Consider the following 57,671-nt stretch of genomic DNA (forward strand, 5'->3'; position numbering starts at 1 on the left):
GGTAAGGGAATAACTTTAGCTGAAGGAAATGATGTAGCAATAATAGCAACAGGAATAATGGTTGAAGCTGCATTAGAGGCGAAGGAAGAATTAGCTAAAGAGGGAATAAATGCAAGAGTTATTAACATACATACTATTAAGCCAATAGATGAAGAATTAATAATAAAAGCTGCAAAGGAAACTGGAGTTATAGTAACAGCTGAAGAGCATAGCGTAATAGGTGGCTTAGGATCAGCAGTAGCAGAAGTTGTTTCAGAAAATTGTCCAGTACCTGTTTTAAGAGTTGGTGTTAAGGATACATTTGGGGAAAGTGGAAAACCAAATGAATTATTAGAAAAGTACGGATTAACTTCAAATGATATAGTTAATAAAGTAAAAAAAGCTTTGGAATTAAAAAAATAGATTAGTATATAATAAAAAGAACACTGGAAGGTGTTCTTTTTGTTATATAGGGATATTATTAATCTGTCAGAGGAATTATAATTATATTAGTAATTATAGTTGGAGGAGAATAATATGAGTAAAAAATTACTTAGGGAGTACGGTTTAATAACATTAGGAATAATACTTGTAGCTATTTCTGTAGAATACTTTTTTGCGCCTAATAATCTTGCAGCTGGTGGTGTGACCGGTTTAGCAATAGTAGTCAACAACTATATACCAGTAATAAGTGTGGGAACTATAACTTTGATAGTAAATGTAGTTCTCTTTGCTGTAGCATTTATGGTTATAGGCGGGAATTTTGGTGGCAAAACCATATATGCAAGCTTAGGACTATCAGTAATTATGTGGATAATAGAAGAATATTTTTCACCATATGCAATAACACAGGATTTAATTATTGCAACTATATTCGGAACTATTATATCTGCTTTTGGTATGGCAATAGTTTTTAACAATAATTCTTCCACAGGAGGAACAGATATATTAGCAAAAATATTAAATAAATTTTTCCATTTAAATATAGGCACTAGCTTGTTAATAGTAGATATATTAATAACTTTTGGCGCTGCAGTAACTTTTGGCTTAGATATAGGGTTTTACTCTATGCTTAGTGTTATAATCCTTGGGATAGCAGTAGATAATTTTATAGATGGATTTAATGCCAGTAAAGAAGTTATGATAATGAGTGATAAAGTAGAGGAAATTAGCAAATTTATATTGGAAGAGCTATATAGAGGATGTACTTATTTAAAGGGTGAGGGGGCTTATACTGGCCAAGAACTTAAGGTTATATATTCTGTATTATCAAGATCAGATTTTATAAAGTTAAAGATGTTTATTAAGGACATAGATCCTAAAGCGTTTATAACAGTTAGGGCATCTCATGAAGTTTTAGGAGAAGGATTCAAGGATATGGAAGAAATTTAATGACAAATAAAATCATATTTCTATTTTATTAATGTAAAAAAAAATATATAATAAAGGAATATAGGGGAATAATGTATCCTACCATAGGTATATGCTATAATAGCATTGTAAGATGGACAGGTATTTTAACGAAAAATATCTTAATATACTAAGGAGTGTTAGAATGATTGAATTTAAGAATGTTTCAAAACTTTATAATAATAATGTAAAAGCTCTTTCAGATGTTAGCATAAATATTGAATCAGGGGAATTTGTTTTCTTGGTTGGACCATCTGGAGCTGGTAAATCAACTTTTATAAAAATGATATTAAAAGAAATTGAACCTACATCAGGAAAGGTAGTGGTTAATAATACAGATCTTTCAAAGTTAGCAAGAAATGATATACCATACTTTAGAAGAAAGATAGGAATGGTATTCCAAGACTTTAGATTAATTCCCAATCTAAATGTATATGAGAATGTAGCCTTTGCTATGAAAGTTGTTGAAGCCACACCAAAAGAAATTAGAAGAAGAGTACCAATGGTATTATCTCTTGTAGGGCTTTCTCATAAGTATAAGATGTTCCCAAATGAACTTTCAGGAGGAGAACAACAAAGAGTTTCATTAGCAAGAGCTATAGTAAATAATCCATCATTATTAATTGCAGATGAACCTACTGGAAACCTTGATCCAGAAACTGCAAAGGAAATAATGGACTTATTAGATGATATAAATAAGGCTGGAACTACAATATTAATGGCTACTCACGCTAAGGATATAGTTGATACTATGAAAAAGAGAGTTATTGCTATTGAAGGTGGAGAAATAGCAAGAGATGAAAAGAGAGGTATGTACGAAGATGAAAATTAATACAGTTAACTATTTTATTAGTGATGCATTTAAAAGTTTAAGAAGAAATAAAACTATAAGTCTTGCTTCAGTTATTACTGTCTTAATTACTTTCTCAGTATTAGGAATTTTTACTTTAGTAGCCCAAAATGCTAATTTGGCAATAGGTGGAGTAGAGTCGAAGATAGAGTTAAAAGTTTACTTATTAGATGATGTAAAGTTGATTGACCAAAGAGAAATAGAAGTAAAGTTAAGAGAACAAGATGGCGTTAAAGAAATAGAATATGAGTCAAGAGAACAAGCTTTAAAAAATTTCGAAGATATGATGAAAGATACCCCAGGTTTATTAGAAGGATATACACTAAAAAATAACCCATTACCAGCTTCTTATATAGTAAGACTTACAGACCCTAGTTATGCAGAAGCTATAAGTGAAGCAGTTCAGGATCTTCCAGGTGTTGAGAGTATAGGAAATCAACAAGATGTTATAAATCAAATACATGGTATTGTTAAGGTGGTAAGAGTTGTTGGTATAGTATTATTTATAATTTTGATAGGAGTATCAATATTCTTAATTATGAATACTACAAAGTTAACAGTTTATTCAAGAAGAAGAGAAGTTGGAATAATGAAATTTGTAGGTGCTACAGACTGGTTTATAAGATGGCCATTTATAATTGAAGGAATGGTTATTGGATTATTAGGTGCAATATTCTCTGTAATAGGAGTATACTTTATATATAGATTTGGTGTTGGTATCATTGCAAATAATATACTTATGGTTAGTTTAATTAATCCTACATATGTGTTAACAATGTTATCATGGCAGTTTGCTTTAGGAGGAATTGCTGTCGGTGGAGTTGCAAGTTACATAGCGCTAAGGAAATTCTTGGTAGTATAAATATAAATATTAAGAATAAAATATTTACTATGGGAAAAGGTATTTTGGAATTGAAAGGAAGTTGTTTAGATGTACCAGTCTAGTAAAAATAATAAAATGAAAAAAATTATAAAACCATTGGCGATTATATTATCAATATTAGTAGCATTTTTTGTGGGAAATTATATTACTAGATATGGAATAGTCATAGGCAAAGATAGTGATAAGTATGGAACTTTATTAAAATATGCAGATGATGTAGAACAATTTAAAGGCTTATATGAAGTAAAAGAAGATTTAGAGAAACTGTATGTTGGAGATATAGATCAAGAAAAGCTAGTTGATGGAGCTATTAAGGGAATGACAAGTTCCCTTAATGATCCATATACAGTGTTTATGAATAAAGAAGAGTATGATAGGTTTATGCAATCCAATTCAGGAGAGTTTAAAGGGATTGGAGTATATGTAAAGCTTGAGGATGACAAAGTGGTTGTTGATTCAACTATTTCTGGAGGCCCTGCTGAAAAAGTAGGAATTAAAGGTGGAGATGTAATTCTTAAAGTTGATGGTGAAGAGGTTGGAAATGACCAAAGTAAAGCCGTTGCACTAATAACAGGAGCTGAAAATTCTCAAGTAAATATTATAGTAGGAAGAAAAGATACAGAGTTAGAGTTTAATGTAACTAGGGAAACTATAAAGACTGTTTCTGTAAAAAACGAAATGTTAGGAAATAATATAGGATATATTAATCTTTCTACTTTCAATAAAGATGTTTCAGTTGATTTTGTTAATGCTTTAGAAGAACTTAAAGGAAAAGGAATGAAAGGGTTAATATTAGATCTTAGAGGAAACGGTGGAGGATACTTAGTAGAAGCAATAAATATTGCATCACAATTTGTTCCTAAGGATGAAGTTATTACTTATAGAATTGATAAATACGGAAGTAAAGAAATAAGTAAATCTGAGGGAGGGGTTGCACTAGGATTGCCTCTTGTAATATTAACAGACGGAGGTACAGCAAGTGCATCTGAAGTTGTTACAGGTGCTTTAAAGGACTATAATGCAGCTGTAACTGTTGGAACCACTACATTTGGAAAAGGAGTAGTTCAACTTCCTTTTGAGCTTAAAAGTGGCATAGGTGGATTAAAAGTAACTGTTTCTAAATATTACACTCCAAAGGGAGAAGATATAAATAAAAAAGGAATTATACCTGATTATGAAGTTAAGTTAACTGAAGAAGATGTTAATAAAGAATATAATAAAGATACGGATCCTCAATTACAAAAGGGCATTGAAGTAATAAAAGACATGATAAATTAGGAGGAGCAAAACTTATGAATCTAATTATGTATACATTAAGATCGGTGGCATATGTTATAGTTGAGCCCTCATTAATGTTAATATTAATTCTTTTAGGTGTAATGTTTTATATGAAGAATAAGAAAGTAACTGCTATGCAGCAGATGATTATAGGAGATAAAGTAAACTCTGCTTTAGAGCTTACTTTATCTCAAATAGTTTTGGGAATTTTGGCGGGTGTCATAGCTAGTTTAATATTAAGTCATTTAGGAATTGTTTTTAAAGAGAATTCTGGAATAGAACTTTTATTTATGATTTCTATATTGTTAATGTTTATAAAACCAAGATTTGTATGTTTTTCTTACTCTGCATCTATTCTTGGATTAGTAAGTTTAATTTTTACTTATTTTAATATAATAACTACTGATGGAACAGAAATATTAAGAATAGATATAATGTCATTAATAGCTTTTGTTGGAGTTCTTCATATAGTAGAGTCTATTTTAGTAATGCTAGATGGAGAAAAAGGTGCCATTCCTGTTTTTTCGAATAAAGGAGGCAGGATTTCAGGTGGATATGCTTTAAATAGATATTGGGTATTACCTGTAGCTATATTTATTGCATATGCAGCTACATCTATGGGATCAACAGCAGGAACAGAAAGTATATCCACACCAAGTTGGTGGCCCGTACTTAGGACAAATGACATATTAAATGTTATAAATACAATGATATTAGGATTAATTCCGTTTTTTGGAGTTTTAGGGTATTCTTCTGTTACCTTTACGCAGAAGAAAAAAAAGAAAGCTCTTTCCTCTGGAATTGCTATATTAATATATGGAATAATTCTAACACTTGTATCTCAGTTGGCTAGGTTTGGATTAGTTGGAGAAGTTGTAGTGTTAATTTTTGCTCCTTTAGCTCATGAAGGAATGCTAATGTTACAAAAGAAAATGGAAGAAAAAAGAGAAGCTATATTTGTTAGTGATGAAGATGGTATATCTGTATTAGAAGTAGTTCCTTATTCCATAGCCTATGAGGCTGGTATACGAGTTGGAGATAAAATTGTATCTCTTAATGACCAGAGTATAGATGATGTAACGGAAATATATAAGATGGTCAGAAATAGTATATATGATATAAATGTAAAAATTTTAGATATGGATGGCAATGGAAAAGAAATTACATTAAAACCACAAAGAAATAAAAACTTAGGTGCTGTTTTAGTACCTAAAGTAGTGCAAAGTGATAAAGTAGTGGCTTTTGAGGATAAGAAATTCTCTGAAGTATTAGAGAAAATAAAAGAAAAGAGAAAGGATATAAAGTGATATAAATTCATTTTATATCCTTTTTTAACGTCTAGGAAAGTATAAAGTTTTAATTAGCTATAAATCAAAGTGGGTATTACAATTTCATATTAAAAAATATAAAGTCAAGGATAATAATTTTATAATTTCCTTGCCTTAAGCAGGAGGGGAATAGATATTTATTTTTCTGTGACTTGGAGCTTGTGACGGAACAAGCAAAATAAATATCTATTCCACTTTTTTTGAATAAAAAGAACTTTAATTACTCATATTATTGACTATAATATACAAAAAAAGTAAAATAGTAATACGAATATAAGTTCGAGATAGGAGATTAATGATGAATAGTTTTAAAATACATTCGAAATTTAAACCAACCGGTGACCAACCTCAAGCAATAGACACATTAGTAGAATCATTAAAAGAAAATCATAGAGGGCAAACATTATTAGGGGTAACAGGATCGGGTAAAACTTTTACTATGGCAAATATTATTGAAAGACTTCAAAGACCTACAATAATACTGGCTCATAATAAGACTTTGGCTGCTCAACTATGTTCAGAATTTAAAGAATTCTTTCCTGATAACATAGTTGAATATTTTGTATCATATTATGATTACTATCAACCAGAAGCTTATGTTCCTCAAACAGATACATTTATAGAGAAAGATGCGTCAATTAATGATGAAATAGATAAGTTAAGGCATTCTGCCACATCTGCTTTATTTGAGAGAAGAGATGTAATTATAGTTGCCTCAGTATCCTGTATTTATGGACTTGGTAATCCTGATGAATACAAGAAACTAACTGTAAGTTTAAGAACAGGAATGGAAAAAGATAGGGATGAAATAGTAAGAAGATTAATAGATATACAGTATGAAAGAAATGATATAGATTTTAAGAGAGGAACATTTAGAGTTAGAGGGGATTCTTTAGATATAATTCCAGCTTCCTCTTCTAATAAAGGAATAAGAGTAGAATTTTTTGGTGAAGAAATTGATAGAATACGTGAATTTGATGTTCTCACAGGAAATATACTTGGTGATAGGGATCATGTTGCTATATTCCCTGCATCACACTTTGCTACTTCACAGGAAACATTAGAAAAAGCAATTAGTAGAATAGAGGATGAGCTTGAAGAAAGATTAAGAGAATTGAATGCTCAAGATAAATTATTGGAAGCACAAAGATTAAGACAAAGAACAAATTTTGATATAGAAATGATGAGGGAAATGGGGTATTGTAGTGGAATAGAAAATTATTCGAGAATCTTAGATTCAAGGGATCCTGGTACTCCACCTAAAACATTACTAGATTATTTCCCAGATGACTATCTAATGTTTATTGATGAAAGTCATGTAACTTTACCTCAAGTAAGAGCAATGTATGCGGGAGATAGATCTAGAAAAAATACATTAGTGGATTATGGATTTAGATTACCTTGTGCATATGATAATAGACCTCTTCAATTTCCGGAATTTGAAAAGAAAATAAATCAAGTTGTTTATGTAAGTGCCACACCAAGCCAATATGAATTAGATAATTCATCAGTTATAGCAGAACAAATAATTAGACCAACAGGATTAATAGATCCTGAAATAATTATAAGGCCAATAAAAGGTCAGATTGATGATTTGTATGGAGAAATTAAGAAGACTACAGAAAAGGGATTTAGAACTTTAATAACTACTTTAACTAAGAGGATGGCAGAAGATTTAACTAAGTATCTAACAGAATTAGGCGTAAAAACAACATACATGCATTCTGATATTGAAACAATAGAAAGAATGAAAATAATAAGAGAACTAAGGTTAGGTGAATATGATGTTTTAGTAGGTATAAATCTTTTAAGAGAAGGGTTAGATATTCCAGAAGTAGCATTAGTAGCTATCTTAGATGCTGACAAAGAAGGGTTTTTAAGATCTGAAACATCATTGATACAAACAATAGGAAGAGCAGCTAGAAATTCTGAAAGTAAGGTAATAATGTATGCAGATAATATTACTAGATCTATGGATAGAGCTATAAAGGAAACTAATAGAAGAAGAGAAATACAAGAACAGTATAATGAGGAACATGGAATAACGCCAAAGACAATATTAAAGGAAGTAAGAGATGTAATAGAGGCTACAAAAGTTGCAGAAGAAACAGTTGAATATAAAGCAGAAGAAAAAATGAGTAAAAAAGAAAAAGAAAAGCTTATTAAAAAGTATACAGAAGAGATGATGGATGCAGCTAAGAGCTTACAATTTGAAAGAGCTGCTCAATTAAGGGATATGATAGAGAAATTAAAAAAATAGTAATGTGGTAAAGGGGATAAGGGGATTTTGAAAAGGAAAAATGAAATTATAGGTTTTTCTATTATTGTAGCATTAATAATTTCTATAATAGGGGTATTTGCTACAATAGGAGTTAAGTTGATAAAGGATAGTAACATATCATCACCTGATTTTAGTGGAATATTAAGTTGGTTCTCTAAAGAAGAGGAAGATGTATATGTGGAGGTTGAAGAGATAACCTTAAAGTATGAGGATGTTAAATATTATCCATACCAGGCAGAGAATAAAAAGTGGGGCTATGTAGATGAAAATATGAATGTAGTTATAGAACCTAAATTTGAAAATGCTACAGCTTTCAGTGAAGGTATAGGCTTAGTAGAAGAGGATAATAAATATAGGTATATTTCAAAAGATGGAGATTACATATTTGATAATGCTTATTACTATGCTACACCGTTTTGTGGTGGAGCAGCTATAGTTGAAGAAGATGATAAAGACATTTTAATTGATTATGATGGAAGAAAGTTATGTGAAATAGATGAAGATATATATGTCTATGAGTTTGTTGATGGAATAGCTGCTTTTGAGAAGAATGGTAAGTATGGATATATGGATACTAGAGGAAATATATTGGTGAAAGCAAAATATGAATATTGTGAAAACTTTATAAATGGCGTAGCAATTGTTAAAGACAGTGATAACTACTATCTTATAGGGAGAAATGGTAAAAAAATAATTAATAGTGGATTTGAGTATATAAGCTCTTATGATAATAAATACTTCTTGTGTAGTGATGAGAAAAATTCTTATTTGATTGATAGTACAGGTGAAAATGTAGACTTACCTATTGATGTAATTGATATTATGAGAATTCAGAAGGATGGAGTAATATTCCGTAGTGGAAATAATAAATGTGGCTTTATGGATTATGAAGGAAATTTAATTTTTGAAGCAGAAGTTGATTTTATTAATGAGGTTATCAATGGAATAGGTTATGGGGAGATATATAATGGAAGTAAGTATGAAATAGTCTGTATTGATAATAAAGGAAATATAATATCTAATTATACTGAATTAGGATATACCAATGTAAATGAGTGGCATGGAGAAATAAATGTATTAAGTATCAATGAACATGAATATTTAGTAGATAAGATGGGGAATAAAATTGAAGATTTAAATGGAGTAACAGTTCAGTTTTATGGGAATTTTATAATACTGTCTAAAAGTGATAATACCAATACGAAAGTATATTCACAAAGTGGAAAGTTATTATTGGAATTAAATGATAGATATTATATTAATAATACAGATTTATATACTATTAATTATGAAGAAAATGTATTAATATTGAGAAACGATAAAGATGAGAATGTTACTATAAATATACAGGGTAAAATTGCAAAGTAGCATTAATGCCATGACAGATGTCATGGCATTTTTTTTATGTATAAATAGCTTAGAGAAATGATTTTATTATGTTTTTTTCATATTCTTCTCAATAATTGACAAGAATAAATATAAAGTTTAAAATACAATAATAGGAACTTATGTTCGAAGATTGATTAAGTTTAATATGGATAAAATATAGATATAAAATGAAGAGGGGACAAGAGTATGATAGATAAAATAGTCATTAAGGGAGCTAGAGTACATAATCTAAAAAATGTTGATTTAGAAATTCCAAGAGATAAGCTAGTTGTATTTACAGGATTATCAGGTTCTGGGAAATCATCTTTGGCTTTTGATACTTTATATGCAGAGGGGCAAAGAAGATATGTAGAGTCACTATCTGCTTATGCAAGACAATTCTTAGGTCAGATGAATAAGCCTGATGTTGATTATATTGAAGGATTATCTCCAGCTATATCAATAGATCAAAAGACTACAAGTAAGAATCCTAGATCAACAGTTGGTACAATAACAGAAATATATGATTACCTAAGGTTATTATATGCAAGAGTTGGGACACCATATTGTCCAAAGTGCGGTAAAGAGATAAGTCAACAATCTGTTGATCAAATTGTTGATAAGGTAATGTCTCTTGGGGATAGAACTAAGATTTTAATATTATCTCCACTTATAAGAGGTAGAAAAGGAAACCATGAAAAAGTAATAGAAACAATAAAGAAAAATGGTTTTGTCAGAGCAAGAATAGATGGAGAAATATACGATTTATCAGAAGATGAAATAAAGTTAGAGAAGAATGTAAAGCATAATATAGAAGCAGTAGTGGATAGAATAATTATAAAGGATGGAATAGAAGGTAGGCTTACAGATTCTTTAGAAACAGCCTTAAAGCTAGGAGAAGGATTAGCACTTGTAAGTGTTATAGGAGATAATGATATATTATTTAGTGAAAAATTTGCTTGTCCTGATTGTGGGATAAGTATAGATGAACTAGCCCCTAGACTATTTTCTTTTAATTCACCATTTGGTAAATGTGATTATTGTGATGGATTAGGAACTCTATATGAAATAGATCCTGACTTAGTAATACCAGATAAAAGTTTAAGTCTTATGGAGGGAGCAATTTCAAGTTGGGGAGTTGGAAGATTAAAAGATGATTCATGGACTTATGCAATACTTCAAGCTTTAAGTAAGGAATATGATTTTTCACTTAATACTCCAATAAAAGATTTACCTAAGGAAATAGTAGATGTAATTCTTTATGGTACTAAGGGGAAGAAACTTAATGTTACTTATACAAAGGAAGGGGTTACTGCTGAATATAATTATTCATATCCAGGAGAAATCAATAACTTAACTAAGAGATATAGTGAAACAAGTTCAGATATGATGAAAAATGAAATAGAACAATATATGAGTGACAATCATTGCCCAAAGTGTAGTGGAGCAAGATTGAAGAGAGAAGCTTTATCCGTTAAGATTGGTGGGAAAAATATTTATGAATTTACAAGTATGCCAATTAGAGAAGAATTAGAGTTTTTAGATGGCATAGAATTCTCAGAGAAAAATAGAATCATTAGTGAGCAAATATTAAAGGAAATAAGAAGTAGATTAAATTTCCTAATAGATGTAGGATTAGATTATTTAAATTTATCAAGAAATTCAGGGACCTTATCAGGAGGAGAATCACAAAGAATTAGACTAGCAACACAAATAGGGTCATCTTTAATGGGGGTTCTTTATATTTTAGATGAACCAAGTATAGGACTTCATCAAAGAGATAATGATAAATTAATAGCTACATTGAAAAACTTAAGGGATGTAGGTAATACTGTTATAGTTGTAGAACATGATGAAGATACAATGAGAGAAGCAGATTACATTGTAGATATTGGACCAAGAGCTGGTGAACATGGTGGAGAAATTGTTGCAACTGGAACATTTGATGAGATAGTAAATAATGAAAAATCAATTACTGGTCAATATTTGAGTGGGAAGAAAAAGATAGATGTTCCTAAGGTAAGAAGAAAAGGAAATGGCAATAAGATTACAATTAAGGGAGCAAAAGAAAATAATCTGAAAAATATAAATGTTTCAATACCTTTAGGAACTTTAACAATGATTACAGGGGTTTCTGGATCAGGGAAGAGCACATTGGTTAATGAAATCTTATATAAAGGATTAAATAAGATTATAAACAGAAGTAAAAATCCAGTAGGCTCACATAAGGAAATTATGGGATATGAAAATATTGATAAAATTATTGATATAGACCAAAGCCCTATAGGAAGGACTCCAAGGTCAAACCCTGCTACATATACAGGAACTTTTGATATAATAAGAGAATTGTTTGCTAATACGACTGAAGCAAAAATGAGAGGGTATAAGCCTGGTAGATTTTCTTTCAATGTAAAAGGGGGAAGATGTGAAGCTTGTTCAGGTGACGGAATAATAAAAATAGAAATGCAATTCTTATCAGATGTATATGTTCCTTGTGAAGTATGTAAAGGTAAGAGGTATAATAGAGAAACTTTAGAAGTAAAATATAAAGGTAAGAATATTGATGATATATTAAATATGACAGTAGAAGAAGGATTAGAGTTTTTTGAAAATTTACCAAGGATAAAGAATAAGTTACAAACATTATATGATGTAGGACTAGGGTATGTAAGATTGGGTCAACCATCTACCCAATTATCTGGAGGAGAAGCACAAAGAATAAAGTTAGCATATGAGTTATCTAAAAGAAGTACAGGAAAAACATTATATATACTAGATGAACCTACAACAGGTTTACATATAGATGATGTAAGCCGATTAGTTGAAATATTACAAAGATTAGTAGATGCAGGCAATACAGTTGTGGTTATAGAACATAATTTAGATATGATTAAGTGTGCAGATTATATTATTGATTTAGGACCAGAGGGTGGAGATAAGGGAGGTACTTTAATTGTTCAAGGTACTCCAGAAAAGGTTGCTAAGTGTGAAGAATCCTATACAGGTAAATATCTAAAGAGGATGATATAAATCTTAAATTATTCTTAGTTAAGTATAAATATTATGGTTTTATATAACTTTTGTTGTATAATCTACTTATATATGAAAAGTTTTCGAGGTGAAGTTATGAATTTTACGAAATTATCTGCCATAGTATTTGGAATCTTTTTTATAATTTTATTATATTCTTTAATATACTCAGCCTTAAAGATAATGTATAAAGATGTTAAAGGTGGCGGAAGAAAAAGGCCTTCAGAATCTAGGAAAAATCATGGATTGGAAGTAATAGAAATTAGTGAAGAAGGAAACTTAAAGAAGGGTTCAGTAATTCCAGTTAAAGGTATTATAACTATAGGGAGAAAAGAGGATAATTCTATTATATTGCAAGATTTACATGTATCAGGTAATCATGCAAAGCTAATTGTTAAGAATAATGTATTGTTAATTGAAGATTTAAATAGTACAAATGGAACTTTTGTTAATGATAAGAAAATTAATGGAAGGGTCAAGTTATTTAGCAAGGATATAGTTACAATAGGAACAACTAAGCTTAAGGTATTAGGTTAACTGGAAGAGTTAGAGGTGATTATATGAAAATGCGAAAGGATGAAAGAAAGTTACTTATACTTACTTACATTTTATGTATAGGCCTTTTTAGTAATTTAGCTATATTATCTGATCCTATAGATAAAAAAGCGCTTATAATTGGTGGAGCATTGTGTTTAGTTATAGGATACTCACATTTTGTTATAAGAAGATTTTATCCAGATGGAGATAAATTTTTATTAATTTTTGCAGGAATTTTATCTGTAATTGGAATAGCCATGTTATATAGACTAGAAACATCATTAGCTATAAAACAAATAGTTTGGTTTATAGTAGGTATTATTGTATATATTTTGACAGTTGTAATTGTACCTAATATTAGGAGCTTTGCAAAATATAAAAATATATACTTAGTAGCAACTCTTATTTTTGCACCTATGGCCTTATTATTGGGAACAGAATTAAATGGAGCAAAGAACTGGGTATACTTGGGGGGATTTGGGTTTCAGCCTTCAGAATTTGGGAAGATATTCTTAGTAATATATCTGGCATCAGTTTTAAAGGATTTTGATAATACGAAAAAGGGATTTGAACATATTAAGCAGCTTATTCAGCCTGCTATAGTAGTAATGATTTTCTTAGGATGTTTAGTTTTACAAAGAGACTTAGGGTCAGCCTTAATATTCTTTGGAATATCAGTATCAGTATTGTATATTGCTACATCAAAGAAAAAGTATGCTTTTACTTGTCTTGGTCTTTTTGCAGTAGGGGCAAGTATAGCATATAAGCTATTCCCACATGTAAGAACAAGAGTTGATATATGGAGAAATCCTTGGGCAGATCCTAATGGATATGGATATTATCAAGTAACTCAAGGATTATATTCAATATCTTCTGGAGGTATGTTTGGCTCTGGCTTAGGACAAGGATATCCAGGATTTGTTCCTGTAAAGGAAAGTGATTATATCTTTGCAGCAATATGTGAGGAGTTTGGAATAATATTTGGAATAGGAATATTGATAATATTTTTCTTGCTGTTTTATAGAGCTATAAGAATAGCATTTGTAACGGATGATAAATTTTCACAATTAGTTGCTGTTGGATTTAGTATAATGATTGCATGTCAAGCTTTAGTAATTGTAGGCGGTATATTTGCAGTTATTCCTTTAACAGGTATAACATTACCTTTTGTAAGTTATGGTGGTAGTTCTATGGTAACAATGTTCTTTACCTTAGGTTTATTACAGAAGGTTTCAGAGGAGGGCTAAAGATGAATGATTTTAAAGATAGTGTAAAAAAGGTAATGATAATATTTTTATTCTTCTTTGTAGCTCTAATATCATATATAGCGTATTTTCAAACATTTAAGGCGCCTGATATAGCAGCTGATGCTGGAAATAAAAGATTATGGGCAAAGAGAAATGAAGTTGTTAGAGGAACAATATACGATAGAGACAAAAATGCGCTAACTAAAAGCGAAAGAACAGGGACTTTAACTCAATCTAGAGAATATGTATATGGAGATTTATATGTACACGCATTGGGTTATGCCAGCCAAAAGTATGATTTATCAGGTTTAGAAAAAACTTTTGATACAGAGCTAACTACATATAGTAGTGTGCAAGTTGGATTAAGAAACTTCTTTAAGGATTTAAGCTTTGAATCATTAAAAGAAGCATTTAAAGATAGAAGTAAAGAGGAAAATAAAGTAGGTAATGGAGTTATAACAACATTAGATTATGACATTCAAAAGGCTGCTTATGATGCGTTAGGAAATAGAAGAGGGGCTGTAGTTGCTTTGGATCCTAATACCGGAGAAGTACTAGCAATGGTATCAAAACCAACATATAATCCTAACGATTTAGAAACAGTAATGAATAGAATTAATGCTGGAGAGGATTTAGGAAGTCCACTTATAAATAGGGCTACTTCAGGTAAATATCCACCTGGATCTACTTTTAAGGTTATAACAACAGCTAGTGCCCTTGAAAATATTGATGGAATAACAAAAAGAATTTTTGAAGATAAAGGAAAGATAGAGCTTGGTGGTGGTCAATCTTTATCTAACAGTCAAAATAAAGTTTATGGAAACATTGATTTAAAAAAAGCTTTCCAAGTTTCTAGTAATGTAGTGTTTGGTACTTTGGCACAAGAGTTAGGAAATAAAACTCTAAAACAAACAGCAGAAGATTTTGGCTTTAATAAAGATATTCCTTCTACAGGGTTCTCAATTTCAAAAAGTGAATTTCCTACTCTAGAAAGTTATGAAGTAGGTATGATAGCTCAATCAGGTATTGGTCAAAGTAGTATTGTTTCAACTCCAATACAGATGGCTTTAGTAGCAAGCACTATAGCTAATGATGGGGTAATGATGGAACCCAAGCTTGTTAATCAAGTAGTAGACTTAAATATGAATGTAGTAAAGAAGTATGGAGATAAAAAGTATGGTCAGGTACTTCCTACTAGTGATGCAAGGACAATAAAAGACTATATGGTTAATATGGTTAAAAATAACTTTGGAAATAGATCATATTTTAGTGGTATTAATGCAGCAGGTAAAACTGGAACAGCTGATCAAAGAGATAGCAATGGTAACTTACAAAAGCCTCATGCTTGGTTTATAGGTTTTGCACCAGCAGATAATCCTAAGATAGCAGTAGCTGTTATAGTTGAAAATGGAGGATATGGTTCAGAAGCAGCAGCTCCAATTGCAGGAGCAGTAATGAAAGCGGCATTAAAATAGTAATTAGAGAAGAAGATTATAGGATTAATCTTCTTCTTTTTTGTAGAACACTAATATAAAAAGAGTTAGAATAAATTTAGGAGGTGGTTAAAATATTTGATTTTGAATATCAACTAAAAGTTTTACCTGATAAGCCAGGTGTATATTTAATGAAAAATAGTTTAGGAGAAGTTATATATGTTGGTAAGGCTAAGATACTTAAAAATAGGGTAAGACAATACTTTCAAAATTCAAAAAATCACTCAGAAAAAGTTAGATCTATGGTAAAAAACATAGCTGAGTTTGAATATATAGTAACAGATACAGAGATGGAAGCGTTAATATTAGAGTGTAACTTAATAAAGAAATATAGTCCTAAATATAACATAGCACTTAAGGATGACAAGTTTTATCCATTTATAAAGATTACAACTAATGAAGACTTTCCTAGGGTGTTTGTTACAAGAAACTTTGTGAGAGATGGAAATAAATATTTTGGGCCGTATACAAATGTAACTGCAGTATATGAGACCATTAACTTAATTAGAAAAATTTTCCCTATAAGAACATGTAAGAAGAATATTGTTGAAGGAGAGGCTCCTACAAGACCTTGTTTGAATTATCACATAAAAAGATGTATGTCACCATGTGGTGGTTATATATCAAAAGAAGACTATACTAAAATAATTGATGAAGTTTTAGATATTTTAAATGGCAAGGATAAAAGTATACTTAAGAAGTTAAAAGATGAAATGCAAGAAGCATCTATGGAATTAAAGTTTGAGAAGGCTGCATCTCTTAGAGATAAAATTTTAGCTATTGAAAACCTAGTTGAAAAGCAAAAAATGTTTAGAGTTACTGAAGGCGATGAAGATTTCATTAATTTATATAAAGATGAAAAAGACACATGTGTTCAAGTATTCTTCCTTAGAGATGGTAAGATAACTGGAAGAGAACATTTTATGTTAGAAAATACAGCTGATGAAAGTGATGAGACAATAATAAGTCAATTTATAATTAATTTTTATTCTGGAGCAGGAAAAATTGCTAAAAACATTTATGTTCCTGTAGTAGAAGATTTAGAACTATTAGAAGAATTTTTAACTATAAAAAGAGAATCTAAGGTTTGGATAAAGGTGCCACAAAAAGGTGAAAAGAAAGACTTATTACAAATGGTTAAGGATAATGCGAAATTAACCTTAGAACAATTCAAGGATAAAATATTAAAAGAGAAAGAAATTAATAGAGTTTCTGTAGGGGAACTACAAGAAGTTTTAAATTTAGAAGAACCTCCTTTTAGAATTGAAGCATATGATATATCAAATATACAAGGTGTAGATTCTGTAGGAACTATGATAGTATTTGAAGAAGGTAAAGCAAAAAGTAGTGATTATAGAAAATTTAGAATAAAAACTGTAAAAGGTGCTAATGATTATAACAGTATGAGGGAAATATTAACAAGGAGGTTTGAGCATGGTTTAAGGGAAATAAGGGAAATTCAAGAAAGAAATTTAGATTTTTCTAAAGGAAAGTTTTCTAGTTTTCCAGATTTGATTATGATGGATGGTGGAAAAGGCCAGGTTAATGTTGCTTTAGAAGTATTAAATGAATTAAATATTGATATAAATGTTTGTGGTTTAGTTAAAGATGATAAACATCAAACAAGAGGTATTATTTATAATAATAAGGAAGTTATAATAAATAGAAATTCTAATTTGATGCAATTAATTAGAAGGATACAAGATGAGGTACATAGGTTTGCTATTACATATCATAGAACATTAAGAGATAAAAGAACATTGCATTCAGTATTAGAAGATATACCTAATGTTGGGGAGAAGAGAAGGATTGCATTACTAACTAAGTTTGGAAGCGTGGATAATATAAAGAAGGCAAGAATAGAAGAATTACTAGAAACTCCAACGATAGATAGAAGAACTGCTGAAAGTATATATTCTTATTTTAATCAAAAGTAACATTTTATACTTAATATGATATAATAAAAAAATATAAGGTTAAGAAGTTGTAACTTGTTAAGTAGTAGAAATTATTTTATACTATTTAAAGATTATTTTTGACAATACTTTTAAGGAGTGTAGTATGAATCAATATTTGAGGTATATAGATAGTTTTAAAAAGATATATAATGATTCGGAGATAAAGATAGATGAAAATATGAGTAATCATATTCATTTTAAAGTTGGTGGACCAGTAGATATATTATTGATTCCATCAAAGGTGAATCAAGTGGTTGAAACTTTGAAAATATGTAAGAATGAAAATATTCCTTATTTTATAATAGGAAATGGTTCTAATTTATTAGTTAAAGATGGCGGAATTAGAGGAGTAGTTATAAAGCTAAGTAATTTATTATCTATAGAAGTAAAGGATAATACAATAAAGGCTAGTAGTGGTACTCTTTTAGAAGATGTATCTAAGAAAGCCGTAGAAAATTCTTTAACAGGATTTGAATTTGCATGTGGTATCCCTGGTTCTGTAGGTGGTGCTGTATTTATGAATGCTGGAGCTTATGATGGTGAAATTAAGAATGTAATAAAAGAAGCTGAAGTGTTAGATAGAGATGGAAACATAATGGTGCTATCTAAAAAAGAACTAGAATTAGGATATAGAACATCTAAAGTTATGAAGGATAATTTACTTGTATTAAGTGCAACTTTTGAGTTGACTAAGGGTGATAAAGAAAAGATACAAGAAAGAGTTAATGAACTTACAGAAAAAAGAGAATCTAAACAGCCTTTAGAATATCCATCAGCAGGTAGTACATTTAAGAGACCAGAGGGGTATTTTGCAGGTAAACTGATTCAAGATGCAGGATTAAAGGGAGCATCAGTAGGAGGAGCTGCTGTATCTGAAAAACATTCTGGTTTTGTTATCAATAAAGATGGTGCAACAGCAGAAGATGTATTAAATTTAATAGCCCATGTCCAAAATGAAGTTAAAAAGCAATTTGGAGTGGAACTTCATACTGAAGTAAGAATAATTGGAGAAGATAAATAGAGCGAAATATAGATAAAGAGAGCTTTTGTATAGGCTCTCTTTATTTCTTTACCTTTTAGTACGAGTGGGGGATATTTGTTTTGATGTGACTTGGAGCTTGCAACGGAACAAGCAAAATAAATATCCCTCACCTTTTTTGTTTAAATCATTAAAGGCAGGTGATATAATAGTTAAATAAAGGAAGGGGAGATATAAATGATTGGTGTTATTATATTTGCAATTATAGGGTTAGGTTTGTTGATTTTTGGATTAAGAATTAAGGTATCTAAGAAGATAGATTTTATTTCTTCTATTAATGAAGAAAGGTTGAGAAAGATAAAAAATAAGGATAAAGTAGCAAGTGATTTTGGTAATGGGATGATTTTATTGGCAATAGCATGTTTTGTTTGTGCTGGTCTTATTTATTTTGCAGGAAGAGTTGGGTCATTTATAGGATTAATATTGATTATAATTGCTTCAACAAGATGGAATAGTTTAAATTCTAGTATAGACGAGAAGATAAAAAGAAAAGAGTATTAATTAAAGAGTTCTATTAGCAAGTATATAAAAGTAAAATGAATAAGGAAGGTTTCATTTGTGGTCAATCTAGTATGTTATAAATCTATAGAGCACCTCCTTTAATATATAGTTAGTACATTAAAGGGGCCTATCTTAACATTAAGTAGGAGGATTGACTATGACAGTAGGTTGTTTAAGTGCAATACTAATTGGTTGCACTGCATTAGCAGTGATAGCTTACAATGTTTACGAAAAGAAATTTAAGTAGGTGAAACCTTCTTTTTGAAAGGTGTATTGGAATGAGAAAGTCATTGCAATACACCTTTTGTTAAATAAATGTTTTGTGCAGTTATTATAGGTTAATACCATTTGATGTGTGATATAATAGGTGTAAATAGTAAGATTTAGTAGGAGGTAAAGTATGAGATTTGTAATAGTTACAGGATTATCGGGAGCAGGGAAAACTGAAGCTACTAAAAGCTTAGAAGATATGGGCTATTTTTGTGTAGACAACTTACCACCAAGGCTTATTCCTAAATTTGCAGAAGCATGTAACTCTGGGAATATTGAAAAGGTGGCCTTGGTTATAGATATAAGAGGAGGAGTATTCTTTGATGATTTATTTGAATCATTAATGTATTTAAAATCTAGTGAGTTTAAATATGAGATATTATTTCTAGATGCTTCTGATGAAATTTTAGTGAAAAGATTTAAGGAAGCTAGAAGAAGTCATCCATTAGCACCTCAAGGAAGGGTATTAACAGGTATTAGTGAAGAACGAAATAAGTTAAGAGAAGTAAAAGATAGGGCAGATATTATAATAGATACTTCAAAATATGCTATAAGGGATTTAAGAGAAAAGATAAATGAATATTATGGAGATATGAAATCACCAGAGAAGCAATTATCTATAACTATATTAAGCTTTGGGTTTAAATATGGTATTCCTGTAGATTCTGATTTGGTATTTGATGTTAGGTTCATTCCAAACCCATTCTATATACCAGAATTAAAGAAGTATTCTGGTAGTGATGAACCAGTAAAAAAATATGTGTTAGATCAAAAAGAAACCCAAGGCTTTATTGAAAAATTAGAAGATATGTTAAGATTTTTAATACCTAATTATATAAAAGAGGGGAAGAGACAGCTTATAGTATCTATTGGATGTACAGGTGGAAGACACCGTTCTGTTGCAATAGCTAATGCAATACATGAACAATTACTTAATGATAGCTTTGACTCAAGAATAGAACATAGAGATATCAGTGAAGACCTACATAAAGGAGTAAAGAAACTATGAGGTTTTCAGACTGGTTAAAGCCTGGAATTAAGGTTAAGAGATGGGTTGTATTTGGGATCTTTGGTATATTATTAATAGCCTTTGGTTTTACAGAATTAGTTACAAAGAGACTTTATGATTTCTACTATAAAATGTTTTATATATTTTTAAACTTATCAGGTTTATTTGTAATATATATTTCAGTTACAGAGGCAATGAAGTCAATAATTGTGCTTGTTAATAAAGGGTATATTAAAGTTTCATTAGACAGTAAAAAGATTGAAAGTATGATTTATGAAAAAAGATTACTTGTAAGAGGTCCTAAAATTGTAGTAATTGGTGGCGGGACTGGTTTATCTACAATGTTAAGAGGACTTAAATATTATACATCTAATATTACGGCCATTGTCACTGTAGGAGATGATGGGGGAGGCTCAGGAACATTAAGAGAAGACTTGGGAATTCTACCACCAGGAGATATAAGAAACTGTATATTAGCATTGGCAGATACAGAACCTCTTATGGAGGATTTATTGCAATATAGATTTAAAGATGGAACCTTGAAGGGACAAAGCTTTGGTAATTTATTTTTAGCTGCTATGGATGGTATATCAGACAACTTTGAAGATGCAGTTCAAAAAATGAGTTCAGTATTAGCGGTTACAGGAAAAGTTTTACCTGTAACTTTAGATGATATGCAACTTGAAGCAATACTTGAAAATGGAAATAAGGTTGTAGGAGAATCACAAATTCCTGTTGAGGCATTAAATCAAAAATCAAAAATAAAAAAGCTTATGATAAATCCAGAAAATGCGGAGCCTTTAAAGGACGCTTTAGACGCTATAAAAGAAGCAGATGCAATTGTAATAGGTCCTGGAAGCTTATATACAAGTATAATTCCTAACCTTTTAGTAAAAAAGATTAGGACTAGTGTAAGAAAGAGTGATGCTATAAAAATATATGTTTCAAATATAATGACGCAACCAGGAGAAACAGACAATTTTGATGTATCTGATCATGTTAAAATAATAAAAAAATATGGTGGTAAAGAGATAGTTGACTATGTAATAGCTAACAGTGGAGAAATATCTGAAGAAATAAAAAGTAGATATCTAGAAGAAGGTTCTACATTGGCTAAGTTAGATATAGATAACTTAAAAGATTTAAATGTAGAAGTTATTTGTGATGATTTAATAAAAATAAAAGATGGAACTGTTAAGCATAATGCAGATAAGCTTGCAGAGATTTTAGCTGATACAATAATGGAGAAAAAGTTATTGTATGATAGAAAGAAAATTATTGAGTATATGTATTTATCACAAAGAATTAAGGATAGAGAAAAAAGTAATAAGGAAATTGGATTGTAAGAACTACCAAGTAAAGGTAGTTCTTTTCTTATGTCGTTTATAGTATTAATTTATGTTATAATTAAATATTATAAAATAATAGTTTTTTAGATAAAAGGAGAAATACCATATGTCATTTTCATCAAAAGTAAAAGGAGAAATTTGTAGATATGTAGATATAACGAAGTCTGAAGCCTTAGCACAAATATCTGCAATTATGAAGGTAAGTGGAACTATAGGATTTAGTGGAAAAGGTATAACATTTAGAATAACTACAGAGAATCCTGGAAGTGCGAGATTAATATTTACATTATTAAAAGATAATTTTAATATACATTCTAAGTTAATGGTAAAAAAGAGTAATTCTCTAAAAAAGAATAATATATATATGGTTGTTATTGATGAAGAGATGGGCGTAAGAAATCTTCTTAAGGAAACGGGTATATTACGAGAAATTGATGGCGTTATGAGTATTAACTATAGAATAGAGGATGAAATGGTAAAGGATGATGAAGAAAGGAGAGCTTATATAAGAGGTGCTTTTATTGGTGGGGGAAGTATAAGCAATCCTGAGAAGACATATCATCTAGAATTCGTAACTCATAGCGAAGAATATGCAGTAGACTTGTCAAAACTTATAAATAGTTATGGATTAAATTCAAAAGTTATTCAAAGAAAGAATTCTTATATCATTTATATAAAAGAAGGGGAACAAATTGTAGATTTACTTAATATAATTGGGGCTCATTCTTGTCTTCTTGAACTTGAAAACATAAGAATAATGAAGGAAATGAGAAATAACGTAAATAGATTGGTTAATTGTGAAACTGCTAATTTATCTAAGACAGTTAATGCAGCTGTAAGACAAGTAGAAAGTATAAAACTTATTCAATCGCAAATAGGTTTACAAAGACTTCCTAAGAATTTAAGGGAGATTGCAGAACTAAGACTAAATTATCCTGATGAGTCTTTAAAAGAACTTGGAGAAATGTTAGATCCACCAGTTGGAAAGTCAGGAGTAAATCATAGACTAAGAAAAATTGAAAAAATAGCTGAAGAATTAAGAGCTAGTGAATAGAAAGGAAGTGAAAGTGTGGGGGAAAAGAAATTCTGCCACCTTCATCTTCATACGGAATATAGTTTATTAGATGGTTCGGGAAAGGTTTCTAAAATTATAAAGCGAGCTAAGGAATTGGGTATGGATAGCATAGCTATCACCGATCATGGAGTTATGTATGGTTGTGTGGAATTCTATAAGCAAGCTGTAGAGCAAGGTATAAAACCTATCCTAGGATGTGAAGTATATGTTGCAAGCAAATCAATGTATATAAAGCAGGTGGATAAAGAAAATTCAACTAACCATCTAGTACTTCTTGTGAAGAATGAAGTTGGATATCAAAATTTGATGAAGATAGTTTCACAGGCGTCTATAGATGGGTTTTATTATAAACCAAGAGTTGACCACGAATATCTAAAAAAGCATAGTGAGGGTCTTATAGCTTTAAGTGCTTGTTTAGGTGGAGAGGTACAAAGCAATATATTAAAAGATAATTATGATAAGGCAAAAGAGGTTGCATTATTATATAAGGATATATTTAAAGAGGGGTTTTATTTAGAACTTCAAAATCATGGAATGGATGAACAGAGAAAAGTAAATGAAACTAACATAAAGATATCTAAAGAGACAGGAATACCTTTAGTTGCTACAAATGATGTACATTACATAAATCAAAAAGATTCAAAATCACATGATATATTAATGTGTATTCAAACAGGTAAAACAGTAGAAGATGAAAATAGAAGACGATATCCTTCAGATCAATTTTATCTTAAATCTCCAGAAGAAATGTGGGATATGTTTTCGTACATACCAGAAGCTTTTGAGAATACAATAAAGATTTCTGAGGAGTGTAATTATGATTATAAATTCCATGAATCTAAGTTGCCAAAGTTTCCTCTCCCAGAGGGAGCAGATCCATATGAGTATTTAAAAGAAACATGCTATAAAGGCCTAATAGAAAGATATGATGTCTTTGAATGCTTAAGAAATAAAGAATTAAATTACCAAGATGTTAATTTAATTGTGGATAAAAGTGAAAAAGCTAAAGAATATGTGGATAGATTAGAATATGAGCTTGGCATTATTAAACAAATGGGGTATGTTGATTATTTCTTAATTGTATGGGATTTTATAAGATTCTCTAATGAGAATGGAATACCAACAGGTCCAGGAAGAGGGTCAGCAGCTGGATCCATAGTAGCATATACTCTTGGGATAACTAAAATAGACCCTATAAAATATAGCTTATTATTTGAAAGATTCTTAAATCCTGAAAGAGTAAGTATGCCAGATATAGATTCTGACTTCTGTTATGAAAGAAGACAAGAAGTTATAGACTATGTTGTAGATAAGTATGGAGTAGATAATGTTTCGCAAATTATAACATTTGGAACAATGGCACCAAGAGCATGTATAAGAGATGTAGGAAGAGCAATGAATTATCCATATGCAGAAGTGGATAAGATATCTAAAATGATTCCTACTATGCTTGGGATTACAATAGATAAGGCCCTAGAGTTAAATCCAGAGCTTAAGAATGAATATGACACTAATGATAGGGTAAGAGCGCTTATAGATGTTAGTAAGGATTTAGAAGGCCTTCCAAGGCACTCTTCAACTCATGCAGCAGGTGTAGTTATTGCATCAAAGCCATTAGTTGAATATGTACCACTACAAAAGAATGAAGAAATGATAGTAACTCAGTTTGGTATGACAACTCTAGAAGAACTGGGACTATTAAAGATGGATTTCCTTGGACTTAGAACATTAACTGTAATGAATGATGCAGTTAAGATGATAAAAGAGAACCAAGGTATAGATATTGATTTAGATAAAATAGATTTTGAAGATAAAGAAGTTTATAAGATGCTTGGTGAAGGGAAAACAGCAGGTGTATTCCAATTAGAATCAGCAGGTATGACTTCCTTTATGAAGGAATTAAAACCAGATAGTTTAGAGGATATAATTGCGGGGATTTCGTTATATAGACCAGGTCCAATGTCAGAAATACCAAGATATGTAGAGTGCAAGAATAATCCTGATAAAGTTAATTATATAGCGCCAGAACTTGAAGATATATTAGATGTTACATATGGAGTAATGGTATATCAAGAACAAGTTATGGAGATAGTTAGAAAGCTTGGCGGATATTCCATGGGTAGAAGTGATATGGTTAGAAGAGCCATGTCTAAGAAGAAACATAAGGTAATGGAAGAGGAAAGAAAGAACTTTATATATGGAATAACTGATGAAAATGGCAATGTTGAGGTTCCAGGCTGTGTTAGAAATGGAATTAGTGAAGAAGCTGGTAATAAGATTTTTGATACAATGATGGATTTTGCATCCTATGCATTTAATAAGAGTCATGCTGCTGCTTATGCTGTAGTAGGATATCAAACAGCTTATTTAATGAGATATTATCCAGTTGAAACTATAGCAGCCATGCTTAATTCTGTTATGGGTACAGCAGAAAAAGTATCTAATTATATAAAGTTTGCAGAAAGTCAAGGAATTCAAGTTTTACCACCAGACATAAATGAGAGCTATTCAAAGTTTACTGTTAAAGGTGATAGCATTAGATTTGGATTAGCAGCTATTAAGAATGTAGGATGGAACGTTGTAGAAAGTATAGTTAAATCAAGAAAAGAAAAAGGAAAATTCACATCCCTAGAAGATTTAATAGATAAGATAGATCTTTCGGCAGTTAATAAAAGAGCTATAGAAAGCTTAATTAAAGCAGGTGCATTAGATGAATTTAAAGTGTTTAGATCAAGACTATTAGCTGTATTTGAAAAAGTTATGGATGGTGCATCTAATGAAAGAAAGAGAAATATTGATGGTCAAATGAGTCTTTTTGGTTTAGCTGAGGACGTTATTGATATTCCAAAGATTGTTTTTCCAAATATAAAAGAGTTTGATAAAAGACATATTCTTTTGATGGAGAAAGAAATGACAGGATTATATTTATCAGGTCATCCATTAGATGAGTATAAACAAAGCTTAAAGCTACAGACATCAACTACCATTGAAACTATAGAAAAGTCATATGAAATATTCTTAGAGAGTATAAATGCCGAGTTAGATGAAAGTATGATTAGTGAAGAACCTGTAATTAATGATAATGATACAGTAATACTTGGTGGTATACTAACTGAAGTTAATCAAAAAGTGACAAGAAACAACACCATGATGGCTTTCTTAAAGTTGGAGGACTTAACAGGTACTATAGAAGTAATAGTGTTCCCTAAAGCTCTAGATAGACTTAGACATATAATAAAAGAGGATACCTTAGTAAAATTAAAAGGCAGAGTAAGTATAAAGGAAGATGAATTACCTAAAATTATATGTGAAAACATAGAGGGATTAGAAAAAATTAATGGTAATAAACTTTATATAAGAGTTAAGGATAAAGGGGCAATAAGGGAAGCTAGTAATTTTATAAAAAATATCATAGGAGATTGTTTGGGAAATACTCCTATATATTTATTTGATGCAGAAAAAAGGCAAAATTATAGATTATCTAAAGATAAATGGATAAATGAAGATGATGAAGTTATAGAAAATTTAAAAAATCACTTCGGAGAAGAAAATGTTAAACTTATAGAAGGATAGCCCAAAAAAGCCATATTAGCATTAAAATTTTGTGCTAATATGGCTTTTTTTTTATGTTAAAGTATAATGTAAAGATAAAATGTTAAAAAAGTAATAATAAAAGTAGTGGATTTATAATTAAATGTTGAAAATTTATAATGATATTAACAAAAATGCAAATGAAAAATATTACAAAAATCAAATCGTGAAATATTTTAAAAAGGTTTATAAATTAAGCTTTGCTAGGGTATAATAGTATTGTAAATTTAGATAAAACGACAAAATTCTATAAACTAAGTATGAAAAGTTGAGTTAATTGCATTGATAAAAAGACAAAACTTTTGTACAATTAAATACGGTCATTAATATGTGGTTAAATTTAGTATGTGTGGGACTTAAGCGGTCCCGGTGGTGTGTAAGGAGGAACAAATATGAAGAAGATAGCTATTTTAACAAGTGGTGGCGATGCACCAGGCATGAATGCTGCTATAAGAGCCGTAGTAAGAACAGCGTTAGCTAACGGATTAGAAGTAATGGGAGTTCAAAGAGGATATGCAGGGTTAATAAATGGTGAGCTATTCAACATGAATAGAACCTCTGTATCAGATATAATCCAAAGAGGTGGTACAATCCTTAGAACAGCAAGATGCGTAGAGTTTAAGCAAGAAGAGGTTAGAAAAAAAGCTGTTAAGATACTGCAAGCTTATGGAGTAGATGCTTTGGTAGTAATTGGAGGAGATGGATCTTTCACAGGAGCCAAGCTTTTATCTAAGTTAGGAGTAAAAACAGTAGGGTTACCAGGAACAATAGACAACGATTTAGCTTACACAGATTATACAATAGGATTTGACACAGCATTAAACACAGTATTAGACGCAATAAATAAAATAAGAGATACATCCACTTCTCATGAAAGAGTTTCAATAGTAGAAGTAATGGGAAGACATTGTGGAGACCTTGCATTATATGCAGGACTTGCAGGAGGAGCAGAAGCTATAGTTGTTCCAGAAAAAGATTTCGATAAAAATGAATTATGCAAAACAATTCTTGAAGGAAAAGCTAATGGAAAAATGCACAACTTAGTACTTCTAGCAGAAGGAATAGGTGGAGCTTTTGAATTAGCAAAAGAAGTAGAAGATGTTACTGGAATAGAAACAAGAGCTACTATTTTAGGACATATTCAAAGAGGTGGAAGCCCAAGTGCTTATGATAGAGTTTTAGCATCAAAAATGGGTGCGAAAGCTGTAGAGGTACTAATGGAAGGAAAGACTTCAAGAGTTATTGGTATAAGAAATAACGAAATAATCGATGACGATATAGACGAAGCATTAGCAATAGAAAGAAAGTTTGACGAAAAGTTATACGATATTGCAGAAGTCTTATCAAAATAATTAGTTAATATTTTATATTTTAATATTAATAGAGGAAAAAATATTAAAGAGGAGTGTTATTTACATGAGAAAAACTAAAATGGTATGTACTATAGGACCAGCTAGTGAAAACGAAGAGGTATTATCGAAGATTATAGAAGCAGGTATGAATGCTTCAAGACATAACTTCTCACATGGAGATCATGAAGAACATGCTGGAAGAATTAATAAAGTTAAAGAATTAGCTAAGAAGTACAATAAGGAAATTGCTATTATTTTAGATACAAAAGGACCTGAAATAAGAACAGGTAAGTTTGAACCAAACAAAGTTGAATTACAATTAGGTACAGACTTTACTATATATGCAGGTGAAGAAGTTATTGGAGATACAACAAAGTGCTCAGTAACTTATGCAGGATTAGCTAACGATGTTAAAGCAGGAGACACTATTCTTATAGATGATGGTTTAGTTGGATTAACTGTTAAGTCTGTAGAAGGAAATAAGGTTCACTGTGTTGTTAACAATACTGGATTAGTTGGAACTCATAAGGGAGTTAATGTTCCTGGAGTATCAATTAAGCTACCAGCTTTAACTGCTAAAGATGAAGCAGACTTAAAGTTCGGTTGTGAAATTGGAGTAACAATGATTGCTGCATCTTTCATCAGAAAAGCTGCTGACGTTGTTGCTATAAGAGAACTATTAAACAAAAATGGTGGAGAACACATCATGATCTGCTCAAAGATCGAAAACCAAGAAGGTGTAGATAACATTGATTCAATCTTAGAAGTTTCTGATGCAATAATGGTTGCTAGAGGAGACCTAGGTGTTGAAATTCCAATAGAAAAAGTACCTGCAGTTCAAAAGATGATTATTGAAAAGTGTAATGCAGTAGGTAAGCCAGTTATAACTGCAACTCAAATGCTAGATTCAATGATTAGAAACCCAAGACCAACAAGAGCAGAAGTTTCAGACGTAGCTAATGCTATTTTAGATGGTACAGATGCTATAATGTTATCAGGAGAAAGTGCTAACGGTACTTACCCAGTAGAAGCTGTTCAAACAATGTCTAGAATTGCTACAGAAACAGAAAAGCAATTAGATTATGAAATAGCTGTATCACAAGCTAAGAAACATATACCAGCTATCGGAGGAGTTATTTCAAGAGCTGCATGTAATGCTGCAAATGAATTACAAGCATCAGCTATAATTTCTTCAACTCAAAGTGGTGCAACTGCTAGAAGAATTTCTCAATGCAGACCAGAATGTCCAATTATTGCTGTAACACCATGTGAAAAGGTTGCTAAGTCATTAGCATTCTCATGGGGAGTATATCCAATAGTTGCTGATAGAGTAGAATCTACAGATGAAATGATGGATAAGTCAGTTGAAATAGCTGAAAAGAATGGATTCGTTAATAAGGGTGAAACAGTAGTTATAGCTGCTGGAGTGCCAGTTGATAAGGTTGGAGCTACTAACTTAATGAAGATAAGCGTAGTAGAATAATATATACAATAGAGCATTGAAATTATCAATGCTCTATTTTTATATAATTATTTAAAGTTAACAAAAAGTTTACAAATAGGCATCCATATATTAGGATATAATGTATAATATCAGTTAAAGTTAGGCATAATTGAAATATGGAATTAAATGGCAACTGATTCTGTATCTGCACCCGAAAGGGTGCTTTTTTTATTCTTTAGGAAATTATATCTATTATTAAATTGTAGATAACTTCAACGATTTAGCGATATATTAGTTTATTTCTTCCTAAAGAATAAAAAATGAAATATATGCCCCTGCAAGATTTTACTAAGATAAGTTTCAAAAGCTTTAATGGGTAAGTTCTATTTACCAAATTTAAATTTAAAATGCAAAATCATTGATGAAACTCCTGATGGAGTTTATAAAGTAATATATTTTCTAATAATTCTTATAGAATTGCATCTTTAATTTTAAATTTTATATGCAAAAATATAAGTTCTTAAGTTTTTAAAAAGTTAAAAACTTAAGAACTTAAGAACTTAAGAAGTTATAGTAAAAATGCGGTGTTGAATAGCTTTTTTTACCTAATAAACTATTAGCACCTAAATATATAAATATAAGAATATATAAATGTATAAAGAAATAAATAAATCTTTATATAAAAGAGCATACTATTCTATAGCATAAATGAAATTTGTTTTATTTGGAGGAGATTATTATGCCAAGATTAAGTTGTACAGCTAGGACTTGTGTTCATAATGAAGGTGGTTTGTGTGAAGCAGAAAATATTTTAATAGAAGGAACTGATGCAAACACTAGTTTAGAAACATTTTGTAGTAGCTTTAGAGAAAATTCAGTAAGTGAACAATTTACCGCAGCATTTACCAATACCAATTATATGGGAGAGCTTATGCAAATTTTTTCTTCAAAGGATGAGATAAAAATGAATCCTAATATAGGATGTCATGCTACTCGTTGCTTTTATAATGGAAATGGAAGGTGTGAAGCTTTAGATATAGCAATAAGAGGAGATAGAGCTTCAGAGCCAAGAGAAACCTTATGTGAAACATTTGTTGAATAATAAAGGACTTGAGCTATTATTATGTGATATAATTTATTGGAATTAGGTAAACGAAAGGTGATTTTTGTGGTTGAAAAAAATAAGGAATATATTTTAGATATAGTAGCTCAAGGATATGAAGGAGAAGGGATAGCAAAGATAGATACTTACCCAATATTTATTCCAGGAGCACTTACTGGAGAAAAAGTTAGAGTTAAGATAATTAAAGTTAAAAAGAGTTATGCTTATGGAAAAGTGGAAGATATAATAACACCATCAGTGGATAGAGAAGTGGAGAAGTGTACATATTACAAACGATGTGGTGGATGTTCTATACAGCATATGAGTTATAAAAAACAATTAGATTTTAAATGGGAAAGAGTTAAAGATTGTATAAGCAAGATTGGTGGCTTATCAGAAGAATTGGTAAGTTATCCTTTGGGAATGGATATTAATCCATATAGATATAGAAATAAGGTGCAATTGCCTATTGGTAAAGTAAACGGGGAGATTGCTGTAGGATTTTATGCTCCAAGAAGCCATAATATTATAGATATAGATACATGTTTAATACAAGATGAGATAGCTGATAAAGTAGCAGTATTAACAAAGGAATGGATTAAAAAATATAATTTAGAACCTGCTACAATAGATGGGGAATTTAATCCTAATGGTATATTAAGACATATCATGATTAGAAGAGGTTTTAAAACTAAAGAGGTTATGGTTGTTTTGGTAGCTACAACAAAAAATATCCCTTACATAGATGAATTTAAGAAGTTAATTATTGAGAATGTTAAAGAGATAAAGAGTATTGTTTTAAATATAAATAGCAAGAATACAAATGTAATATTAGGCGCAGAGTGTATAACTTTATATGGTTCAGATACAATTCAGGATTATATAGGAGAGTTTAAATTTAATATATCTCCATTATCATTTTTTCAGGTTAATCCAATACAAACTGAAGTGTTATATAATAAAACTCTTGAATTTGCAAATTTAAGTGGTGAAGAAGTTGTATTTGATGCATATTGTGGTACAGGAACAATAACCTTATTTTTATCACAAAAAGCAAAGAAGGTTTATGGGGTAGAAATAATAGAGCCAGCTATAGTTAATGCAAAAGAAAATGCAAAGTTAAACAATGTAGAAAATGCAGAATTTTTTGTGGGAAAATCAGAGGAAATTATTCCTGATTTAATTAGTAATGGAATTAAAGCTGATGTAATAGTTGTTGACCCACCAAGAAAGGGATGCGATATAAAGTTATTAGAGGCTATTGGTAAGACTAGACCAGAGAGAGTTGTTTATGTATCTTGTGATCCAAGTACCCTAGGAAGGGATTTAAAGATATTAGAGGAACAAGGATATAAGACTATTAAAGTACAGCCTGTAGATATGTTCCCGCAAACATCTCATATTGAGAACGTAGCTTTACTTGTCAAGGACTGTTAAGGACGAAGAGAAGTACATAGCACGTTCCATGCAAGGTATGCCAAAGAACGGAGAGATTTGATTGCATACTACTGCAGAGAATGTAGCTTTACTTGTCAAGGACTGCGAAAAAACGGAAAGTTAGGTAATTGTATAAGTTGTTAGTATAAAGAATAATTATAATAATAAAAAGTAGTCTAAATAAAATTAGACTACTTTTTATTATTCACTATTATTTACTAACAATAATTAGTGTAATAAATCATATAGACGATCAACTGCACAACGAGAATCTGCTACGTGACAATTTAGACCTTTAACTTGTTTATCTAAAGACAATAGAAGGAATTTTTCAGTTTCGTTTATACATCCTGAATTGCATAAAACTTGAGTTAGAAACAATAAATTAGCTTTTGTTTCTGCTAAAGTAACTCTCATATCACATAGTTCTTCAGATAAAGTACTTAATTCCTTAGTTACTGGATCAACACAAGGTTTTTGAGGGCAAGTTTGAGATTCAAATAATGAAGACAGTTCATCAGAATTAGTACGACAATCAAACATATTTTTATCCATAGGTATAACCTCCTAATATTATTCAATATATAGTATGAATAATAGGGGATTAAGGTTATCGTTTTTGTAATTAAAGAGTTAAATGTGCTGATATATGTCAAAAAGAATAAATTAATTCTGACATATATCAGTTAAATTATTTAATTAGCAAATATCATTGTTTAAAGAGTTGATATTTTTTCTTGTTTGAGCAAGTGTAGAAGTGGCATCATTCACTCCTCTTTCAATAGCTAATAATAACTCTTTTTCTTCATCACAAATGCATCCATTGCAAATGCACATAATTCTAACAAGGTTGAGCAAGTTAGCTTTTGTTTCTGCTAGGCTAGCTTTCATATCGCATAAATCGTTTTGAACATTTTTTATGGTTGAACATGGATCTTGACTATTATTTTCACAACAGCAATTTTTCTCAAAATCACTGCATTCACATAAATCTCTCATTGGTTCTCCTCCTAATTCTCTTAAAGGTTTTGCTTGTATATACTATGTAAATTATTGGGGTAATGTTACACTATACATTTGATTGGAATATATAGGAAGTATATAATAAAAGTAAGAAATGTTTTTTAATATAAGGAGAATGTGATTATTATGAAGGCGCTCTTAACTATAGATTGGGATTATTTTATGCCATATGTAGGTTATTTTAATTTATCTTATCTAGAGAATAGGAGAAATATAGACAAGCATTGGTATAAATTATATTTAGAGAAAAAACAATGTGGTATAGATATAACTAAAGAAATGGTTGTTGGAAAAGAGAAGGATAATTTTTGGACAAACATAAGTAAATATTTTAATTTTAGTTCTATAGATAAAATAATAGTTTCTGATTCCCATAAAATAGCTTATGATTTAGCTAAAGTAACCAAGTGTGAGGAAGTGTATAACTTTGATTCTCATACTGACTTAGGGTATGGAGGGTTAGAAAGCCTTAATTATGAAGTTAATTGTGCAAATTGGTTAGGAAAACTTCTTAATGAAGGATGGGTGAGAAGAGGAAATATTATATTAAGTCCATACACAAGTGAAAAAGAGGAATATTTTAAGGAAATAAACGAAAGTTTTGATATAGTATATAAAGAAATTGATGAATTAGAACCACAAGTACAGGTAAATACATTGCATGTATGTAGGTCTGGTGCTTGGACGGCACCATGGTTAGATAATGAGTTTAGAGAATTTATAAAAGGCATAAATAAGAAAATAGAATATAAAGAATATATGGATAGAGAATGGAATATCAATAATATTACGTTAGCTGATCAAATTGAATATCTATTATTTAGCTAGTGGTGCATATTGATGTAAATATGTACTTTTTCAATATAAAAAAGGTACTAATATGTTATTTACAATTAATGTAACAATTCGTATCACCCTATATTAGTGTCGTATTTAACTAGTTTTAGTCAGTTGTGCCTAAAAAATTGTAACGGTATAATAGAATTAGCGATTATTAATTGAGGTGAATAATATGAAAGTGGAAAAAAACATGCTGAAGTTTTCAGCCTTAGGTTGTTTGTTTTTCGCTGCATTAGGATTAGGATGGGGAATGGTAATAAAATCAAGCATGATTATGTTTGATGGATTATACTCATTTATTAGTTTATTTTTATCTATTCTAGCATTATGGATAACTAATTATATAAGCAAAAATGATTTTGAAAAGTTTCCTTTTGGAAAAGGTATGTTGGAACCAATAACTGTAGCTTTTAAATCTATAGTGTTAATTATAATGTGTAGTACAACTTTTACTAATGCAGTGAAAGAAGTGATGGCAGGAGGAAACCCTGTGGATGCAAATATGGCATTATGGTATTCGATAATATCTACTGTAGGTTGTGCTACTGTATATTTTGTTATAGATAGAAAGGGAAAGAAGTTATCATCTGACCTTTTGAATGCAGAAAGTAACCAATGGCTTATGGATACAATTTTAAGTGCAGCAGTTCTTGTTGGATTTATGGTATCATTTATTTTATCTAAAACTTCTTTATCATATTTAACAATATATGTGGATCCATTTATGGTTATAATATCATCTGTAATATTTATTAGAGTTCCCGTGGTAACCCTAATAAATAGTTTTAAAGAAATTGTTAATGTTAATGCTGACGATGATATAAATAATAAGATATATACAATTGTAAAAGATATTGAAGAGGATTATAATTTCGAAGATTCTATTACAAGAGTAAGTAAGGTTGGAAGAGAATTAAGAATTGAAATTGATTTTGTGTTTAATGAGGAATCAACACTAAATGAGCTTGAAGAGATGGATAAAGTAAGAGAAAGAGTTTATAAGAATATGTCTGGTATAAAGTTAGATAAGTGGATGAATGTAAACTTTACTGGAGATAAAAAGTGGGCTCTTTAGTAGACATATAATATAATAAATGATAAAATAAGTGGGAATAATAAGGGCGATGGAGTTCGCCATTAAATGCTTTATGCTAATGACTCCTACAAAGTATAGATTGAAGTCTATATTTTGTAGGTTTTTTTATTGTAAAAAATTACTTGGAGGTTAAAGTATGGTACTAAGTTTAGCAATAATTATTACATTAGGACTTATATTTAATAAGTTATTCAAGGCTATAAAATTGCCAGGATTATTAGGTATGCTTATATTAGGAATTGTAGTTGGTCCTAATATGTTGAATTTAATTAGCAAGGATATACTTACTATATCACCAGATTTAAGAAAGATAGCATTAATTGTTATACTTTTAAGAGCTGGTCTTGGAATTAATAGAAGCACATTAAAAAAGGTAGGGAAGACAGCTTTAAAAATGAGTTTTTTACCATGTGTAATTGAAGGGTTTGCTATAGCCTTTGTTAGTAAGTATATATTAAACATATCCTTTATTGAGGCTGGAATGTTAGGTTTTATAATAGCAGCAGTTTCTCCTGCAGTTGTAGTACCTCAAATGTTAGAGTTAATAAATAAAGGTAAAGGAAAGGAAAATGGTGTTCCAACTATAATTTTAGCAGCATCATCTATAGATGATGTATTTGCAATAACTATATTTTCAACCTTCTTAGGGTTATATGGAGGAAGTAATATTAGTATCTCAGGAAAGTTACTTAGTATACCTATTTCTATATTACTAGGAGGGGGAATTGGTATATTAATAGCACTATTACTAATATGGATATTTAAGAAATTCCACTTAAGAGATACAGAAAAGACGTTAATAATACTTGCATCAGGTATGTTATTAACTAGTTTAGAAGATATATTAAAAAATATAGTACCTGTAGCTAGTTTATTAGGGGTTATGGTAGTAGGTTTTGTATTGCTAGATAAATATCCTAAGGTAGCAAATATGATATCTGAAAAGTTCAATAAGGTATGGGTCTTTGCGGAAATACTTTTATTTGTATTGGTTGGGGCTCAAGTAGATGTGAAGGTAATTGTACACTCTGGATTATTAGGATTATTAGTTTTATTTATAGGGTTAGTGGCAAGAAGTATAGGTGTATATATTTCTCTTATGGGAAGTAACCTTAATTTAAAAGAGAAGATATTTTGTATAATTTCATTTATGCCCAAAGCAACAGTTCAAGCAGCTATGGGTGCAGTGCCACTTGCATCAGGGGTAGCCTCAGGAAATTTAATATTAGCTATTGCAGTTTTATCTATAATAGTTACTGCTCCACTTGGGGCTGTAGGAATAAAGTATTTTGGAGATAAGTGGATAAGTTAGTGATGAAATAAAATTTCGCGTTGACAAAGATATATATGAAATTTTACAATTAACATAAGGAGGGGAGAAAATGAGCTGCATATATAAGATAAAAGAGGGTATGGGGAGTTTTACAGGTACAGAAGAAAAATTAGCAGACTATATTTTAAATAATAAAAATGAAGTGGTTATGCTGAGTGCTCAAGAGTTTGCGGATAGAGTAGAAACATCAGCTGCAGCAGTAATTAGGTTTTCTAAAAAAATAGGATATAAAGGATTTACTGAGTTAAAGGTTGAATTGGCAAAAGATAATAGTGAACCAAATCAATATTTTGATGAAGTTATTAAAGAAGATGATGATGTTAAGGCTTTAGTAGATAAAACACTAAGTTTAAATTACCAAACCTTGCAAAAAACTTATAAACTAATAAATTATAGTAATTTAGAGCAAGCAATAGAGTATTTAATTGGATGTAAGAATATTTATCTATTTGGTGTTGGTACATCAGGAATTGTGTGTAACGATTTTCAACAGAAACTATCGAGAATTAATAGAAATGTTATTCATCATACAGATACTCATATTCAATTGGCATCAGCTGGACATATAAATAAAGATGATGTGGCTATAGCAATAAGTTATAGTGGCAATACAAAGGAGATAAACGAAGCTATGTTTTATGCAAAAGAAGTTGGAGCAAAAACAATAGCAATAACTCAATTTAGTAATAGCCCTTTGGTTAAGGCATCAGAATTAGTTTTACATATACCAAGTGAAGAAAAAGAATTAAGAATAGGAGCTATATCATCAAGAATGGCATCTCTGATTTTAACTGACTTGTTGTATTTAGGAATTGCCAAACAAGATATAGCAAGAACTAAAAAGCAGATAGTTAAAACTCGAGAAATAATAGAAAAAATAAAGTAAAATATATTAAAAAATCCAAAAGAATTTATTCATATAAATAAAAATATATGAGCAATCTTTTGGATTTTTATTATTATATATACTATAAAGTTAAGCTTCTGATTTTACTGAGATTAGTAGAGTTGAAGCTATAGGATCTGATTTAATAGCTTTTTTTGCTACTGCTATAGCAGCTTCATCATCTTTAAGATCGCATGAAAAACAAAGTTTTATACCTTCCTTTTTTATAAAAGTAAATTTTGGAGAATCAATGGATTCAATTAAATTTTTTAACTTATCTTGCATTATTGCACTGTTTACAACTATCATTCGTAATCATCCTCTCTTTTTAATATTAATATTTTTAGTTATAAGTATAGTTTATCAACCTTGACATAAAATATCAATATAAAGATAATATAAGTAAAATAAAATTTCAAAAGAGGTATTTAAATGAGAAAAGATCAAAAAAGAGAAATTAAATTAATTATTGAGGAGTGTTGCTCTAGGGGAGTGTTTCCGGGGGCAAATGTTGCTATTTTATTAGAAGATGAGGAATATTTATTTTCGGTAGGGAAAAAATCAATTTTACCAAAGGAAGAATTAAATAGTATTGATACAATTTATGACATAGCATCTTTAACAAAAGTATTAGTTACTACGACATTGATTATGAAACTAATAGATATGGGAAAATTAAAGTTAGATACTCTTGTAAAAGATATAATTCCGGAATTTAGAAATAATAATAATATAAATATTTTTGATTTATTGACTCATACTAGTGGGTTGCCAGCTGATATAAAATTAGATTTAAGTGTAGATAAAGAGACAATAAGAAAAAAAATATATTGTTGTGATTCAGTATATGAAAAAAATACAAAAGTTTTATATTCAGATATAGGGTTTATATTACTTGGATTTATAATTGAAGAGATAGTAAGAAAGCCTCTTGATATAATAGCCAAGGAATTCATATTTACTCCATTAAATATGAATGATACTTCTTACTTACCAGATAGTAAATTATTTAATAGATGTGCACCAACAGAAAATTCTCCACATTTTCATAAGATATTAAGAGGAGAGGTTCATGATAGAAAGGCTTATTTAATGGGAGGAGTGTCAGGTCATGCAGGAGTATTTTCGGATATAGATGATATGAGTAAGTTTGCAAGGATGATTTTAAATAGAGGCGAATATAATAAAAAAAGGATTTTAAGTGAGAAATCAGTAGAATCATTATTTAAAACGCAAACTCCTATTGGTGAAATTAATAGAGGATTAGGTTATCTTACTTTTGATATAAGGAGTCCATTCAGTACGATGAACTCTGGTGAATCCATCTTCCATACTGGTTTTACAGGGACATCATTGTTGATTGATAAAGGAAATAAAATTTCGATAATAGTACTTAGTAATAGGGTACATCCTACAAGAGAAAATATTAAGATAATTGAAGAACGTAAGAAAATACATGAAAAGATAATGAGAATATTACTTAGCTAGCATAAAAATGTTGTTGAAGGAGGAAGTTTTATTGAGACTTCCTCCTTAATTTTTAATGGTTGTAAAATATTATTTCAAAAAATATAAAAATATATTGAAATAATATTTTTAATATGATAGACTTAGTATTGTAATAGATTACAAATATAAAGAGAGAGAGGTAATATACATGGAAAAATTAACAAGATTCATTGAGGAAAAGATAGCACCACCGCTAATAAAATTTTCTCAAATGAGGTACGTTCAAATTATTCAAAGAACTTTTATTACTTTTACAGGATTATTAATTGTTGGGTCATTATTCTTATTACTTGCATCATTCCCTGTACAAGGATATAAAGATTTTATTGGAACGTTTTCAGCTAAGTTTGCAGCAGCATCAGGAGTTGGTACATCATTCATAGGTTTATTTGTAGTAATATCAGCTTCTTTCGCAACTATAGAGTATTACAATAAAAATGGTGAAAATAATGATATTTTAGGACCAGTAATTCTTTCAGTTGCATGTTTCTTTTTAATAGTTCCAGCTCAAACTGTAAAAACTTTTATTGAAGGTAAAGATCCAGGAACTTTTGCAGGGGTTCCTACAGATTTCTTAGGGCCTAAGGGAGTATTTGCAGCACTTATAATTGCAATTGTTACCGCAGAATTATATCGTTTCTTTGTTCGTAAGAAGTTAGTTATAAAGATGCCAGAAGGAGTTCCTCCAATGGTTGCACAAGCTTTTGTCGCTTTAATACCATCACTATTAATAGTTACTTTCTGGTGGGTAATTAGAGTTGTACTTAATATTAATTTACCACAAATCATTATGAATGCATTCCAACCGCTAGTAAGCGCAGGTGATAGTGTAGCTACAGTAATGACATCAAGCTTCTTAAATCGTATACTTTGGTCAGTTGGTATACATGGAGGTAACGTAGTAGGTTCAGTTGCATCACCAATTTGGACTCAAATGAATGTTGCTAACCAAGCTGCTATGGCTGCTGGTGAATCATTACCACATTTATTTAGTGGTGTATTTTATGACAACTATATTTGGATAGGGCTAGCACCTTTATCAGCTATTATGTGCTTCTCTAAGTCAAAACGTATTAAAGCATTAGGAGTATTATCATTACCAGCGGCTTTATTTAATATTGGGGAACCATTAATCTTTGGATTACCAATAGTTATGAATCCATTAATGATGATTCCATTTGTTTTAAGTTATATGGTAATTGCAGTTGTAGCAGTTGTGTTAGTATCAACAGGTATTTTACCAGTACCAGTCTTAACAGTACCATGGATAACACCAGCCCCAATAAAAGCATTCTTATCTACTAATGGTAGTTTTGCAGCAGCACTTTTTGTTATAGCAACATGGGTTATATTAGCAGTTGTATTCTGGCCATTCGTAAAAGCTATGGAAAAGAATGATTTAAAAGATGAGTTATTACCAATAGATGGTAAATAGTAGGAGGAGAATATGTTAGGAATCTCAGTTTACTTTCAAGATTTAGATTATGATTATCTTGAAAAAGCAGCAAAGATAGGTGCAAAATATATTTTTACATCACTTCATATTCCAGAGGAAGATTATTCGGAATTAGATAAAAAGATGCCAATATTTTTAGAAACTTGTAGAAGTCTAGATTTAGAAATAGTTCCGGATGTATCTCCAGTAACTTTTGAAAAGTTGAATGTTCCACCTAAGGATTATAAGAAATTAAAAGAATTAGGATTTAAGGCATTAAGACTAGATTATGGATTTGATGACTTTGATACTATAAAGGAGTTATCAAAGAATTTCAAATTAATGCTAAATGCAAGTGTTGTTAATGAGGAATATTTAAAAGAGGCAAAAGAAGCTCAAGTAGACTTTACAAATATTTCTTTAACTCATAATTTTTATCCTAGAAATAATACAGGACTTGGACTAGATTATTTTAAAGAGAAGAATAGGGTGTTTAAGGAATATGGTTTAAAGGTACAAGCTTTTGTACCAGGAGATGATTTAAAGCGTTTTCCATTATATGAAGGTTTGCCAACTGTAGAAAGACATCGTCAAGTGCATCCATACGTTGCTGCTGTGGAATTAATCAAGAACTGTGGAGTAGATGATGTGTTAATAGGGGACAGTAAAGCTAAGATAGAAACATTAGAATATATAAATAGATATATAGAAGATAAAGTAATAACTATAAAAGCTCATTTTGAAAAAGAGTATGAGTATTTATATAAAGAGGAATATACTTGTCGTAAAGATTTTTCAGAATCAGTTTTACGTTTAATTACACCAAGAACATCTGGAATCAGACCATATAACAATGGATTCCGTAGAAGAGGCTCTATAACTATAGATAATGAGCTTATGGGTAGATATTGTGGAGAGATTCAATTACTTAAAAAAGATTTTGAAACTGATGCCAGAGTTAATACTATTGGTTTTATACATCCTGAATATGTAGATTTACTAGAATATCTGGATTATAAGACAAAGATTAGGTTCGTTAGAATTTAGAAAATAAGTATATAAGAAGATAAAAAACTAAGGAGGTTCCCAATGTCAGAAGTAAAAATCACTCATTTAATCACAGAAAAAAGAAATCAGAAAACTATGGGACTCGACGAAATGAGCATTTCTAGCTTTTTAAAAGTAATGAATGAAGAGGATTCTACAGTTGCCGAGAGCGTTAAAAAAGCACTTCCTGAAATAGAAGAAGCTGTAAAGCATATTATAGAGGCATTAAACAATAATGGAAGGTTAATATATATAGGGTCTGGTACAAGTGGACGTTTAGGAGTGCTTGATGCAGTAGAATGTCCTCCTACATTTGGAACTACCACCGAGGTAATGGGATTAATAGCAGGAGGTCCAAGTGCTTTTGTTAAGGCTAAAGAGGGTGCCGAAGACGAAAAGGAACAGGGAGCAAAAGATATAGTGGATGCAGAAGTTAAAAGCAATGATGTAGTAGTTGGAATAGCTGCTAGTGGAAGAACTCCTCATACTATAGGTGCATTAGAAAAAGCAAAGGAAATTGGAGCATTTACTGTAAGTTTAAGCTGTAACCCGAATAGTGAAGTAGGAAAAATTGCTGATGTTGCTATTGAAGTTGAAGTTGGGCCAGAAGTGATAACTGGTTCTACAAGATTAAAGGCAGGAACAGCTCAAAAATTAGTACTAAATATGCTTTCTACAGCCAGTATGGTAGGTATAGGAAAGACATATCAAAATCTAATGGTAGATATGAAAGCTACAAACTTGAAGCTTCTTGAAAGGTCAAAAAGAATTATAATGGAGGCTACAGGGTGTACCTATGAAACAGCAAGCATTAAATTTGAAGAATCAGATAGAGAATGTAAGGTAGCTATAATAATGGTACTATTAAATTGCAGTAAAGAAGAGGCAGTTAAGAGATTAAATGCAAGTAAAGGCTTTGTTAAGAAGGCTATAAATAATTAATAATTAAAAAGACTGTATTTTTATACAGTCTTTTTTCGAATAGGAGGTAAAGTATATGTATGCCGTAGGCTTAATGTCAGGTACTTCCTTAGATGGCGTAGATGCTGCGCTAGTAAAAATAAATGGAAGTGGTTTAGATACAAGAATAGAGATGATAGGATTTAATACTTATGTAATTCCAGATGATATAAAAAAAGAGATAAAAATGGCATGTAGTTTAGAGTATTCTAATGTGAGATTAATATGTAGCTTAAATTTTAAATTAGGATATTTATTTGCAGAATGTGTTAAGAAGATATGTGAAGAAAGTAACTTTGATATATCAAAATTGGATTTTATAGCTAGTCATGGACAGACTATTTATCATATTCCAAGGAAAGGTGAGGATGTGATTCCATCTACTTTACAGATAGGGGAAAGTGCTATCATAGCCTATGAAACCGGAAAAAAAGTAATTTCAAACTTTAGAGTTATGGATATGGCAGCTGGAGGGGAGGGAGCGCCACTCGTACCATTTAGTGAGTATATACTTTATGGAAGCAAGGGAGAAGGAGTGCTGCTTCAAAATATAGGAGGAATAGGTAATGTAACAGTGATTCCTAAGAATGCAGGAGTTGATGAAATTTATGCCTTTGATACTGGACCTGGTAATATGATTATTGATGAGGTAATGTTTAGACTCTTCAATAAAAGATATGATTTAAATGGAGAAACTTCAGCCATAGGTAATGTAAATGAAGAGATGCTGGAGTTTATGATGTCTAATCCTTATATAGATGCTATTCCACCTAAAACAACAGGTAGGGAAGAGTTTGGAGAACAATATGTAGAAGAGTTACTTAAGAAATTTAATTCTATTAAAAAGGAAGACATTGTTTCGACTGTAACTATGTTCACAGCAAAATCTATAGCAGAAAATTATAAGAATTTTATTTTAGATAAGCATGTCATTAATAAAGTTATTATAGGTGGCGGGGGTGCACATAATTCTACATTACTAAACTATTTAAGAGGATTATTACCTGAAATTCAAGTGGTAACTCAAGAGGAAGAAGGATATTCAAGTGATGCAAAAGAAGCAATTGCTTTTGTTATATTAGGAAATGAAACGATACATAGAAGTTTTTCTAATGTACCAAGTGCTACCGGAGCAAGGGAAAAGGTTGTACTCGGGTCTATATGCGAATGTCCTTTTGTAGGAGGAAATTAAATGAATGAATTAGCAGAAAAGTTAAACGAGAAACTATCAGCACCTATAATGTTTTTATCTGGGCAAAGGCATTTGAAGGCTATAAAGATGGCAATAATAGGAGCAATGCCATTGTTAACAGTATTAGGTACATTTTTATTAATTATTTCTTTAGGAATGAGATTTAATAGTGGTTTAATACAAGATAATAAGGCGGTTTTAGTACTTCCATATTTTCTTTTCAATGCTATATTATTTATCTATATTTCATATGGAATAGGATCAGAATTAAGTATTTCTTATGGACTTGATGGAAAAAAGGTTGGATTTATATCTATTTTTTCAACTATTTTAATTTTGTATGTTCAATATATTAACTTTGGGAAGACAAATATAAGCATTTATGAATATTTATTTTTATCGTATTTTCCTACAATTATAATTTCAATTATATCTGTAGAGTTGTATAGATTGTTTTCTAAGATAAGCCTAAAGAAATTAAATTTAAAAGAAGTTCCCGTAGCTGCTATAGAATACTTAGATGGAATTATTTCTATTTTTTTTGTGGTTATGATAATAACTATATTTGCTAATTTAATATCTGTTAATTGGATTACCCCTATAAGTAATATATTAACTATAGTAATGAACTTTATAGGGTCATATTTGGGTATGGTATTAATAGTAGTAATTACTTGCTTATTCTGGATTCTAGGTATACATGGAGTAGCTGTAATAGGTACTTTAATTAGACCTTTTTGGTTTCAAATGATATTCTTAAATGCATTTGCCCAAATAAATGGATTTGCTTGTCCATATATAGCTAATGAAATATTTTATCAATGGTTTATATGGGTGGGCGGATCTGGATGCACTATAGGACTTGTACTTTTGATGAGATACTTATCTAAGAGTAGTCATCTTAAGGATATCGGAAAGAGTACATTTATATCATCTTTGTTTAATATAAATGAAGGCGTGATATTTGGTACACCTATATCATGTAATAAAGATATAATGATACCATTTTTAATAGCACCACTTATATCTGGAACAGTAGGTTGGTTTGCCATGAATAGTGGATTGGTAAATGCCCCATTTATATTAGTACCATGGGTACTTCCAGCCCCAATAGGAGCTTTCATATCTACAGGTGGAGATATATCAGCTATTATTTTATGTGCTATACAAATAATAATATCAGTAATTGTATATTATCCATTTTTTAAATCATATGATAATAAATTATTTTGCGAGGAGAATAAAAAATGCGTAAGCTAGGAATTTCGATTTATCCAGAGAAGTCTACTAAGGAAAGAATATTAAAATATATAGACGAAGCACATGAGGCAGGCTTTAGCAGAATTTTTTCATGTCTTCTTTCAGCAGAAGAAGATAAAGAAAATATTAAAAAGACTTTTAAAAGCATAAATGAATATGCCTCAAAAAAAGGATTTGAAATAATAGTAGATGTAAGTCCAAAGGTATTTACAAAGTTAGGAATTAGTTATAATGATTTAACATTTTTTAAAGAGATAGGAGCAGATGGAGTACGTTTAGATGCAGGTTATAGTGGAAGTGAAGAATCAATTATGACTTTCAATCCTCAAGAGTTGAAGATTGAAATAAATATGAGTAATAATACAAATTATATTGATACTATAATGGATTATATGCCTAATAAATATAATTTAATTGCTTGCCATAATTTTTATCCTCATAGATATAGTGGATTAAACTTACAACACTTTTTAGATTGCACAGCTAGGTTTAAAAAGTATGGATTAAGAACAGCAGCATTTATTACTTCACAAAGTAGTGAAGCTTTTGGACCTTGGCCTGTAACAGATGGATTACCTACTTTAGAGATTCATAGAAATTTACCAATTCAGGTACAAGCTAAGCATTTAATTGCTTTAGGATGCATTGATGATATAATAATTTCTAATTGTTATCCAACGAAAGAGGAAATAAATGAATTGTCAAAAATGCGTAGGGATATGGTTACTTTTAATGTAAATTTAGTTGATAATCTTCCAGAAATAGAAAAAAAGATAATTTTAGATGAATTACATTTTAATAGGGGAGATAAGAGCGACAATATGATACGTTCTACTCAAAGTAGAGTTAAGTATAAGAACCATGAGTTTAAAGTATTTAATACTCCAGATATTTTAAGGCCAGGAGATATAATAATTGAAAGTAGTGAATATGGACACTATGCAGGAGAATTACAGATAGTATTAAATGAAATGGATAATAGTGGTAGAAGCAATGTGGTAGGTCATATTGTAGAAGATGAAGTATTTATTTTAAAAGAAATAAAGCCATGGCAAAAGTTTAGCTTTCAGAGTGTATAGGAGGTAAATATGTACTATATTGGAGTGGATGCAGGTGGTACCAAAACATTATTCTCATTATTTAACCATGAAGGGAATGTACTATATAAGGTGATTTTAGGTACTTGTCACTTTATGCAGGTTGGATATGAAGGATTGTATAGTGTTATTAAGGAAGGAATTAATAATATATTAGAAAATTCTCCAGTGGAGATTGAAAAAGAGGATTTAATAGTTTCTTTTGGATTAGCAGGCTATGGTAAAAACCCTGAAATAAGAGCAAATATAGAAAGTTCAGTAGAAAAAGCATGCAATGGTATTAAGTACTTATTACATAATGATGTTGAGATTGCAATGAAGGGTGCTCTAGGTGGGAAGGATGGAATAGTAGTAATAGCAGGAACTGGATCTATCGCATTCTCTATTAATAAAGGCAAGACTAAAAGATCAGGTGGCTGGGGATTCAGTATAGGTGATGAAGGTAGTGCTTATTGGATAGGTAACAAAACATTAAATGCTTTTTCAAAAGAAGCTGATGGAAGACTACCTAAAGGAGAACTATATAATATAGTTATGAATGAATGTGGCTTTGGTGATCCTTATGAGCTAATTTCTTATGTTAATGAGAATCTTAAATTCAAGAGAGAAGAGATTGCTAAGTTTTCATTAATTTGTTCAAAGGCAGCAGAAAAAAATGATAAAGTAGCTATTTCAATATTTAATGATGCAGGAAAAGAAATTGCTGAATTAATTAATTTACTTTTGCTTGACTTTAAAGAAGATAATGTACCTGTTTCCTATATTGGTGGTGTATTCAAATCAGAAGAACTAATAAAGACACCAATTATGAAATATATGAATAAAAGGGGCAGATTAAAAGCTCCTTTATATACCCCAGAGTATGGAGCATATCTTTATGGGATAGAAGAAAAATAAAATAAATTTAAGAAAGTGTTGAGCTATGAAAATGGCTCAACACTTTTTATATAGATATTTACTTTTTAAAAATTGAAAAGATATTATAAAAATACAGAAGGTTAGTATAGGGATGTTCCCATAATAAGAATAAAGTGTTCTATTATCAATTAAGTTTGCGGTTCCAGTTATATACCCTGAAGTAGATTTTTCAACTGTATTTAATATTGTACCTTTATTATCTATGGCTGCAGATATTCCAGTATTAGCGGAGATAAGTATATACCTATTCAATTCAATTGCACGCAATACAGAATGGCTAAGATGTTGTTCAAGCTGTTTTGATTCCTTAAACCATGAATCATTGGTGGCTACACAGAATATTTGCGCTCCCTTTTTTATTTCGCTTTTAGGTATGTCAGAAAAAACGGATTCAAAGCAAATAAATGGTCCTATTGTTCCGAAACTAGCTTTTATTGTAGGAGTGTTTTCATCTCCCTGTAAGTTATCTGAAAAAGCCTTTAATTCTTTTAATTTAGGAAAGGTTTTAAATATCATATTTGAGAAAGGAATAAATTCTCCAAAAGGAACTAAGTGCCCTTTTCTATATATGCCTGAAACATTTCCATCAGGATTAAAACAGTATAAAGCATTGTACTTTTTAAAATCAGAAAATGTAAAAGCTCCTACTAGTAAATTAGATTTATTTTTTATTGCAATTTCTTTATATAAGTTATATACATCCTCATTTTTATTTAAATATATTGGTACAGCTGTTTCTGGCCATATAACTAATTGAATATTAGGATTGTCTTTAAAAGATTCATTAGTTAACGATATATATGTATCTAAATTATCTTTTACAAACTTTTCCTTAATCTTATTATAAGAGGAGACATTCCCTTGAATAATAGAATAGTCAATAGTTGTATATTTATCATTTCCTATGTTTAAACATATATAGTTACCTATTGTAATAAAAAGTACTGATATACATAATATTGTTAAGGACCTTTTTCTGTTATTTTTGTTAAGTATAATTATTGAAAAAATACAGTTTATAAAAACTATAAAAAATGAAATAAATAAGCTTCCAAATATGGATGCTATCTGTATAAGGAATGGACAGTTAGTTAAGGGGAGAGAAAGAGTAAACCAAGGGAACCCCAATGACCCTAAACCTTGAAACCATTCTAAAAAAGTCCATAAGCTTGATATAAAGAAAGCTCTTTGAATTGCTCCTAAATTTAATATATTTAATAAAAAACTTATTAGAGAAAACAAAGCTCCTTCATAGATGCTAATAAACAACCAGCAACCAAGGATAATAAAGAAACTTGATAATTTATTAAATCCAAAGTTGGTAAGTGGGTATAGATACCATAGCCAATGAACTGCAAATAAATAAAAGATAAAGCCATATATAAAGCCGTATAAGAAGGCATTTGACTTAGAAAGCTTATTTTTCATTAAATAATATAAAAATGGAATTAAGCTTAAAAAAATAATAGGCCATAACTTTTGAAAATAAAAAGGTAAGGCAGTTAAAATTGCTGAGATAGCAGGACAAATAAATATATACATTAAAATCACCCAATATAGTTTTTGTGTAATATAATAAAAAATTCATTAAAACAGATAATAAATTAAAGAAAAGGTAAGGAGGAGAAATAATGACTAATAAATATAGAAAAAAGAGTAAGGAAGAACTTAAAAAGGTTTTATCAGAGGAAGAGTATAGAGTAACTCAAGAGAATGGTACTGAATATCCCTTTAGAAATAGATACAATGATAATTATGAAGAGGGGATATATGTGGATATAACTACAGGAGAACCACTATTTATTTCTACTGATAAGTTTAATTCAGGGTGTGGATGGCCTGCGTTTTCAAAACCTATAGATAGAAAGTTGATTAATGAAAAAGTAGATAGAAGTCATGGAATGGTTAGAACAGAGGTTAGAAGTAAAACCGGAGATGCACATTTAGGACATGTATTTTGTGATGGCCCTGAGGAGTTAGGTGGACTAAGATATTGTATCAATTCTTCAGCTTTAAAGTTTATACCAAAAGAAGAAATGAAAAAGAAAGGGTATGAAGAATATCTACATTTGTTGTAAAATATATATGGTATAATTTTACATAAGAATGGAGGAGCGATTATGGAACAGCTAGAAATAAAGAGAATAGATTATCAAAGGATAATGAAAAGGAGAAGAAAAAGAACTTATATAGTTTCGCTTCTGTTAATAATATCTATTTTAGGTATTATAATTTATGGACATTCTAAAAATAAAGTTGATTATTTATATAATATGGGAAAAGGTAGATATGTATTAGAGGACTTAAGGGACTTAAGGAAAGACTATGAGAAGGAACTAAATATACAAAATATAGATTACAACTGGGGAGATGGGATTGAACTAGGAAATAAACCCAAATATATTATTTATCATCATTCAGCATCCTCTAATTTGTCTCCAGAACAAATACATGATATGCACTTACAAAGGGGATGGAGTGGTATAGGATATCATTTCTATATTAGAAAAGATGGAACAATATATAGAGGTAGAAAAGAAGAAATGATAGGTGCTCATGCTAAAGGGAGAAACAGAGATAGTATAGGTATATGTTTAGAAGGAAATTTTGAAGAGGAATTAATTACATATAAACAAATGAATTCATTAGTAAAGCTCTCAGCAGATATGATAATAAAATATAACATTGAAGAATCTGAGAGGCATAAGGATGTTTATAATACACTATGTCCTGGAAAGAACTTTAATATAAAGGAAATACAAGAAAAAGTAGCTGATGAACTTATAAGATTAGGAGAAAAATAGAATTTTCAGAAAAATTAGAAAATAAAGACAATTTTATAGAACGCCTAAGGAAAATATTGTATAATTAAAATATAATTATCTTTTGGGTGGTGTATTTATGCAGCTAGATTTATATACTTTATATTTATATTCCTATTGTAAAGAGTATTTATTCTCAAATAATATAGATATAATAAAACTTGGAGCATTTTCAGATACATCTAATTGTATTTTTCTAGATGAATTTATAAGTGAAGAAAAGTTAGCTGATACCCCTATAGAATTTTTTAATTATTTAAAAAGAAGACAATGTTTTGATATCAAGATAGGAAAAAATAAAAAGAACGGTATAATAATTGAGTGTAGTTGTAGATATTCATTAGAATATTGGTGCAGAGATATATCTAAGGAGAAAGATGGACAATTAGTCTTTGTAAAGAAGGATGAATTATTATGGGCAACAAAATATAGACAACTTACCAAAGAAGATATTTATAATATAAGAAGAGATTTAAAATTGAAAAAATATAAAGAATAAAAATAAAAGACTCTGTTAATTCAGAGTCTTTTACCTTACATAGAGTTCACCACTTGTGGTTTTTACCTCTACCTTCTTACTACCATCACCATTAGTTACAGAGTAGTTATTATTATTTAAAAAGTTAGGTGTTAATCTATCACTATCAATATTACCTGATGAAGTACTAAATACTAAAGCATAACCAATAGATTCATTTATAAATAAATCTATGTCTCCTGAGGTAGAAGATATTGTAGATTTGTCTCCTAAGTTGTTAAGATATAACTCGGTTTCTCCAGAAGATGTAGAAGAAGAAAGCTCTCCTAGTGAAGAAACTGAAACTTTAATATCACCAGTTGAGGTGTTTAAGGTTGAATCAAGTGATTTTATATCAGATAAATCTATATCATTACTAGTAGTTTGAAGTTTTAAGGTTTTAGAAGTTAGATTTTTTAGTTGAATTTCTCCGCTATTAGAATTAATAAGAACATTTTCAAGATCTCCACCAGTAATTTCGCAGTCACCACTTATAGAATTTATATTAATATTATTTTTGTAAGTTAAAGGAACATAAATATTTATATTAATATCATTGTATCCGTTAGTATTCAAATTTACTGTAAATGTATTATTTAACGAAGAGATATCACTAACTATATTTGAGATAGTAATATCCCCTAAGGTATAGGAAGTACCATCTATTTTTATAACATTTCCATCATAAAATTGTATTTTTACATCAACTGATGAAGTTGTAATATCTATTGTTTTAATATCCGAGGAAAGTTCTTTTTCTAAAGAGCCTATATTTTTATAATTGTGCCAGTTAAAATTAAAATCATCATTCCATTTATTTATATAATTAGATAACTTAAAATCACTATTATAAAGAACAATAGCTGCAGATATATAAGAAGTAAGACTTATTATAGCAAGAACAGAGAGAAAAATTTTCATTTTTCTAGACATAAAGCTTTTCATTATATACCCTCCTTATTTGATAATTTATTTATAAGCTTTTTAATTATTAAAATTATAAATTTTATAAGATAAATTAACAGAATGAAGCATATTAAAGTAGCTGAAACTGAACCTATAGTAATTAAGAGAGTCACGGAAGTAGGAAAGTCAGCAAAGAATGCAGGTACTCCAAATCCTAAAATGGTAAAACCGAATTTTCCTAAAAGCATAAGTATTCCTGAGATACTAAAGGCAAAAGGTATTGCTAATAAACCTATTCCCAGTCCAAATACAGTTGCTAACCCTGCTACTCCAATAGGGAAAAACAATATTAACAAACCAATAACCATACAAATCTTTAGAATTGTATTAATTAAAGAATTAGATGAGTTATTAGTATTATTAGAGTATTTTTCATTGGAATCATCACTGTAATTAGTGTATGTTTCGTTGATAGGTTCTTTTTCTTCATAAGTATCTTCGTATTCTGTATTAGTGGCAGAAACTTGCATATAGTTACTTCTATATTGATTTACTATAGTATAGGGGTCACCAAGTTCCTCTATTATTTCTTCTTCTGTTTTTCCATCAGATTGTGCATTGGAAAAGTGTTCTTTATAGTCATATAAAATTTCTTGTAATTCATGAGCAGGAAAATCTATTAAACCTTCTTCAAGAATTTTAAAAAATTCCATTTTATTCATATTCTAAGCCTCCTAATAAAATATTGTTTACTGAGTTTTGAAAGTCTAACCATTCTCTTTCTAGCTCATTTTTTATTTTATATCCAGACTCTGTAAGTCGATAGTATTTTCTAGGTGGTCCTTCTTGAGATTCCTGTAAATATGTTGTGAAGTAGCCCTCGTTGGTTAATCTTCTAAGAATAGGGTATATAGTTCCATCAGATATAGAAATATGCTTTGATATTTCATTTACTAGTTCATATCCATAGCAATCTTTTTTAGAAAGTACTGATAAGACGCATAGTTCTAAGATTCCTTTCTTTAACTGTATGTTCATTACCAAGCCTCCTATGTTATTTTATAACTATATTATATGATTTGGTATTATACAATACAAGATAGTGAATGATGTTTAATATAAAGTTAAGATTTCTTAATTTTTTATTAAAAAGTGGATGTGTATAACTATTATAAGTTATTAACAGTGAGAAGGCTGATAAATACAAGGTTTTGTTTATAGTGTGGATAAAGTGAACAAAAATGTGGATAAATTATTTTAATTGGGGATTAAGATTAATATAAGTGTGGACACAATATATATGAATAAGATATATTTCTACAACAATATAGAGAATATTGCATAAAAAATTATTATCAGTTAGAATTTGTTACATATAGATAGTAATTTTTGTTGATAACTATACACAAAATCCACAAAACTGTGGATTAAATCTGTGGATAATGTGGATAATGAGGTGGAAAAATGAAATATAATAAGAAAATTATAAAAGCAAGCTTTATAAAAAGACCTAATAGATTTAATGCATCTGTATTAATTGATGGGGAAGAAATTGTAGTTCATGTTCCTAATACAGGAAGATGCAGAGAAATATTGATTCCTGGATGTACAGTTTATCTAAGGGAGGAGTTAAATCCAAATAGAAAGACTAAGTATGATTTAATAGCTGCAATTAAGGGAGATAAGTTAATAAGTATTGATTCACAAATTCCTAATAAGGTGGTAAAAGAAGCATTAGAATTAGGAGCTGTGGAAAAGTTAAAAAAATATAATAATATATTAAGTGAGAAAACTTTTGGAGATAGTAGGTTCGATTTTAAATTATCTAATGATGATGGAGAAGAATATTATTTAGAAGTAAAGGGTGTAACTTTAGAAGAAGAAAGAAGATGCAGATTTCCTGATGCACCAACTGATAGGGGAAGAAAACATTTACTTGAGTTAATAGAAGTTAAGAAAAGTGGCAGAGGGGCTGGGGTATTATTTTTAATACAAATTGAAGATGTAATATCCTTTACTCCTAATGATGAAACAGATCCTAAGTTTGCAGAAGCTTTAAGATTAGCTAATGAAAATGGTGTGGATATTTTTGCTTATTCTTGTAGGGTTACAGAGGATGGTATTACTTTATATAAGCCTTTAGATATTATATTGTGATAGAAAATTCTCTATGATATAGTTAATAGTATAATTGTATTTGGGGGTAAGCTATGAAATTTATTTATTGTCCTAAGTGTGGAGCTAAGTTAGAAGAAAAATATAGTTGGGATGAAGGTGGAGTACCCTATTGTGTAAAGGATGATTTGTTATTCTTTGATGTGCCTAAACCTTGCATTATGGTGGCTGTAATTAAAGATGATGAAGTTTTATTATTAAAGCAAAGTTATATTTATAAGAATTCTAGAGTTCTTATTTCAGGGTATATAGGTATAGATGAAAAGGCAGAGGATACAGTTCATAGAGAAGTTTTAGAGGAAACTGGAATAAAAATTGATAATGTTAGATTCTTAGGAACGGAATATGTAGAAGGTAAGGAATTGTTGATGCTTACATTTATGGCCTTTTATAAGGATGGACATATAATCAAATCTGATGAAGTTGAAGCTGTTTCTTGGGAAAAACTCAATAAGTCTTTAGAATTAATGAGTGAAGATGTAATAGGAAAAAAGGTTATTAAAAAAGTACTAGATATTTTAAAAAGATAAGATCTTAGTCTAGCTAGGATCTCTTTTTGGGTAAAGTAGTATAAGAGTATAATTTTTATTTATAAAATTAATATATTTTTTATAAAAATACTCAATTAATATCTTATAATATATTTAGGAAATAACATAATAATTAAAAGGGAGTGTAGGGAATGGAGAAAGAAAGCAAATTCCTTCCTGAAATTAAGGGGACTTTAAGAAATCATGTGGTTGAAGTTCCACCTGAAATCAGAAATTGTGGAGGAATAAAAATATTTGGCAAGAGAATTAAATCATTATTATTTACTACAGATGTAGCAATTATAAGAAATACCAATGCAGATGCTATTATCGCAGTTTATCCATTTACCCCACAGCCTCTTATTACGGAAGCGCTAATAATGGCAGCTGATGTACCTGTATTTTGTGGAGTAGGAGGAGGAATAACTCAAGGGAAAAGAGTTGTAAATCTTGCTATGGATGCAGAGTTTAAAGGTGCAATGGGTGTAGTTGTAAATTCTCCTACATCAAATGAAGTAGTTAGGAAAGTAAGAGCAACTATAGATATACCTGTAGTTGTTACAATAGTATCTGAATATGAAAATATAGCTGAAAGAATTGAATCAGGAGCTACAATTTTGAATGTATCAGGAGGAAAGAATACTCCTAAGATAGTAAGAAAGATAAAAGAGCAGTTCCCAGAGTTCCCTGTTATAGCTACAGGTGGTCCAACAAGGGAAAGTATTAAAGAGACAATATTAGCAGGAGCAAATGCTATAACATATACTCCACCAACTACAGCAGAGGTAATGAGTGAATTGATGGATAAGTATAGAGAATTTTAGAAGAATGTGGATAAAAATATTGAAATAAGTGAAAAATATGGTATCATAAGTTTAAACCTTGAGTAAAATAATATAGCAGGAATATGCCTAGGGTAGAGGTGCCAAAGCAAATAGTAGTTAATCAGAGTCGGCAGATGAAGAAGATTAATGAAAGGTGTTAGGCCGAAGAAATAGTATTTGCAGATGCTTTTTCTGGTTATATATAGAATATATATATAACTGTCACAAAGTGTGATGAGCTACAAGGTACATTATCATAATGTATTTTAACAAGTTTAGATTTGTTTAGTAGTAGTCACAGAAGATTCTGTGACATTTTTTTTACTCTAAAAGGTTAATTTTAAAATTGGGGGCTTTATGTATGAAATTATTTGGAAGCATGGAAGTAAGAGACCAAGAGTTAATAATTGGGGGCGTTAGGGCAAGTAATTTAGTAAAAGAATATGGAACACCTTTATATGTAATGGATGAAAAGTTACTTAGAGATACCTGTAATGAGTATTATAAAAACTTCAAATGTGATGAAGAGGGAAATAGGGTAGCTTTTGCAGGAAAAGCATTTTTAACAGTAGAAATGGCAAAGTTAATAAAAGAAGAGGGATTATGTCTTGATGTAGTTTCTGGAGGGGAATTATATACTGCATATAAAGCAGGGGTTCCTATGGAAAGAATATATTTTCATGGAAACAATAAGACCCTAGATGAGATAGAATTAGGAGTAAAATTAGGTGTAGGTAGGTTTATTGTAGATAATTTATATGAAATGGAATATCTTGATAAGTTTGCTAAGGAGTATGGAAAGGTACAAGATATATATTTAAGAATTACTCCAGGTATAGAAGCACACACCCATGATTATATAAAGACAGGTCAAATAGATTCTAAGTTTGGCTTTGCACCAGTTGGAGATATTATCATGTCTGCTATTAAGAAAGCAATATCTCTAGAGAATATAAATTTATCAGGGCTTCATTGTCATATTGGTTCTCAAATATTTGAATTAGAACCTTTTGAAGATGCAGCGGAAGTAATGCTTAATTTAATAAACAAGATAAAAAATGAAACTGGATATATTATAGATGAGTTAGATTTAGGTGGAGGATTTGGTATATACTATACAGAAGCAGATTCACCTAAAGAAACAAAAGAATATTGTAAGGCTATTTTAAATAAGGTTGATTATGTATGCAAAAACCTAAATATTAAGAAGCCAATCTTGACTATAGAGCCAGGACGTTCAATAGTTGGAAATGCAGGGTTAACTTTATACAAAGTTGGAGCAATTAAGGATATACCTAAGGTAAGAAAGTATATTTCAGTAGATGGAGGTATGGTTGATAATATTAGACCAGCTCTTTATGATGCTAAGTATGAATGTTGCATAGCCAATAAAATGAATGAAGATTGTATTGAAAAGGTAACTATAGCTGGAAAGTGTTGTGAATCAGGAGATATCTTAATTAAGGATACAATGTTACCAGTTTGTGAAACTGGAGATATTCTTGCAATCATGTCAACAGGAGCTTATGGATATTCAATGTCTAATAATTATAATAAGATTCCAAAAGCTGCAGTAGTAATGACAATGGAAGGTAATTCAAGGGTAGTAGCTAAGAGAGAAAGCTATGAAGACTTAATAAAAAATGAAATAAATTAGCTAATTATTAAAAGGTTATATTAAGTTTTATATAGCCTTTTTTTTATGTCGAAATATTGGGTATAATAACAATAATAAAATATTTATTTTTTATTAAATATATTGTAAAGAGGTTATAAAAAACATTTAATATGTTATACTTAAAATATGAATTTGGGGAAAGGAAGGATAAGATATAGACAGATGAAAGAAGTGTTTACAGTAGATAGAATAGAGGGTGACTATTTTGTAATAGAAACACCAGAAGAAGATATAATAAATGTAGAGAAGTATTTAGTAGAAAGTGGAGCTAAAGAGGGAGATTGTTTAGTAAAGAAAGATGGCCACTTCCGTATAGATATAGAAGAAACTAAAAAAAGAAAAGAAGAAATTTCAAACTTAATGAAGGGAATGTGGGCTGATTAATGAGTGAGCAAAAGAGTAATTTTATAAAAGACTGGGTATTACCAATCTTACTAGCATTTGTAATTGCTTTATTAATTAAGCAATTTTTAATATTTAAAGTTGAAATACCATCAGGTTCAATGATTCCTACTTTAAATGTTGATGATCAGTTATTTGTTAGTAGGATATACAACCTTGATAACATAAAACGTGGAGATATACTTGTGTTTAGGTCAGAAGAATTAGATGATATGCTAATTAAAAGAGTAATTGGTCTTCCAGGAGATAAAATTGATATAGAAGATGGAGTAGTATCGGTAAATGGCGAAGTTTTACAAGAAGATTATGTAGTAAATAATGATCACTTTTATGGTAAATTTGAAGTGCCAGAAGGGAAATACTTCTTCTTAGGAGATAATAGGCCAATATCTCATGATTCTAGAAAGTGGATAAATCCATATATTGATGGAAAATATATAGAAGCTAAGGCACAAATAAAAGTATATCCATTTAAGGATTTTGGTAGTATAAAGTAATTTTACGAAAGAGGTGAATATAGGTATGGAAAAGGAACCTAAAAAGAATAAGTCGTCTTTTTGGACGTATTTTATATTAATTGGAGCAATATTATTCATGGTTAGCTATGGAAGAAATATGTATAAGAATCAAGAGATTTCATACAATGATTTCTTAGCACTAATGCAAAAAAAGCAAATAACTAAAATAGTTATATCTAAAGAGAATTTAATAATAACTCCAAGTGAAGATTCAGAATATAAAGGTAAAACATTATATACAGTAAATCTTAATGATGAAGAATTAATAAAGGAATTAAAAGAGTCAGATGATATAGAATTCTATGGAACAAATCCAAAAGAGTCTGTTTTATTAGAGAGTTTAATTTCTATGGCAATTCCACTGTTACTTTTATTCTTTATGTGGAAAATGGTTTTCAATAGAATGGGTAAAATGGGTGGAGGAATGGGCTCCATAGGAAAAAATAATGCTAAGGTATATGTTGAAAATGAAATTGGTGTAACATTTAAAGATGTTGCAGGACAAGAAGAGGCCAAAGAATCATTAGAAGAGGTAATTGATTTCTTAAATTGTCCAGCTAAATATACTGAAATAGGTGCAAAACTTCCAAAGGGAGCATTATTAGTAGGGCCTCCAGGTACAGGAAAAACACTTATTGCTAAAGCTGTAGCAGGTGAAGCAAAAGTGCCGTTTTTCTCATTATCAGGTTCAAGTTTTGTAGAAATGTTTGTTGGTGTTGGTGCATCAAGAGTAAGAGAATTATTTAAGGATGCAGAAGCGAAAGCACCATGTATAATATTCATAGATGAAATTGATGCTATAGGTAAGAGTAGAGATAATCAGCTACAAAGTAATGATGAAAGAGAGCAAACTCTAAATCAATTACTTTCTGAAATGGATGGCTTTGATTCT

Annotated in this window: 52 protein-coding genes and 2 riboswitches (1 of these 54 running past the window's edge); of the genes, 45 read left to right on the forward strand and 7 right to left on the reverse strand. The window is 30.0% G+C overall.

Annotated elements, in window-relative coordinates; translation table 11 throughout:
• From I4V16_RS07085 to rlmD, 23 genes are all read left to right on the forward strand, one after another.
• The coding region (locus tag I4V16_RS07085) for a transketolase C-terminal domain-containing protein (protein WP_279325770.1) at nt 1-402 on the forward strand (402 nt) is incomplete at its 5' end.
• Between the two features lie 114 nt (nt 403-516).
• On the forward strand, nt 517-1,371 hold the full coding sequence (locus I4V16_RS07090; RefSeq protein ID WP_049180057.1) for a YitT family protein: 855 nt from the start codon (nt 517-519) through the stop codon (nt 1,369-1,371).
• A gap of 163 nt (nt 1,372-1,534) precedes the next feature.
• A complete protein-coding gene (gene ftsE / locus I4V16_RS07095; RefSeq protein WP_049180056.1) occupies nt 1,535-2,221 on the forward strand; it encodes a cell division ATP-binding protein FtsE in 687 nt (228 codons plus the stop codon).
• Nucleotides 2,211-3,101, forward strand: coding sequence for a permease-like cell division protein FtsX (gene ftsX / locus I4V16_RS07100; protein WP_049180055.1), 891 nt, complete (start codon nt 2,211-2,213; stop codon nt 3,099-3,101). Before ftsE ends, ftsX begins: the two co-directional genes overlap by 11 nt.
• A 96-nt stretch (nt 3,102-3,197) precedes the next feature.
• The gene (locus I4V16_RS07105) at nt 3,198-4,400 is read left to right on the forward strand and encodes a S41 family peptidase (RefSeq protein ID WP_242979716.1); all 1,203 of its coding nucleotides are present in this window, start codon (nt 3,198-3,200) and stop codon (nt 4,398-4,400) included.
• 14 nt (nt 4,401-4,414) lie between these two features.
• Nucleotides 4,415-5,707 (forward strand): PDZ domain-containing protein, encoded by a 1,293-nt coding sequence (locus I4V16_RS07110; RefSeq protein ID WP_049180051.1) that lies wholly within the window; start codon nt 4,415-4,417, stop codon nt 5,705-5,707.
• A 319-nt stretch (nt 5,708-6,026) separates the two neighbouring features.
• Nucleotides 6,027-7,988 (forward strand): excinuclease ABC subunit UvrB, encoded by a 1,962-nt coding sequence (gene uvrB / locus I4V16_RS07115; protein WP_049180050.1) that lies wholly within the window; start codon nt 6,027-6,029, stop codon nt 7,986-7,988.
• Nucleotides 7,989-8,015: 27 nt separating this feature from the next.
• On the forward strand, nt 8,016-9,377 hold the full coding sequence (locus I4V16_RS07120) for a WG repeat-containing protein (RefSeq protein ID WP_099329308.1): 1,362 nt from the start codon (nt 8,016-8,018) through the stop codon (nt 9,375-9,377).
• Between the two features lie 207 nt (nt 9,378-9,584).
• Complete coding sequence (gene uvrA / locus I4V16_RS07125; protein WP_195966610.1) at nt 9,585-12,407, forward strand: excinuclease ABC subunit UvrA; 2,823 nt, start codon at nt 9,585-9,587, stop codon at nt 12,405-12,407.
• A gap of 96 nt (nt 12,408-12,503) precedes the next feature.
• The gene (locus I4V16_RS07130) at nt 12,504-12,944 is read left to right on the forward strand and encodes an FHA domain-containing protein (protein WP_049180042.1); all 441 of its coding nucleotides are present in this window, start codon (nt 12,504-12,506) and stop codon (nt 12,942-12,944) included.
• A gap of 23 nt (nt 12,945-12,967) precedes the next feature.
• The gene (locus tag I4V16_RS07135; RefSeq protein WP_049180041.1) at nt 12,968-14,191 is read left to right on the forward strand and encodes an FtsW/RodA/SpoVE family cell cycle protein; all 1,224 of its coding nucleotides are present in this window, start codon (nt 12,968-12,970) and stop codon (nt 14,189-14,191) included.
• A gap of 2 nt (nt 14,192-14,193) precedes the next feature.
• On the forward strand, nt 14,194-15,666 hold the full coding sequence (locus tag I4V16_RS07140) for a penicillin-binding protein 2 (RefSeq protein WP_049180040.1): 1,473 nt from the start codon (nt 14,194-14,196) through the stop codon (nt 15,664-15,666).
• A gap of 92 nt (nt 15,667-15,758) precedes the next feature.
• On the forward strand, nt 15,759-17,621 hold the full coding sequence (gene uvrC / locus I4V16_RS07145) for an excinuclease ABC subunit UvrC (protein ID WP_195966627.1): 1,863 nt from the start codon (nt 15,759-15,761) through the stop codon (nt 17,619-17,621).
• Between the two features lie 124 nt (nt 17,622-17,745).
• A complete protein-coding gene (murB, locus tag I4V16_RS07150; protein ID WP_049180038.1) occupies nt 17,746-18,663 on the forward strand; it encodes a UDP-N-acetylmuramate dehydrogenase in 918 nt (305 codons plus the stop codon).
• Nucleotides 18,664-18,858: 195 nt separating this feature from the next.
• Nucleotides 18,859-19,182 carry a hypothetical protein gene (locus I4V16_RS07155; protein WP_049180037.1) on the forward strand — a complete coding sequence of 108 codons (324 nt, stop codon included), beginning with the start codon at nt 18,859-18,861 and terminating at the stop codon, nt 19,180-19,182.
• A 400-nt stretch (nt 19,183-19,582) separates the two neighbouring features.
• The gene (gene rapZ, locus I4V16_RS07160) at nt 19,583-20,461 is read left to right on the forward strand and encodes an RNase adapter RapZ (RefSeq protein ID WP_049180036.1); all 879 of its coding nucleotides are present in this window, start codon (nt 19,583-19,585) and stop codon (nt 20,459-20,461) included.
• Nucleotides 20,458-21,807 (forward strand): gluconeogenesis factor YvcK family protein, encoded by a 1,350-nt coding sequence (locus tag I4V16_RS07165; RefSeq protein WP_049180035.1) that lies wholly within the window; start codon nt 20,458-20,460, stop codon nt 21,805-21,807. The genes rapZ and I4V16_RS07165 overlap by 4 nt, the downstream gene beginning before the upstream one ends.
• Before the next feature lie 109 nt (nt 21,808-21,916).
• Nucleotides 21,917-22,864, forward strand: coding sequence for a DNA-binding protein WhiA (whiA, locus tag I4V16_RS07170; RefSeq protein WP_027097259.1), 948 nt, complete (start codon nt 21,917-21,919; stop codon nt 22,862-22,864).
• A gap of 15 nt (nt 22,865-22,879) precedes the next feature.
• Nucleotides 22,880-26,458 carry a DNA polymerase III subunit alpha gene (locus tag I4V16_RS07175; RefSeq protein WP_195541877.1) on the forward strand — a complete coding sequence of 1,193 codons (3,579 nt, stop codon included), beginning with the start codon at nt 22,880-22,882 and terminating at the stop codon, nt 26,456-26,458.
• 410 nt (nt 26,459-26,868) lie between these two features.
• Nucleotides 26,869-27,828, forward strand: coding sequence for a 6-phosphofructokinase (gene pfkA / locus I4V16_RS07180; protein ID WP_049180033.1), 960 nt, complete (start codon nt 26,869-26,871; stop codon nt 27,826-27,828).
• A 64-nt stretch (nt 27,829-27,892) separates the two neighbouring features.
• Complete coding sequence (gene pyk, locus I4V16_RS07185) at nt 27,893-29,311, forward strand: pyruvate kinase (RefSeq protein WP_027097256.1); 1,419 nt, start codon at nt 27,893-27,895, stop codon at nt 29,309-29,311.
• Nucleotides 29,312-30,011: 700 nt separating this feature from the next.
• The gene (locus I4V16_RS07190; RefSeq protein WP_099329310.1) at nt 30,012-30,374 is read left to right on the forward strand and encodes a DUF1540 domain-containing protein; all 363 of its coding nucleotides are present in this window, start codon (nt 30,012-30,014) and stop codon (nt 30,372-30,374) included.
• 66 nt (nt 30,375-30,440) lie between these two features.
• Nucleotides 30,441-31,811, forward strand: coding sequence for a 23S rRNA (uracil(1939)-C(5))-methyltransferase RlmD (rlmD, locus tag I4V16_RS07195; RefSeq protein ID WP_195966611.1), 1,371 nt, complete (start codon nt 30,441-30,443; stop codon nt 31,809-31,811).
• Nucleotides 31,812-32,039: 228 nt separating this feature from the next.
• Here rlmD and I4V16_RS07200 read toward each other — a convergent pair whose 3' ends face one another.
• Nucleotides 32,040-32,354, reverse strand: coding sequence for a hypothetical protein (locus tag I4V16_RS07200; RefSeq protein ID WP_153061830.1), 315 nt, complete (start codon nt 32,352-32,354; stop codon nt 32,040-32,042).
• Between the two features lie 156 nt (nt 32,355-32,510).
• Nucleotides 32,511-32,810 (reverse strand): hypothetical protein, encoded by a 300-nt coding sequence (locus I4V16_RS07205; protein WP_049180026.1) that lies wholly within the window; start codon nt 32,808-32,810, stop codon nt 32,511-32,513.
• A gap of 150 nt (nt 32,811-32,960) precedes the next feature.
• Here I4V16_RS07205 and I4V16_RS07210 point away from each other — a divergent pair, with 150 nt between their 5' ends.
• The 4 genes from I4V16_RS07210 to I4V16_RS07225 all read left to right on the forward strand — a co-directional run bounded on the left by I4V16_RS07210 (nt 32,961) and on the right by I4V16_RS07225 (nt 36,989).
• Nucleotides 32,961-33,662, forward strand: a complete 702-nt coding sequence (locus I4V16_RS07210) for an arginase (protein WP_207738409.1) — start codon at nt 32,961-32,963, stop codon at nt 33,660-33,662.
• Nucleotides 33,663-33,846: 184 nt separating this feature from the next.
• Entirely contained in the window at nt 33,847-34,749 is a 903-nt protein-coding gene (locus I4V16_RS07215) for a cation transporter (protein ID WP_242979718.1), read from the forward strand.
• A gap of 36 nt (nt 34,750-34,785) precedes the next feature.
• Nucleotides 34,786-34,845: riboswitch (Fluoride riboswitch) on the forward strand.
• A gap of 61 nt (nt 34,846-34,906) precedes the next feature.
• Entirely contained in the window at nt 34,907-36,082 is a 1,176-nt protein-coding gene (locus tag I4V16_RS07220; RefSeq protein WP_195966612.1) for a cation:proton antiporter, read from the forward strand.
• Between the two features lie 70 nt (nt 36,083-36,152).
• Nucleotides 36,153-36,989, forward strand: coding sequence for a MurR/RpiR family transcriptional regulator (locus tag I4V16_RS07225; RefSeq protein ID WP_195617279.1), 837 nt, complete (start codon nt 36,153-36,155; stop codon nt 36,987-36,989).
• 90 nt (nt 36,990-37,079) lie between these two features.
• On the opposite strand, the gene I4V16_RS07230 is transcribed toward I4V16_RS07225, so the two are convergent.
• On the reverse strand, nt 37,080-37,298 hold the full coding sequence (locus I4V16_RS07230) for a hypothetical protein (protein ID WP_195617278.1): 219 nt from the start codon (nt 37,296-37,298) through the stop codon (nt 37,080-37,082).
• A 123-nt stretch (nt 37,299-37,421) separates the two neighbouring features.
• Here I4V16_RS07230 and I4V16_RS07235 point away from each other — a divergent pair, with 123 nt between their 5' ends.
• From I4V16_RS07235 to I4V16_RS07270, 8 genes are all read left to right on the forward strand, one after another.
• The gene (locus I4V16_RS07235; protein ID WP_195617277.1) at nt 37,422-38,477 is read left to right on the forward strand and encodes a serine hydrolase; all 1,056 of its coding nucleotides are present in this window, start codon (nt 37,422-37,424) and stop codon (nt 38,475-38,477) included.
• Between the two features lie 169 nt (nt 38,478-38,646).
• The gene (locus I4V16_RS07240) at nt 38,647-39,933 is read left to right on the forward strand and encodes a PTS transporter subunit EIIC (protein ID WP_195617276.1); all 1,287 of its coding nucleotides are present in this window, start codon (nt 38,647-38,649) and stop codon (nt 39,931-39,933) included.
• Nucleotides 39,934-39,945: 12 nt separating this feature from the next.
• Nucleotides 39,946-40,980 carry a MupG family TIM beta-alpha barrel fold protein gene (locus I4V16_RS07245; protein ID WP_195617275.1) on the forward strand — a complete coding sequence of 345 codons (1,035 nt, stop codon included), beginning with the start codon at nt 39,946-39,948 and terminating at the stop codon, nt 40,978-40,980.
• A gap of 42 nt (nt 40,981-41,022) precedes the next feature.
• Nucleotides 41,023-41,922, forward strand: coding sequence for an N-acetylmuramic acid 6-phosphate etherase (murQ, locus tag I4V16_RS07250; RefSeq protein WP_195617274.1), 900 nt, complete (start codon nt 41,023-41,025; stop codon nt 41,920-41,922).
• A 55-nt stretch (nt 41,923-41,977) separates the two neighbouring features.
• Entirely contained in the window at nt 41,978-43,132 is a 1,155-nt protein-coding gene (gene anmK, locus I4V16_RS07255; protein WP_195617273.1) for an anhydro-N-acetylmuramic acid kinase AnmK, read from the forward strand.
• Nucleotides 43,133-44,392, forward strand: a complete 1,260-nt coding sequence (locus tag I4V16_RS07260; protein ID WP_195617272.1) for a PTS transporter subunit EIIC — start codon at nt 43,133-43,135, stop codon at nt 44,390-44,392.
• On the forward strand, nt 44,380-45,471 hold the full coding sequence (locus I4V16_RS07265; RefSeq protein WP_195617271.1) for a MupG family TIM beta-alpha barrel fold protein: 1,092 nt from the start codon (nt 44,380-44,382) through the stop codon (nt 45,469-45,471). The genes I4V16_RS07260 and I4V16_RS07265 overlap by 13 nt, the downstream gene beginning before the upstream one ends.
• Nucleotides 45,472-45,480: 9 nt before the next feature.
• Nucleotides 45,481-46,386: a BadF/BadG/BcrA/BcrD ATPase family protein gene (locus I4V16_RS07270; RefSeq protein WP_099329316.1), complete on the forward strand. Its 906-nt coding sequence runs from the start codon at nt 45,481-45,483 to the stop codon at nt 46,384-46,386.
• A gap of 36 nt (nt 46,387-46,422) precedes the next feature.
• Here I4V16_RS07270 and lnt read toward each other — a convergent pair whose 3' ends face one another.
• On the reverse strand, nt 46,423-47,949 hold the full coding sequence (gene lnt, locus I4V16_RS07275; RefSeq protein WP_111937448.1) for an apolipoprotein N-acyltransferase: 1,527 nt from the start codon (nt 47,947-47,949) through the stop codon (nt 46,423-46,425).
• Between the two features lie 89 nt (nt 47,950-48,038).
• On the opposite strand from lnt, the gene msrB reads away from it, so the two are divergent.
• The 3 genes from msrB to I4V16_RS07290 all read left to right on the forward strand — a co-directional run bounded on the left by msrB (nt 48,039) and on the right by I4V16_RS07290 (nt 49,728).
• Nucleotides 48,039-48,485 carry a peptide-methionine (R)-S-oxide reductase MsrB gene (gene msrB / locus I4V16_RS07280; RefSeq protein ID WP_049180005.1) on the forward strand — a complete coding sequence of 149 codons (447 nt, stop codon included), beginning with the start codon at nt 48,039-48,041 and terminating at the stop codon, nt 48,483-48,485.
• A 42-nt stretch (nt 48,486-48,527) separates the two neighbouring features.
• Complete coding sequence (locus tag I4V16_RS07285) at nt 48,528-49,211, forward strand: peptidoglycan recognition family protein (protein ID WP_111937449.1); 684 nt, start codon at nt 48,528-48,530, stop codon at nt 49,209-49,211.
• A gap of 97 nt (nt 49,212-49,308) precedes the next feature.
• Nucleotides 49,309-49,728, forward strand: coding sequence for a hypothetical protein (locus I4V16_RS07290; RefSeq protein ID WP_111917976.1), 420 nt, complete (start codon nt 49,309-49,311; stop codon nt 49,726-49,728).
• 30 nt (nt 49,729-49,758) lie between these two features.
• Here I4V16_RS07290 and I4V16_RS07295 read toward each other — a convergent pair whose 3' ends face one another.
• The 3 genes from I4V16_RS07295 to I4V16_RS07305 are packed head-to-tail and all read right to left on the reverse strand — an operon-like array spanning nt 49,759 to nt 51,690.
• A complete protein-coding gene (locus I4V16_RS07295; protein ID WP_099329317.1) occupies nt 49,759-50,691 on the reverse strand; it encodes a DUF4097 family beta strand repeat-containing protein in 933 nt (310 codons plus the stop codon).
• Nucleotides 50,691-51,374, reverse strand: a complete 684-nt coding sequence (locus I4V16_RS07300; protein ID WP_099329318.1) for a DUF1700 domain-containing protein — start codon at nt 51,372-51,374, stop codon at nt 50,691-50,693. Before I4V16_RS07300 ends, I4V16_RS07295 begins: the two co-directional genes overlap by 1 nt.
• A complete protein-coding gene (locus I4V16_RS07305) occupies nt 51,367-51,690 on the reverse strand; it encodes a PadR family transcriptional regulator (protein ID WP_027097232.1) in 324 nt (107 codons plus the stop codon). Before I4V16_RS07305 ends, I4V16_RS07300 begins: the two co-directional genes overlap by 8 nt.
• A 426-nt stretch (nt 51,691-52,116) precedes the next feature.
• Here I4V16_RS07305 and sfsA point away from each other — a divergent pair, with 426 nt between their 5' ends.
• The 7 genes from sfsA to ftsH form a co-directional block, all read left to right on the forward strand.
• Nucleotides 52,117-52,809, forward strand: a complete 693-nt coding sequence (sfsA, locus tag I4V16_RS07310; RefSeq protein WP_099329319.1) for a DNA/RNA nuclease SfsA — start codon at nt 52,117-52,119, stop codon at nt 52,807-52,809.
• 53 nt (nt 52,810-52,862) lie between these two features.
• A complete protein-coding gene (locus I4V16_RS07315) occupies nt 52,863-53,357 on the forward strand; it encodes an NUDIX domain-containing protein (protein WP_099329320.1) in 495 nt (164 codons plus the stop codon).
• 152 nt (nt 53,358-53,509) lie between these two features.
• On the forward strand, nt 53,510-54,181 hold the full coding sequence (locus I4V16_RS07320; RefSeq protein WP_049179998.1) for a hydrolase: 672 nt from the start codon (nt 53,510-53,512) through the stop codon (nt 54,179-54,181).
• A gap of 85 nt (nt 54,182-54,266) precedes the next feature.
• Nucleotides 54,267-54,431, forward strand: a riboswitch (Lysine riboswitch).
• A 111-nt stretch (nt 54,432-54,542) separates the two neighbouring features.
• Nucleotides 54,543-55,838, forward strand: coding sequence for a diaminopimelate decarboxylase (lysA, locus tag I4V16_RS07325; protein WP_049179997.1), 1,296 nt, complete (start codon nt 54,543-54,545; stop codon nt 55,836-55,838).
• 147 nt (nt 55,839-55,985) lie between these two features.
• Nucleotides 55,986-56,243: a DUF3006 domain-containing protein gene (locus I4V16_RS07330; RefSeq protein ID WP_242979719.1), complete on the forward strand. Its 258-nt coding sequence runs from the start codon at nt 55,986-55,988 to the stop codon at nt 56,241-56,243.
• Complete coding sequence (lepB, locus tag I4V16_RS07335) at nt 56,243-56,758, forward strand: signal peptidase I (RefSeq protein WP_049179996.1); 516 nt, start codon at nt 56,243-56,245, stop codon at nt 56,756-56,758. Before I4V16_RS07330 ends, lepB begins: the two co-directional genes overlap by 1 nt.
• 25 nt (nt 56,759-56,783) lie before the next feature.
• Nucleotides 56,784-57,671 carry the 5' portion of an ATP-dependent zinc metalloprotease FtsH gene (gene ftsH / locus I4V16_RS07340; protein WP_111937450.1) on the forward strand. 1,029 nt of this gene lie beyond the right edge of the window, so only the first 888 of its 1,917 coding nucleotides appear in the window; its start codon is at nt 56,784-56,786; the stop codon falls past the right edge of the window.

Source organism: Clostridium sp. 1001283B150210_160208_E6, assembly GCF_015669365.1.
Classification (GTDB): domain Bacteria; phylum Bacillota; class Clostridia; order Clostridiales; family Clostridiaceae; genus Clostridium; species Clostridium paraputrificum.

Bases quoted from the DNA above. Each gene is read 5' to 3' on its own strand.
- I4V16_RS07135 (WP_049180041.1), top strand. From the start codon at position 12,968: ATGAAAATGCGAAAGGATGAAAGAAAGTTACTTATACTTACTTACATT.
- I4V16_RS07110 (WP_049180051.1), top strand. From the start codon at position 4,415: ATGAATCTAATTATGTATACATTAAGATCGGTGGCATATGTTATAGTT.
- I4V16_RS07230 (WP_195617278.1), bottom strand. From the start codon at position 37,298: ATGATAGTTGTAAACAGTGCAATAATGCAAGATAAGTTAAAAAATTTA.
- whiA (WP_027097259.1), top strand. From the start codon at position 21,917: ATGTCATTTTCATCAAAAGTAAAAGGAGAAATTTGTAGATATGTAGAT.
- I4V16_RS07330 (WP_242979719.1), top strand. From the start codon at position 55,986: ATGAATTTGGGGAAAGGAAGGATAAGATATAGACAGATGAAAGAAGTG.
- I4V16_RS07265 (WP_195617271.1), top strand. From the start codon at position 44,380: ATGCGTAAGCTAGGAATTTCGATTTATCCAGAGAAGTCTACTAAGGAA.
- lnt (WP_111937448.1), bottom strand. From the start codon at position 47,949: ATGTATATATTTATTTGTCCTGCTATCTCAGCAATTTTAACTGCCTTA.
- I4V16_RS07260 (WP_195617272.1), top strand. From the start codon at position 43,133: ATGAATGAATTAGCAGAAAAGTTAAACGAGAAACTATCAGCACCTATA.
- I4V16_RS07300 (WP_099329318.1), bottom strand. From the start codon at position 51,374: ATGAATAAAATGGAATTTTTTAAAATTCTTGAAGAAGGTTTAATAGAT.
- I4V16_RS07200 (WP_153061830.1), bottom strand. From the start codon at position 32,354: ATGTTTGATTGTCGTACTAATTCTGATGAACTGTCTTCATTATTTGAA.
- sfsA (WP_099329319.1), top strand. From the start codon at position 52,117: ATGAAATATAATAAGAAAATTATAAAAGCAAGCTTTATAAAAAGACCT.
- I4V16_RS07220 (WP_195966612.1), top strand. From the start codon at position 34,907: ATGGTACTAAGTTTAGCAATAATTATTACATTAGGACTTATATTTAAT.
- I4V16_RS07295 (WP_099329317.1), bottom strand. From the start codon at position 50,691: ATGAAAAGCTTTATGTCTAGAAAAATGAAAATTTTTCTCTCTGTTCTT.
- pyk (WP_027097256.1), top strand. From the start codon at position 27,893: ATGAGAAAAACTAAAATGGTATGTACTATAGGACCAGCTAGTGAAAAC.
- I4V16_RS07155 (WP_049180037.1), top strand. From the start codon at position 18,859: ATGATTGGTGTTATTATATTTGCAATTATAGGGTTAGGTTTGTTGATT.
- I4V16_RS07190 (WP_099329310.1), top strand. From the start codon at position 30,012: ATGCCAAGATTAAGTTGTACAGCTAGGACTTGTGTTCATAATGAAGGT.
- I4V16_RS07140 (WP_049180040.1), top strand. From the start codon at position 14,194: ATGAATGATTTTAAAGATAGTGTAAAAAAGGTAATGATAATATTTTTA.
- I4V16_RS07090 (WP_049180057.1), top strand. From the start codon at position 517: ATGAGTAAAAAATTACTTAGGGAGTACGGTTTAATAACATTAGGAATA.
- ftsX (WP_049180055.1), top strand. From the start codon at position 2,211: ATGAAAATTAATACAGTTAACTATTTTATTAGTGATGCATTTAAAAGT.
- I4V16_RS07285 (WP_111937449.1), top strand. From the start codon at position 48,528: ATGGAACAGCTAGAAATAAAGAGAATAGATTATCAAAGGATAATGAAA.
- I4V16_RS07105 (WP_242979716.1), top strand. From the start codon at position 3,198: ATGAAAAAAATTATAAAACCATTGGCGATTATATTATCAATATTAGTA.
- I4V16_RS07245 (WP_195617275.1), top strand. From the start codon at position 39,946: ATGTTAGGAATCTCAGTTTACTTTCAAGATTTAGATTATGATTATCTT.
- I4V16_RS07235 (WP_195617277.1), top strand. From the start codon at position 37,422: ATGAGAAAAGATCAAAAAAGAGAAATTAAATTAATTATTGAGGAGTGT.
- I4V16_RS07320 (WP_049179998.1), top strand. From the start codon at position 53,510: ATGGAGAAAGAAAGCAAATTCCTTCCTGAAATTAAGGGGACTTTAAGA.
- I4V16_RS07130 (WP_049180042.1), top strand. From the start codon at position 12,504: ATGAATTTTACGAAATTATCTGCCATAGTATTTGGAATCTTTTTTATA.
- ftsE (WP_049180056.1), top strand. From the start codon at position 1,535: ATGATTGAATTTAAGAATGTTTCAAAACTTTATAATAATAATGTAAAA.
- murQ (WP_195617274.1), top strand. From the start codon at position 41,023: ATGTCAGAAGTAAAAATCACTCATTTAATCACAGAAAAAAGAAATCAG.
- I4V16_RS07240 (WP_195617276.1), top strand. From the start codon at position 38,647: ATGGAAAAATTAACAAGATTCATTGAGGAAAAGATAGCACCACCGCTA.
- I4V16_RS07165 (WP_049180035.1), top strand. From the start codon at position 20,458: ATGAGGTTTTCAGACTGGTTAAAGCCTGGAATTAAGGTTAAGAGATGG.
- I4V16_RS07205 (WP_049180026.1), bottom strand. From the start codon at position 32,810: ATGAGAGATTTATGTGAATGCAGTGATTTTGAGAAAAATTGCTGTTGT.
- I4V16_RS07290 (WP_111917976.1), top strand. From the start codon at position 49,309: ATGCAGCTAGATTTATATACTTTATATTTATATTCCTATTGTAAAGAG.
- lysA (WP_049179997.1), top strand. From the start codon at position 54,543: ATGAAATTATTTGGAAGCATGGAAGTAAGAGACCAAGAGTTAATAATT.
- I4V16_RS07270 (WP_099329316.1), top strand. From the start codon at position 45,481: ATGTACTATATTGGAGTGGATGCAGGTGGTACCAAAACATTATTCTCA.
- rapZ (WP_049180036.1), top strand. From the start codon at position 19,583: ATGAGATTTGTAATAGTTACAGGATTATCGGGAGCAGGGAAAACTGAA.
- I4V16_RS07315 (WP_099329320.1), top strand. From the start codon at position 52,863: ATGAAATTTATTTATTGTCCTAAGTGTGGAGCTAAGTTAGAAGAAAAA.
- anmK (WP_195617273.1), top strand. From the start codon at position 41,978: ATGTATGCCGTAGGCTTAATGTCAGGTACTTCCTTAGATGGCGTAGAT.
- I4V16_RS07210 (WP_207738409.1), top strand. From the start codon at position 32,961: ATGAAGGCGCTCTTAACTATAGATTGGGATTATTTTATGCCATATGTA.
- uvrB (WP_049180050.1), top strand. From the start codon at position 6,027: ATGAATAGTTTTAAAATACATTCGAAATTTAAACCAACCGGTGACCAA.
- I4V16_RS07225 (WP_195617279.1), top strand. From the start codon at position 36,153: ATGAGCTGCATATATAAGATAAAAGAGGGTATGGGGAGTTTTACAGGT.
- I4V16_RS07305 (WP_027097232.1), bottom strand. From the start codon at position 51,690: ATGAACATACAGTTAAAGAAAGGAATCTTAGAACTATGCGTCTTATCA.
- msrB (WP_049180005.1), top strand. From the start codon at position 48,039: ATGACTAATAAATATAGAAAAAAGAGTAAGGAAGAACTTAAAAAGGTT.
- I4V16_RS07215 (WP_242979718.1), top strand. From the start codon at position 33,847: ATGAAAGTGGAAAAAAACATGCTGAAGTTTTCAGCCTTAGGTTGTTTG.
- murB (WP_049180038.1), top strand. From the start codon at position 17,746: ATGAATCAATATTTGAGGTATATAGATAGTTTTAAAAAGATATATAAT.
- pfkA (WP_049180033.1), top strand. From the start codon at position 26,869: ATGAAGAAGATAGCTATTTTAACAAGTGGTGGCGATGCACCAGGCATG.
- lepB (WP_049179996.1), top strand. From the start codon at position 56,243: ATGAGTGAGCAAAAGAGTAATTTTATAAAAGACTGGGTATTACCAATC.
- uvrA (WP_195966610.1), top strand. From the start codon at position 9,585: ATGATAGATAAAATAGTCATTAAGGGAGCTAGAGTACATAATCTAAAA.